This window comes from Flexivirga endophytica, from assembly GCF_014640635.1.
Classification (GTDB): domain Bacteria; phylum Actinomycetota; class Actinomycetes; order Actinomycetales; family Dermatophilaceae; genus Flexivirga; species Flexivirga endophytica.
On record NZ_BMHI01000004.1, the window covers coordinates 456,805 to 511,326 of the forward strand.

At 67.3% G+C, this 54,522-nt stretch carries 58 protein-coding genes and 2 pseudogenes (1 of these 60 only partly in view); 22 read left to right on the top strand and 38 right to left on the bottom strand.

Annotated elements, in window-relative coordinates:
- Positions 1–433: the beginning of an FAD-binding oxidoreductase gene (locus IEX71_RS14170; protein WP_188837678.1), read on the bottom strand. Its footprint begins 452 nt before the window's first position; the window shows 433 of its 885 coding nt (coding positions 1–433); the start codon lies at positions 431–433; its stop codon lies off the left edge, out of view.
- Between the two features lie 114 nt (positions 434–547).
- The gene (locus IEX71_RS14175) at positions 548–1,237 is read right to left on the bottom strand and encodes a DsbA family oxidoreductase (protein ID WP_188837679.1); all 690 of its coding nucleotides are present in this window, start codon (positions 1,235–1,237) and stop codon (positions 548–550) included.
- Positions 1,238–1,286: 49 nt separating this feature from the next.
- Between IEX71_RS14175 and IEX71_RS14180 the strand changes: the two genes are divergently transcribed.
- Positions 1,287–2,390 carry a DNA glycosylase AlkZ-like family protein gene (locus tag IEX71_RS14180; protein ID WP_229749735.1) on the top strand — a complete coding sequence of 368 codons (1,104 nt, stop codon included), beginning with the start codon at positions 1,287–1,289 and terminating at the stop codon, positions 2,388–2,390.
- 3 nt (positions 2,391–2,393) lie between these two features.
- Here IEX71_RS14180 and IEX71_RS14185 read toward each other — a convergent pair whose 3' ends face one another.
- A complete protein-coding gene (locus IEX71_RS14185; RefSeq protein WP_188837680.1) occupies positions 2,394–2,945 on the bottom strand; it encodes an NADPH-dependent FMN reductase in 552 nt (183 codons plus the stop codon).
- Between the two features lie 118 nt (positions 2,946–3,063).
- Between IEX71_RS14185 and IEX71_RS14190 the strand changes: the two genes are divergently transcribed.
- On the top strand, positions 3,064–4,260 hold the full coding sequence (locus tag IEX71_RS14190; RefSeq protein ID WP_188837681.1) for an ATP-binding protein: 1,197 nt from the start codon (positions 3,064–3,066) through the stop codon (positions 4,258–4,260).
- 21 nt (positions 4,261–4,281) lie between these two features.
- On the opposite strand, the gene IEX71_RS14195 is transcribed toward IEX71_RS14190, so the two are convergent.
- From IEX71_RS14195 to IEX71_RS14210, 4 genes and pseudogenes are all read right to left on the bottom strand, one after another.
- Positions 4,282–4,752: a GNAT family N-acetyltransferase gene (locus IEX71_RS14195; RefSeq protein WP_188837682.1), complete on the bottom strand. Its 471-nt coding sequence runs from the start codon at positions 4,750–4,752 to the stop codon at positions 4,282–4,284.
- A 99-nt stretch (positions 4,753–4,851) separates the two neighbouring features.
- A complete protein-coding gene (locus IEX71_RS14200) occupies positions 4,852–5,499 on the bottom strand; it encodes a (2Fe-2S)-binding protein (protein WP_188837683.1) in 648 nt (215 codons plus the stop codon).
- The gene (locus tag IEX71_RS14205) at positions 5,496–6,077 is read right to left on the bottom strand and encodes a hypothetical protein (RefSeq protein ID WP_188837684.1); all 582 of its coding nucleotides are present in this window, start codon (positions 6,075–6,077) and stop codon (positions 5,496–5,498) included. Before IEX71_RS14205 ends, IEX71_RS14200 begins: the two co-directional genes overlap by 4 nt.
- A gap of 60 nt (positions 6,078–6,137) precedes the next feature.
- A pseudogene (locus IEX71_RS14210) lies at positions 6,138–6,367 on the bottom strand (SDR family oxidoreductase); the annotation flags it as partial.
- A gap of 175 nt (positions 6,368–6,542) precedes the next feature.
- Here IEX71_RS14210 and IEX71_RS14215 point away from each other — a divergent pair.
- The 6 genes from IEX71_RS14215 (at position 6,543) to IEX71_RS14240 (ending at position 10,595) form a co-directional block, all read left to right on the top strand.
- Positions 6,543–6,881, top strand: a complete 339-nt coding sequence (locus IEX71_RS14215) for a VOC family protein (RefSeq protein WP_188837685.1) — start codon at positions 6,543–6,545, stop codon at positions 6,879–6,881.
- 71 nt (positions 6,882–6,952) lie between these two features.
- Positions 6,953–7,183, top strand: a complete 231-nt coding sequence (locus IEX71_RS14220) for a hypothetical protein (RefSeq protein ID WP_188837686.1) — start codon at positions 6,953–6,955, stop codon at positions 7,181–7,183.
- Complete coding sequence (locus IEX71_RS14225; protein ID WP_188837687.1) at positions 7,180–7,830, top strand: M15 family metallopeptidase; 651 nt, start codon at positions 7,180–7,182, stop codon at positions 7,828–7,830. Before IEX71_RS14220 ends, IEX71_RS14225 begins: the two co-directional genes overlap by 4 nt.
- Positions 7,827–8,507: a phosphatase PAP2 family protein gene (locus IEX71_RS14230; RefSeq protein ID WP_188837688.1), complete on the top strand. Its 681-nt coding sequence runs from the start codon at positions 7,827–7,829 to the stop codon at positions 8,505–8,507. The genes IEX71_RS14225 and IEX71_RS14230 overlap by 4 nt, the downstream gene beginning before the upstream one ends.
- A gap of 31 nt (positions 8,508–8,538) precedes the next feature.
- Positions 8,539–9,885: an ATP-binding protein gene (locus IEX71_RS14235; protein ID WP_188837689.1), complete on the top strand. Its 1,347-nt coding sequence runs from the start codon at positions 8,539–8,541 to the stop codon at positions 9,883–9,885.
- Entirely contained in the window at positions 9,885–10,595 is a 711-nt protein-coding gene (locus IEX71_RS14240; protein WP_188837690.1) for a response regulator transcription factor, read from the top strand. Before IEX71_RS14235 ends, IEX71_RS14240 begins: the two co-directional genes overlap by 1 nt.
- 38 nt (positions 10,596–10,633) lie before the next feature.
- On the opposite strand, the gene IEX71_RS14245 is transcribed toward IEX71_RS14240, so the two are convergent.
- The gene (locus IEX71_RS14245) at positions 10,634–11,488 is read right to left on the bottom strand and encodes a phosphotransferase (protein WP_188837691.1); all 855 of its coding nucleotides are present in this window, start codon (positions 11,486–11,488) and stop codon (positions 10,634–10,636) included.
- Positions 11,489–11,512: 24 nt separating this feature from the next.
- Here IEX71_RS14245 and IEX71_RS14250 point away from each other — a divergent pair, with 24 nt between their 5' ends.
- Positions 11,513–12,571 carry a DUF3048 domain-containing protein gene (locus IEX71_RS14250; protein ID WP_188837692.1) on the top strand — a complete coding sequence of 353 codons (1,059 nt, stop codon included), beginning with the start codon at positions 11,513–11,515 and terminating at the stop codon, positions 12,569–12,571.
- 12 nt (positions 12,572–12,583) lie between these two features.
- On the opposite strand, the gene IEX71_RS14255 is transcribed toward IEX71_RS14250, so the two are convergent.
- Positions 12,584–13,747, bottom strand: a complete 1,164-nt coding sequence (locus IEX71_RS14255) for an MFS transporter (RefSeq protein WP_188837693.1) — start codon at positions 13,745–13,747, stop codon at positions 12,584–12,586.
- 114 nt (positions 13,748–13,861) lie between these two features.
- Between IEX71_RS14255 and IEX71_RS14260 the strand changes: the two genes are divergently transcribed.
- Positions 13,862–15,505, top strand: a complete 1,644-nt coding sequence (locus IEX71_RS14260; RefSeq protein ID WP_188837694.1) for an MFS transporter — start codon at positions 13,862–13,864, stop codon at positions 15,503–15,505.
- Here IEX71_RS14260 and IEX71_RS14265 read toward each other — a convergent pair.
- The 4 genes from IEX71_RS14265 to IEX71_RS14280 all read right to left on the bottom strand — a co-directional run bounded on the left by IEX71_RS14265 (position 15,502) and on the right by IEX71_RS14280 (position 18,369).
- A complete protein-coding gene (locus IEX71_RS14265; protein ID WP_188837695.1) occupies positions 15,502–16,287 on the bottom strand; it encodes an inositol monophosphatase family protein in 786 nt (261 codons plus the stop codon). The genes IEX71_RS14260 and IEX71_RS14265 overlap by 4 nt on opposite strands.
- A 32-nt stretch (positions 16,288–16,319) precedes the next feature.
- Entirely contained in the window at positions 16,320–16,778 is a 459-nt protein-coding gene (locus IEX71_RS14270) for an HIT family protein (RefSeq protein WP_188837696.1), read from the bottom strand.
- 43 nt (positions 16,779–16,821) lie between these two features.
- Complete coding sequence (locus IEX71_RS14275; protein ID WP_188837697.1) at positions 16,822–17,460, bottom strand: LysE family translocator; 639 nt, start codon at positions 17,458–17,460, stop codon at positions 16,822–16,824.
- 66 nt (positions 17,461–17,526) lie between these two features.
- Positions 17,527–18,369, bottom strand: a complete 843-nt coding sequence (locus IEX71_RS14280; protein ID WP_188837698.1) for an SDR family NAD(P)-dependent oxidoreductase — start codon at positions 18,367–18,369, stop codon at positions 17,527–17,529.
- A 64-nt stretch (positions 18,370–18,433) separates the two neighbouring features.
- Between IEX71_RS14280 and IEX71_RS14285 the strand changes: the two genes are divergently transcribed.
- Entirely contained in the window at positions 18,434–18,985 is a 552-nt protein-coding gene (locus IEX71_RS14285; protein WP_188837699.1) for a MarR family winged helix-turn-helix transcriptional regulator, read from the top strand.
- Between the two features lie 16 nt (positions 18,986–19,001).
- Here IEX71_RS14285 and IEX71_RS14290 read toward each other — a convergent pair whose 3' ends face one another.
- Positions 19,002–19,370: a PNPOx family protein gene (locus tag IEX71_RS14290; RefSeq protein WP_229749736.1), complete on the bottom strand. Its 369-nt coding sequence runs from the start codon at positions 19,368–19,370 to the stop codon at positions 19,002–19,004.
- A 405-nt stretch (positions 19,371–19,775) separates the two neighbouring features.
- On the opposite strand from IEX71_RS14290, the gene IEX71_RS14295 reads away from it, so the two are divergent.
- Entirely contained in the window at positions 19,776–20,516 is a 741-nt protein-coding gene (locus tag IEX71_RS14295) for a peptidylprolyl isomerase (RefSeq protein ID WP_188837701.1), read from the top strand.
- Between the two features lie 48 nt (positions 20,517–20,564).
- On the opposite strand, the gene IEX71_RS14300 is transcribed toward IEX71_RS14295, so the two are convergent.
- Positions 20,565–21,251 carry a Type 1 glutamine amidotransferase-like domain-containing protein gene (locus IEX71_RS14300; protein WP_188837702.1) on the bottom strand — a complete coding sequence of 229 codons (687 nt, stop codon included), beginning with the start codon at positions 21,249–21,251 and terminating at the stop codon, positions 20,565–20,567.
- A 110-nt stretch (positions 21,252–21,361) separates the two neighbouring features.
- Between IEX71_RS14300 and IEX71_RS14305 the strand changes: the two genes are divergently transcribed.
- Together IEX71_RS14305 and IEX71_RS14310 are read left to right on the top strand one after the other, a co-directional pair.
- Positions 21,362–21,952 (top strand): RNA polymerase sigma factor, encoded by a 591-nt coding sequence (locus IEX71_RS14305; RefSeq protein WP_188837703.1) that lies wholly within the window; start codon positions 21,362–21,364, stop codon positions 21,950–21,952.
- On the top strand, positions 21,949–22,572 hold the full coding sequence (locus tag IEX71_RS14310) for a hypothetical protein (protein WP_188837704.1): 624 nt from the start codon (positions 21,949–21,951) through the stop codon (positions 22,570–22,572). The genes IEX71_RS14305 and IEX71_RS14310 overlap by 4 nt, the downstream gene beginning before the upstream one ends.
- 75 nt (positions 22,573–22,647) lie before the next feature.
- Here the strand turns inward: IEX71_RS14310 and IEX71_RS14315 are convergent, their stop codons facing one another.
- From IEX71_RS14315 to IEX71_RS14335, 6 genes and pseudogenes are all read right to left on the bottom strand, one after another.
- A complete protein-coding gene (locus IEX71_RS14315; RefSeq protein WP_188837705.1) occupies positions 22,648–23,514 on the bottom strand; it encodes a GNAT family N-acetyltransferase in 867 nt (288 codons plus the stop codon).
- 58 nt (positions 23,515–23,572) lie between these two features.
- Complete coding sequence (locus tag IEX71_RS22685; protein ID WP_308420987.1) at positions 23,573–23,926, bottom strand: DJ-1/PfpI family protein; 354 nt, start codon at positions 23,924–23,926, stop codon at positions 23,573–23,575.
- Positions 23,927–23,996: 70 nt separating this feature from the next.
- Positions 23,997–24,197: pseudogene (locus tag IEX71_RS22850) on the bottom strand (hypothetical protein); the annotation flags it as partial.
- Positions 24,194–24,754 (bottom strand): RNA 2',3'-cyclic phosphodiesterase, encoded by a 561-nt coding sequence (thpR, locus tag IEX71_RS14325; protein WP_188837707.1) that lies wholly within the window; start codon positions 24,752–24,754, stop codon positions 24,194–24,196. The gene thpR and the pseudogene IEX71_RS22850, both read right to left, overlap by 4 nt.
- Positions 24,755–24,830: 76 nt before the next feature.
- Positions 24,831–25,484 (bottom strand): response regulator, encoded by a 654-nt coding sequence (locus IEX71_RS14330; protein ID WP_188837708.1) that lies wholly within the window; start codon positions 25,482–25,484, stop codon positions 24,831–24,833.
- Positions 25,472–26,749 carry a sensor histidine kinase gene (locus IEX71_RS14335; RefSeq protein ID WP_229749737.1) on the bottom strand — a complete coding sequence of 426 codons (1,278 nt, stop codon included), beginning with the start codon at positions 26,747–26,749 and terminating at the stop codon, positions 25,472–25,474. Before IEX71_RS14335 ends, IEX71_RS14330 begins: the two co-directional genes overlap by 13 nt.
- Before the next feature lie 214 nt (positions 26,750–26,963).
- Here IEX71_RS14335 and IEX71_RS14340 point away from each other — a divergent pair, with 214 nt between their 5' ends.
- The 3 genes from IEX71_RS14340 to IEX71_RS14350 are packed head-to-tail and all read left to right on the top strand — an operon-like array spanning position 26,964 to position 30,513.
- Complete coding sequence (locus IEX71_RS14340; RefSeq protein ID WP_188837710.1) at positions 26,964–27,230, top strand: hypothetical protein; 267 nt, start codon at positions 26,964–26,966, stop codon at positions 27,228–27,230.
- Positions 27,227–28,024: an ABC transporter ATP-binding protein gene (locus tag IEX71_RS14345; RefSeq protein WP_188837711.1), complete on the top strand. Its 798-nt coding sequence runs from the start codon at positions 27,227–27,229 to the stop codon at positions 28,022–28,024. Before IEX71_RS14340 ends, IEX71_RS14345 begins: the two co-directional genes overlap by 4 nt.
- Positions 28,021–30,513, top strand: a complete 2,493-nt coding sequence (locus tag IEX71_RS14350) for an ABC transporter permease (RefSeq protein WP_188837712.1) — start codon at positions 28,021–28,023, stop codon at positions 30,511–30,513. Before IEX71_RS14345 ends, IEX71_RS14350 begins: the two co-directional genes overlap by 4 nt.
- A 48-nt stretch (positions 30,514–30,561) precedes the next feature.
- Here IEX71_RS14350 and IEX71_RS14355 read toward each other — a convergent pair whose 3' ends face one another.
- The 3 genes from IEX71_RS14355 to IEX71_RS22730 are packed head-to-tail and all read right to left on the bottom strand — an operon-like array spanning position 30,562 to position 33,508.
- Entirely contained in the window at positions 30,562–32,925 is a 2,364-nt protein-coding gene (locus IEX71_RS14355) for an ATP-binding cassette domain-containing protein (protein WP_188837713.1), read from the bottom strand.
- Between the two features lie 9 nt (positions 32,926–32,934).
- On the bottom strand, positions 32,935–33,345 hold the full coding sequence (locus IEX71_RS14360; protein ID WP_308420981.1) for an isochorismatase family protein: 411 nt from the start codon (positions 33,343–33,345) through the stop codon (positions 32,935–32,937).
- Entirely contained in the window at positions 33,284–33,508 is a 225-nt protein-coding gene (locus tag IEX71_RS22730) for an isochorismatase family protein (RefSeq protein WP_308420982.1), read from the bottom strand. The genes IEX71_RS14360 and IEX71_RS22730 overlap by 62 nt, the downstream gene beginning before the upstream one ends.
- Before the next feature lie 151 nt (positions 33,509–33,659).
- Between IEX71_RS22730 and IEX71_RS14365 the strand changes: the two genes are divergently transcribed.
- The 3 genes from IEX71_RS14365 to IEX71_RS14375 are packed head-to-tail and all read left to right on the top strand — an operon-like array spanning position 33,660 to position 37,535.
- Entirely contained in the window at positions 33,660–35,123 is a 1,464-nt protein-coding gene (locus IEX71_RS14365) for a M1 family metallopeptidase (protein ID WP_188837714.1), read from the top strand.
- A 55-nt stretch (positions 35,124–35,178) separates the two neighbouring features.
- Positions 35,179–36,315, top strand: coding sequence for a methyltransferase domain-containing protein (locus IEX71_RS14370; protein WP_188837715.1), 1,137 nt, complete (start codon positions 35,179–35,181; stop codon positions 36,313–36,315).
- Between the two features lie 26 nt (positions 36,316–36,341).
- Complete coding sequence (locus tag IEX71_RS14375; protein ID WP_188837716.1) at positions 36,342–37,535, top strand: MFS transporter; 1,194 nt, start codon at positions 36,342–36,344, stop codon at positions 37,533–37,535.
- Between the two features lie 82 nt (positions 37,536–37,617).
- Here the strand turns inward: IEX71_RS14375 and IEX71_RS14380 are convergent, their stop codons facing one another.
- The 9 genes from IEX71_RS14380 to IEX71_RS14420 form a co-directional block, all read right to left on the bottom strand.
- A complete protein-coding gene (locus IEX71_RS14380) occupies positions 37,618–38,364 on the bottom strand; it encodes an SRPBCC family protein (protein ID WP_188837717.1) in 747 nt (248 codons plus the stop codon).
- Positions 38,365–38,368: 4 nt separating this feature from the next.
- Positions 38,369–39,226, bottom strand: coding sequence for an FAD binding domain-containing protein (locus tag IEX71_RS14385; protein WP_188837718.1), 858 nt, complete (start codon positions 39,224–39,226; stop codon positions 38,369–38,371).
- Positions 39,223–41,640: a xanthine dehydrogenase family protein molybdopterin-binding subunit gene (locus IEX71_RS14390; RefSeq protein WP_188837719.1), complete on the bottom strand. Its 2,418-nt coding sequence runs from the start codon at positions 41,638–41,640 to the stop codon at positions 39,223–39,225. The genes IEX71_RS14385 and IEX71_RS14390 overlap by 4 nt, the downstream gene beginning before the upstream one ends.
- Positions 41,637–42,122, bottom strand: coding sequence for a (2Fe-2S)-binding protein (locus IEX71_RS14395; protein ID WP_188837720.1), 486 nt, complete (start codon positions 42,120–42,122; stop codon positions 41,637–41,639). The genes IEX71_RS14390 and IEX71_RS14395 overlap by 4 nt, the downstream gene beginning before the upstream one ends.
- 75 nt (positions 42,123–42,197) lie before the next feature.
- Positions 42,198–43,430 carry a sigma-54-dependent transcriptional regulator family protein gene (locus IEX71_RS14400; protein WP_188837721.1) on the bottom strand — a complete coding sequence of 411 codons (1,233 nt, stop codon included), beginning with the start codon at positions 43,428–43,430 and terminating at the stop codon, positions 42,198–42,200.
- A gap of 54 nt (positions 43,431–43,484) precedes the next feature.
- A complete protein-coding gene (locus IEX71_RS14405) occupies positions 43,485–44,603 on the bottom strand; it encodes an XdhC family protein (protein ID WP_188837722.1) in 1,119 nt (372 codons plus the stop codon).
- Positions 44,596–45,711 carry a vWA domain-containing protein gene (locus IEX71_RS14410; protein ID WP_188837723.1) on the bottom strand — a complete coding sequence of 372 codons (1,116 nt, stop codon included), beginning with the start codon at positions 45,709–45,711 and terminating at the stop codon, positions 44,596–44,598. Before IEX71_RS14410 ends, IEX71_RS14405 begins: the two co-directional genes overlap by 8 nt.
- Entirely contained in the window at positions 45,708–46,580 is an 873-nt protein-coding gene (locus IEX71_RS14415; RefSeq protein ID WP_188837724.1) for an AAA family ATPase, read from the bottom strand. The genes IEX71_RS14410 and IEX71_RS14415 overlap by 4 nt, the downstream gene beginning before the upstream one ends.
- Positions 46,581–46,593: 13 nt before the next feature.
- On the bottom strand, positions 46,594–47,175 hold the full coding sequence (locus tag IEX71_RS14420) for a nucleotidyltransferase family protein (protein WP_188837725.1): 582 nt from the start codon (positions 47,173–47,175) through the stop codon (positions 46,594–46,596).
- 88 nt (positions 47,176–47,263) lie between these two features.
- On the opposite strand from IEX71_RS14420, the gene IEX71_RS14425 reads away from it, so the two are divergent.
- Positions 47,264–48,265 carry a bile acid:sodium symporter family protein gene (locus IEX71_RS14425; protein ID WP_188837726.1) on the top strand — a complete coding sequence of 334 codons (1,002 nt, stop codon included), beginning with the start codon at positions 47,264–47,266 and terminating at the stop codon, positions 48,263–48,265.
- A 7-nt stretch (positions 48,266–48,272) separates the two neighbouring features.
- On the opposite strand, the gene IEX71_RS14430 is transcribed toward IEX71_RS14425, so the two are convergent.
- The 5 genes from IEX71_RS14430 to IEX71_RS14450 form a co-directional block, all read right to left on the bottom strand.
- Positions 48,273–50,072 carry a glycoside hydrolase family 2 protein gene (locus IEX71_RS14430; protein WP_188837727.1) on the bottom strand — a complete coding sequence of 600 codons (1,800 nt, stop codon included), beginning with the start codon at positions 50,070–50,072 and terminating at the stop codon, positions 48,273–48,275.
- Positions 50,073–50,126: 54 nt separating this feature from the next.
- Positions 50,127–50,978 (bottom strand): metal ABC transporter permease, encoded by an 852-nt coding sequence (locus IEX71_RS14435; protein ID WP_188837728.1) that lies wholly within the window; start codon positions 50,976–50,978, stop codon positions 50,127–50,129.
- Positions 50,975–51,808: a metal ABC transporter ATP-binding protein gene (locus IEX71_RS14440; RefSeq protein WP_188837729.1), complete on the bottom strand. Its 834-nt coding sequence runs from the start codon at positions 51,806–51,808 to the stop codon at positions 50,975–50,977. The genes IEX71_RS14435 and IEX71_RS14440 overlap by 4 nt, the downstream gene beginning before the upstream one ends.
- Complete coding sequence (locus tag IEX71_RS14445; RefSeq protein WP_188837730.1) at positions 51,805–52,707, bottom strand: metal ABC transporter solute-binding protein, Zn/Mn family; 903 nt, start codon at positions 52,705–52,707, stop codon at positions 51,805–51,807. The genes IEX71_RS14440 and IEX71_RS14445 overlap by 4 nt, the downstream gene beginning before the upstream one ends.
- Positions 52,708–52,906: 199 nt before the next feature.
- Positions 52,907–53,458: a P-loop NTPase family protein gene (locus tag IEX71_RS14450; RefSeq protein WP_188837731.1), complete on the bottom strand. Its 552-nt coding sequence runs from the start codon at positions 53,456–53,458 to the stop codon at positions 52,907–52,909.
- A 151-nt stretch (positions 53,459–53,609) separates the two neighbouring features.
- On the opposite strand from IEX71_RS14450, the gene IEX71_RS14455 reads away from it, so the two are divergent.
- Complete coding sequence (locus IEX71_RS14455) at positions 53,610–54,395, top strand: phosphotransferase (protein WP_188837732.1); 786 nt, start codon at positions 53,610–53,612, stop codon at positions 54,393–54,395.
- Positions 54,396–54,522 lie beyond the last annotated feature (127 nt).

The window sequence follows — 54,522 nt, forward strand, 5'->3', positions numbered from 1 at the left end:
TGACGTCATACAACGAGGCGCCGGAGCCGACCAGGACCGTGCGGCTCGCCGGATCGTAGGTGACCGAGTGCAGCGGGCGCAGGTCGAGCACCAGGGTGCCGTTGGCCGCGGATGCTCCGACGTAGGAATGGCCGCCACCCCGCGGCGCGATCTGCAGGTCGAAGCGCTGGGCGAAACGCATCGCCCGGGCGATGTCGGCCGTGCGCTGGACCACCATCACGGCGACCGGTCGGTTGGCGTCGAAACGGGTGTCGAAGACGAGTTTCGCCCGGTCGTACTGCGCCGTGCCGGGCAGGTCGACCGGTCCCTGCACCGTGCGGGCGAAGGCGATCCAGTCCTGCGTGGTCGGCTTCGCCGCGACCGTCGGCACGGACCTGGCACGACCGGCCGGCGCCGCGGCGGCCCGAGCGGCGCAACCGGCCAGAGCCGTCATCGTGCCGCTGCTGGACAGTGCCAACGCCGTGCGCCGAGTCGTTGTTGTCAGTTTCCCCTGGCTGTTCGTGATCCCCATACACAAGGGACGCCGCAGCCTTCGATTCCGTTGCCCTCAGCAGCCGTCGGGCCCGCAGGTCGTGCCCTCGGCATACTGCACGGCCAACGGATGCGATGCCTGCCAGGCCTGTTCGAGTGCGCCGGTGAAGGTCTGCGCAGGCTGTGCGCCGGAGACACCGAACTTCTCGTCGATCACGAAGAACGGAACACCTTGGATGCCGTAGGCGCGTGCCTGGGCGAAGTCGTGCTCGACCTCGGCGCGCACCTGCGCGTCGTCGAGCGCGGTGCGCACTTCGTCGGCGTCGAGACCGTGACGGCCGGCGACCTGGATCAGCTGTGCCGGGTCCCCGATGTCGACGCCGTGCTCGAAGTGGGCGGACAGCAGGTCTTCCTTGACCGCGTCGGCGACACCGTGGCGCGCGGCGACGTGCAGCAGGTGGTGGGCTCGCATGCTGTTGGCGACGACCAGGTTGTCGAAGTCGTAGTGCAGTCCCTCCCCGGCCGCCTGCTCCCCGACGTGACCGATCATCTGCTCGACCTGGGCGCGCGGCATACCCTTGCGCTCGGAGAGATAGTCGACCTCGGTGCCGTCATAGTGCTCGGGCAGCGACGGGTCGAGTTGGTAGCTGTGCCAGGTGATTTCGACGGCATCGGCGTGCGCGAAGTCGCGCAGTCCCGCCTCGAAGCGGCGCTTGCCGATGAAGCACCAGGGGCACGCGATGTCGGACCAGATGTCAACCTTCATGTATGCCGCAACGGCGTTGCGACCTCGCGCATTCCGCTACCGTGCACGGGTGAGCACGGTGCACCGACTAACCCGCGCGGAGGCTCGACGTATCGCGGTGCGTGCGCAGGTGCTGGCAGCGCCGCGACCGGCCGATCTGCTGTCCGTCGTCCGCGATCTGGGGTCCGTGCAGGTCGATCTGACGGCGGCGGTCGCGCCCAGTCCGGAGCTGGTCTGCTGGAGCAGGCTCGGTGCGGCATACCCGCTGGGCGGCCTGGAGGATCTGCGCGAGGCGGGGGAGGTCGTCGAACTGCACGGCCGATTGCTACCGGCGGAGGACCTGCGGCTCCACCGGGCCGAGTTGGCCGACTGGGGCCGGCATCCGCGGCTGGAGTGGCAGGAGTCGGTCGCCGAGTGGGTGGAGGCCAACGACCTGTGCCGTCGCGACATCCTCGACCGTCTCGCGGAGGAGGCACCCCTGCCGGCGGCGGCGTTCGACGACACCTGCGAGGTGCCGTGGCGTTCGACGGGATGGACCAACAACCAGAACGTCGTGCGACTCATCGACTTCATGGAGGGCCGGGGCGAGGTCGCAGTCACCGGACGGGGCGAGCGCGGCGAGCGGTTGTGGGATCTCGCCGATCGGGTCTATCCCGAGACGGACACGATGCCGCTGGAGGAGGCGCTGCGAGAACGGGCACGGCGCTCGCTGCACGCGCTGGGGCTGATGCGGCCCAAGGTCTTCGACCTGGCGGGGATCCAGCGCAAGGACATCGAACCGCCGGGCGAGCCAGCGGTCATCGAGGGTGTGCGCGGTAAGTGGTGTGTCGACCCGGCGCAGCTCGACCAGCCGTTCAAAGGTCGCACCGCATTGTTGTCACCACTGGACCGGTTGGTCTTCGACCGGAAGCGGATGGCGGACACCTTCGAGTTCGACTACCAGCTCGAGATGTACAAGCCGAAGGCGAAGCGGCGGTGGGGCTACTACGCGCTGCCGATCCTGCACGGGGACCGCCTCGTTGGGAAGCTCGACGCCTCCGCCGACCGCCCGCGCGGTCGACTGGTCGTGCACGCCATACACGAGGATGTCCCGTTCTCCCGGACGGTGCGAGCAGCCGTGGACCGCGAAATCCGCTCTCTCGCGAGGCTTTTGGCGATACGCGTCGCGAGCTGACGGTCAGGCGGCCTGCAGCCGGCCGGTGAGTGTGACGAGTGCGTCGAGCAGTGCCTTGATCTCGCCGGCGCGACGGTCCTGCAGTTGCAGCCCACCCTCGCCGAACTCGGTGAACAGCTGCAGGGACACCTGGTGGCGCACGTCGATCATGTGGAAGTTGGCGACGATCTGCCGCCACTGCTCGACGGCGCGAACGCCGCCGTCAGCGCCATACGAGACGAAACCGATGGTCTTGCCGGTCCACTCCGGGCCGAGGCTGTCGACCGCGTTCTTCAGGGCGCCCGGGACGCCGTGGTTGTATTCGGGCGTGATCATCACGTAGCCGTCGCACGCATCGATGGCCTCGCTCCACCGGGTGACCTCGGGGGAGTCGTAATTGCGGCCCGCCATCGACGGCAGGACGGCCGAGGTCAGCAGGGGGAGCTGGAAGTCGCGCAGGTCCAGCACTTCGAACTCCGCACCGCCCGTCTCCTCGGCGTTGCTGCGCACCCAGTCGGCAACGAGCTCGCCCTTCCGGCTGTCACGGACAGATCCAAGAATGATTCCGATCTTCACGCCTCCCGATGCTAACGAGGTTGACGGATCGTTATGACGGAGGCTGTCGGCCGGTGCCGATACGCTTGTAGACGATTAGGCGGAACCGTATAAATCAGCCCAGAGCGAGAGGCAACGAATGGCACAGCCCAGTCCCTACACACCGGGTGCTGTGGCGCGCGAAGTCCCCGGCCGCAACAGGCAATTGGCCGCCATCGAGGAACGGCTCGACCTGCTGGCCACGATCGGCAGACTGGTGCCGCGGATCCGCGTCGACCACGGACCACGGGGCGTGGGCAAGACCTCGCTGTTGCGGCAGGTCGAGCAGCGGGCCAAGGCCAAGGATGCCGACACGATCTGGGTCACCGCAGGGGAGTCGTCGGGTCTGGTGCCCGCGATCGCCGACGGCGCCGAACGGCTGGTCCGCCGGTGGCCGGCGAAGATGAAGGAACGGGTCACCGAGGCGCTGTCGCACCTAGAGTTGAAGGTGACCGGGGGAGTGCCGGGTGTGGCCAGCATCGAAGCCGGATGGAGCGCGGCCGGCGGACGCCGTCGGGCCCGCGGTGCAACGCGCGAGTTCGAGGACCTCATCGTCGCGACGACGCAGGCGTCACTGGACCGCAAGCACTCCGGACTGGTCATTCTGATCGACGAGGTGCAGGCGGCGGATCCGGCCAGTTTGCGGACGATCTCCTATGCGTGGCAACACTTCCAGTCCGAACGCCGCGACCTGCCGGTCGCGCTCTTCGCAGCCGGCCTACCCGAGAGCGTCGGCGTCATCAATGCCGCCGTCAGCAATTCCGAACGCTTCGCCTACCGGCAGCTGAAGGACCTGACACCCGACGCGGCGGCCGTGGCCCTGGCCAACCCGGCGCGCCAACTCGGGGTCGGCTGGAGCGCGGACGCCTTGGACGCCGCCGTGCGGTATGCCGCGGGCTATCCACACACCGTGCAGCTGATCGGTGAAAACGCCTGGCAACACGCGGGATTCCCCGATTCGGGGGCAACCATCAAACGTGAGCACGTCGAGGCTGCGGCAGCCGACGTCGAAGAGGACCTGCGAGAGCTGTTCACGGCTCGACTGTCGAAAGTGACCCGGCAGGTCGAGCTCGACTTCGTGCTGGCGATGGCCAGATTGGGTGACGGGCCGGTCCGGCGCAGCACGATCGCCGCCGAGATGGGCAAGCCGACCGACGCCCTCGGAGTTCCACGCAGCAGGCTGATCGGCGCGGGCATCATCACCGACAGCAGCCACGGCTACCTGGAGTTCACCGTGCCGGGCTTCGCGGCCTTCGTCCGGGACGTGCACGACCTCGAGCTCGTCGAGGAGGACTGACTCGCCCCAGGTTCGGGCGGGTCAGCTCGCCGCCGAGGGGCGTTGCATGCGCTGGTCGTAGCAGCGCCATACGTCGTCATACCGCTCGGTGTCGTCGAGTTCGAAGCCCAGTTTGCGATAGAAGACGATCGCCCGCTCGTTGCCGCGCAGCACCCACAGGTAGGCGTCCGCGTCGCCGACTGCTTCCTGCATCAACGCCTGGGCAACGCCCTTGCCGTGCCAGCGCCCGGCGACGTTGAGACTGCGGACCTCGGTCGGCCTTGGCGCGTCCTCGTCCTGCGCGGGTCCGACTTCGATGATGCCGACGGGCTCTGCGTCGACGAAGGCGGCCAGCACGGTGTTGCCCGACTTCCCGCTCTGCACGGCGGTGACTGTCCGCTCCCAGCGTTGTGCGCTGTGGGAGGACTCCAACTGATCGAGGAGCGGCTGCTCGATCAGGCCGCGGTAGGCGTGGCGCCATACGGCGATGTGCAGGGCCGCCAATGACTCCACGTCCCCTGGCTCTGGTCGTCTGATCGTCCATTCAGGCACGAACGCGAGTATGCCGCAGGTCGCGCTTCAGGCCGAGCCCCTCGGCCTGTGGCGGGAGCGTCAAGGTCGCAGGACGCAGTCACCGCACATGCCCGTGCCGGCTCGATAGATCAGACAGCAACTGCGTCTGCGGAAGCCGGGACCGGCGTGGAGCGCGCCACCGTCGATGCGAGCGTCGCGCAGCAGGGCGTCCGCGGCCTGTCGAGCGTCGTCGAGCAGATCGGGACGGGCTGTGCGCAGAAGGTTCAGCGTGCTGTTGGCCGCCGAGCCGACGTTGCCCCATAGCACCTGCGGGCTGACGCCAAACAACTGCTGGATGGTGCTGGCGAGGTCGCCGATCGCGCTGTCGTCCAACGGACTTCGTGGTTGCGGCGAGCGTGTCAGCGAGAGTTGGACGAGACCGCCGGGCGGTTGCTGCCACCAGATGTCGGCGGTGGTGAGACTCACCGATATGCCGAGCGCTCGGGCGCAGATGTGCGCCGCGATCATTCGGGCGACCAGACCGAAGTGCTCCGTCGATGCCGCGGTGCGCAGGTCGACCGGCTCACGGCCGGGGGAGCGGAGTGCAGCGGCGATGTGATCGACCCGTGAGCGCAGGGAGTCGGCGCCGATTCGGGCTTCCAGGGGTTGCCAGGGACTGCCCGGCGTCGCGCCGGGAGAGTGCTCCGCGAAGGCCAACCCGTCGCCGAGACGGTGCGGATCGTTCATCGGTCGGCGAGCCGTTCGACGAGACAGCGGAGGGGAGCAGGGGTCTCCCCAGGGCCCAGCGCCGTCGCGAGTGCGCCGGCGAGCAGTTCCTTGCGGCCGGAGGCCACGCCACAGAAGCGATGCAGCTGCTCGGTGAGCGGGCGGTCGAGCCAAGCCGGTTGTTGGCGCAGTGTGGCGAGTTTGGCGTCGAGCCCGAGTTGTTCGATGACGTCGATGGTCCGGTCGGCGCCCAGCGCCCGGATCAGTTCCTCCTCCAGGTCGGCGTGGCAGACGAAGAAGCCGTATGCCGACAGATCGCTCACATCCCGGACCACGCACCCCACCTCGTTGAGCGCCTGCTCGACGAACCGCGTCTCCGGTGCATCGCACAGGCCGAGGATCTCCCGTTCCTCAGCTGCACGGTGCAACTCGCCGAGTTCACGACGGACGTTGGTCACGCCATGAAGGTCGACCAGCTCGACGGCCCCGAGATCGACGCCGTACGTCGTCGCGACGGCCGTCACCGCTGCGACGTCGCTGATGCCTTCGAGCAGCACGATCTTCCGGACCGCGGTCTGCACCGACTCACCTCCTGTCATCGAGCGCCTCGACTCGAGCGTTTCGACTCTACGCAGCAGCGCGACGATCCACTCGCCCGATCACTGTGCGGTGCGGAAGCCACCGTTGCTGTAGAGCACCTGCCCGGTGATCCAGCCGCCGGCAGACGAGAGCAGGAACGTCACGAGATCACCGGTGTCCCGCGGCGTGCCGAGGCGCCCGGCGGGTGTCTGGGCGACACCTGCTCGCGGATCTCGTCGTCCATCCAGCCGGTGTCGACCGGCCCCGGGTTGATCGCGTTCGCGCGAATTCCTTGATCTGCCAACGCGACCGTGATGCCGCGCCGTCGGCCTACTCCGGTGAGCAGCACTGTTCCGTGTCCCATGAGATCTCCAGCCCTGATCGGAAGCGGGTGTCGCTCGGACGGTATGGCGTGAAAGGCCCGCTGTCGCGTGGATTTCCGTTTGGCTGCCTTCTTTCACTGAAGGAGCGACTAGCGTGCCGCCGTGGTTGCTTTCGTGAAGTCCGTGACGTTCGACTGCGCCGACACCCTTGCGGTAGCCGGGTTCTGGGCGAGCGCGCTCGGCTCGAACGTCGACGAGGACAGCACGGCTGACCGGGCCTGGGTGGAGCCGCCCGGGTGGGGTGGCCCGACCCTGTGGTTCCAGCGCGTGCCGGAGACCAAGACTGCCAAGAATCGCCAGCATTTCGACCTGCGCGCGGTCGGAGACCTGGGCGCCGAGGTCGGGCGGCTTGAGGCGCTCGGTGCCTCGGTGATCGAACGACACGACGACCTGGTTGTCATGAGCGACCCCGAGGGCAACGAGTTCTGTGTGGAGAGCTGACGGGGGATCGAGCACCGGAGGATCAGGCAGGGAGGATCAGGCATTGACGAACTCAGGTCCAACCTGATCCCGTGCTGCTGACCGTCGTGGTGGCTCCGCCCCGGCAAGGTGCGCAGGCCCGCCAGCAGTTCGTCGTGCTGCACACGTCGGCCTCACCAATGCTGATCCGCAAGGTTTTGGCGGCCGGCTTGAAGATTCGGGCACGACCTCCGCCGGCCGGCACCGTGTGGCTTTTCTGTGACAGTGCTGTTGCAACGGTGCGGCGGGACCGAGACATCCCCTTCATAGCGTTCTTCGCATGAACTCGACTCGACGTCACGGCCGTACCGGAGCCGCTGTGGTGGGACTCTTCGGGATCGCCGCGGCCTGCGTTCTGGTCGGCGCTGCCGGATTCATGGCGGACCCCGGCCCCGCTGCAGACGGCGTGCGGTCGGCGACTGCCGTGGTCACCTCGGGGGAGGCCACGACAGGTGAGGGATCGAAGCCGCCTCGACCGACCACGAAGAAGGACGCCGCCTTCGGCCCGGCCGCGGGGGAGATCCCCTCCGGTGCGCATCTTGGCCCGACGGCCGACGTGCCTGCCGTCCAACGTCTCGACCCGCAACTTCGTGCAGCATTGGTCGGGGCGCAGGAGGCGATGCAGGCCAACGGGGTGCAGATGTGGATCACCTCGGGATGGCGCACCGATGCCTACCAACGCCGGTTGTATGCCGACGCAGTCGCCGAACACGGCGTCGCCTATGCAAGGACCCATGTCGCAACTCCGGACAAGACCGAACACACCACGGGCCGAGCCGTGGACATCGGCCCCACCGACGCCGACTACTGGCTCATCCGCAACGGATCCCAGTACGGACTGTGCCAGACCTACGCGAACGAGATCTGGCACTTCGAGCTGACCGCTGTTGACGGACAGTGCCCGGCCCAGCGAACGGACGCTCTGGGATGAGCACCGTTGTCGCTGACCGGATCACGCGAATCGGCGCGGGATTCGCCTGCTGGATCGCCGCCCTGGTCCTGTATGTCGTTGCGGTCCGCACCCGCCCGGGACGGGAGCTCGATGCACGGTGGTTCGGGACACTGCGCGACGAGCTGGCAGGGCGTTCGTGGATCCCCGACGGGGCAGGTTTGGCGCGTAACCAACTGGTGCTGCTGGTGATCGGCCTCGGTGTAGTGTGCGCGACGTGCCTGGTGAACCGATTCCGCCCGCGCACGACGATCGTGTCGCTCTGCGTCGGGATCGGTCCGGGTTTCGCAGCTGCGGTCCTGAAGGGGCTGTTGACCCGGCCTGCCACGGGGTGGGAACTCACGGCGCACAACTCCTTCCCGAGTGGCACGGTGGCCGGCTTCGCAGGTATGGCGGCCGCGCTCACCTACGTGGCGCGCACCCGTCTGCAATACGTGATCGCCTGCGCAGCATGGGGGACGACGGGACTGGTCTCGCTCATCGTCATACGTGCGCATTGGCACCGCCCGAGCGATGTCGCCGGCTCGGTGCTGATCGCCGTGGGCGCGCTCGCCGTCGCGTCGGGCATCAGCTCACTGCAGCAACGAGCCATCGCCGGGGTGCCTCCGGCGCGAGCCATGTCACCCCGGCCGTCGCCGCAGCCGACGGCGCGACGTTGAGCGTGCGCAGGCCGGAAATCCGTTGAAGAATATGGGGATCCGGGGACGCGCGGTCCTTGCGTCCGTCGTGATCGTCCTGCTCGTCGCGGGCGGCACGGCCGTCGCGGTCGTCACGACGGTGGGTTCCTGGGTCTACTCCGTCGCACGCAGCCAGGCGCAGGATCAGTTCCTGCAGGAGGCGAAACAGATCCAGCAGGACCGGCCGTTCGGACCTGGGCGGATCATCGCGTCACCGGACATGACGATCGTCGTGGACGGACACATCACCCGACTCGGAAGTGCCAAGAGCGCGGACCTCACCCAGGACGTCAGGTCCGCGAATCACACAGACCTGCAGGTGTTGCGGCGCACCAGGGGTCCGTATCGAATCCTCTTCGGCACCCAGGTGACGGTCAACGGACCTCCGGGCTCGGACGGCGTGAAGGTGCAGCTCTATTCGGTGCGACCGTTGCTCGGTGTGCACGACAAGATCGTGTCCGTCATCAAGGTCGTCGGGATCTGTCTGGCGGCCGGGGTGCTCCTCGGTGCGGCCGTCGCCGCCTGGCTGTCGCGCTACATCGTGCGGCCGCTCAGACGCATCGACGATGCGGCCGGTCGTGCCTCCGACGGGGACAGCACAGTGCGTCTGCAGCCGCAGGGGACACCCGAGCTCGAACGTCTCGTCGAGTCGTTCAACGGGCTGATGGACACCCACGAGCACTCCCTGCAGCAGTCGCGCCGGTTCGCCGCCGACGTCTCGCACGAGCTACGCACCCCCCTGGCCGCGCTGCTGCCGGCAGGCGAGGTGTTGCAGGAGGAATCGGGGGAGATGTCGCCGGACGCGCGCGAGGCCGCCGGACTCCTGAACACCGAGATCCAGAACCTCGCCAGGCTCGTCGAGGACCTGATCGAGATCTCCCGGCACGACAGTCGCCAGGCAATTCTCGCGTTGAGCGACACCGACCTGGTGGCCCTGACGTATGACGTTCTCGATCACCGCGGCTGGCGGGAGACGGTGACCGTTCGCTCCAACCGTCCCGAGGTCGTCGCCACGATCGACCGGCGACGGATCGAGCTGGTGATCGCGAATCTGGTCGGCAACGCGGTGACGCACGGGCGGCCGCCGATCACGGTCGAGCTCACCGCTGCGTCGGACGGCGTGCTGCTCACGGTGACGAACGCCGGCGAGCAGATCCCACCGGAGGTGCAGGAGCGACTCTTCGACCGGTTCTACAAGGTCGCCACGGCGCGCACCCGAACCCAGGGGAGTGGTCTCGGGCTGGCGCTGACCCTGGAGAACGTGCGGGCCCACCACGGCACGATCGAGGTGCGCAGTGACGACAGTGCGACGACGTTCCGGGTCGAGCTGCCGTGGTCGGCGCCGACGGAGAGGGATTGATGGCGAAGGTATTGCTGATCGAGGACGACACCAGTGTGGCGCAGGCGCTGATGCTCGGGCTGCGACGCCTGGACCACGAGGTGGAGCACCTGCCCGACGGCAACCGTGACCTGCTCGAACCGGTGCGACGCAACGAGATCCTGGTGCTCGATCTCGGCCTACCCGGCCGGGACGGTTTTGACATCTGCCGGACCGTGGCCGCCCAACACGAGTTGCCGATCCTGGTCCTGACCGCACGCTCCGACGACATCGATGTCGTGGCCAGCCTCGAGGCCGGCGCTGACGACTACGTGACCAAACCGGTCTCGCCCCGCGTCCTCGACGCTCGCATCAAGGCACTCCTGCGTCGCGCAGCACGGGCTGGGGAGGAGCCCGTGACACAGCCACGAGCGGTGAGCCGCATCGGCGACCTGGAGGTCGACGAGGACACGATGGAGGTCAGGCGCTCCGGGGCGGTCCTGGACCTGACGCCCACCGAGTTGCGGATGATGGTCGTCTTCGCGCGGAACGCGAATCGTGTCCTGAGCCGCGACGAACTCTTCGAACGGGTCTGGGGCAGTGACTTCCGCGGCGACTCGCGCGTCGTCGACACGACGATGCAACGCCTACGAGCGAAGGTCGAGGCGGATCCGAGGAACCCGAGCTGCTTATTGACAGTTCGTGGCTTCGGCTATCGCCTCAGCCCAGGACGTGGACCTCAGCCGACCTGAGACCGGGGACGCTGCTCCTACTGGGCCTGGAGCACAACTCATGCCGGGGCGTCGGCCAGCGCGCGGTCGATCATCGAGTGGCCCTGGGCTTCGAACTCTTCATCGCCGACGAGGTGCGCCCACACCGCAGTGTTGATGGCTTCCCGCAGCCGCTCCCGAAGCCAGACGTCCGGCTCGCGCGGGTCCGATCCGTATCCGTCGACGAACGCACGCTCAATCGCCGAGTCCTGACGGAAGTCTTTTGCTTCCAGGCGAACCCAGTCGGTGAGCACCGGCCGTAGCGCAGCACGTCCGAAGTCGATGACGCGGACCTCGCCGTCATGGATGAGCCAGTTGCGCGGCTGCCAGTCACCGTGCGTCGGCACGACTTGAACCGGGCCCGAGGGCCACGAGGAGACGATCCGTCGCAACCCCGCCTCGAGCACCGGTTCGATCCGGTGCGGCTTGTCGAGGTTGGCCAGGATCTTGGTGTTCTCCCGCGCCTCGTATGTCGAGTCCCGCCGGCCACCCTGGGCGTGCAGTCGGGCGAGCAGCCGACCCGCCTGCCGGAACGTGTCCGGCCGTCTCTGAGCGGGCGAGTCGAGCACGAGCTCACCTGGCAGATATTCGGTGACCAGGATCTGCACGTCCCGATCACCGGCAATCAGTCGCGGTGCTCGTCCGTCATCGACCCACGGAGACAACCACTGCTCGTGGGCGTCCAACTCGCGCCCGATGTGGTTGGTCGAAGCACCGTCGGCCTTCACGATGTAGCCCTGCTGATCGGCTTCGACCTCGAGGACGACGTTGTCGACCAGACCCCACGCGTGATCGCGGACCACCTGAACCCCCGGGAGCCACTGCTCGAGCAGACGACGCTGGTCGACACTGAGCGACGCGAGAGAAGCGGCCATTCGACAGACTGTAGCGTTGAGGTGATGACGCGGAACACACGACGACGGCACCTGATCCCGACGGCGGTCGCGCTCCTGGCCCTGGTCACAGCCGGGTGTTCCGGCGGGGGATCGGGCACTATGGCCAATTCGACGGATTCACCGAGCGGCACGCGCGCGACGGACTCGAAGTCGGCATCAGCCTCGACACGCAGCAGTGCGCCGCCCAGCAGCCCGAAGAAGCCCTCGACCAGTGCCTTGAAACCGTCGGGCAACCCGTTGACCGGCGGCGCGAAGACCGGGAACCCGGTGATCGCGGTCAAGCTCGAGAACACCCGGGCGGCGATGCCGCAGTACGGTCTGTCACCCGCTGACCTGGTCTTCGTCGAGCAGGTCGAGGGCAACCTGACGCGACTCATGCCGATCTATCAGACCAGCTTCCCCAAGCGCGTCGAACCGGTCCGCAGTGCTCGCAGCACCGATGCCGACATACTGCCGGCGTTCGGGCATCCGGCGCTCGTCTACTCCGGGGCGGCCTCGCAGATCCGCAAGAAGCTCAGCAAGGCACCGATTCGGTTGTTCGGCAGCGGGTCTCGCGACTCGGGTCGGCAGGCGCCACACAATCTGTATGTCGATGTGGCGAAGTTGTCCCATCGGCCCGGGCTTCCGAGCTCGAAGGACATCGGCCTGCGCTTCGCCGCGTCCGACGCACGTCTCCAGCGCGCGCTGGCCGATCCGTCGTTCACCGTCCGAGTCGGCGCCGACCGGTTCTCTTTCTCCTACAAGGGAAACCGCTACCTGCCCACCTGGAACGGCCGTCCCTACAAAGACGTCGGCGCAGGCGGGAAACCGGTGACTGCGAGCAACGTGCTGACGCTCGATGTGCACCAGGTCTCCGACCACTACAAGGACCCGGCCGGCAACCCGGTCGACAAGTCGTTGACGACCGGCTCGGGGAAGCTGACGCTGCACCGCAATGGCAAGAAGCTGGTCGGCACATGGCATCGGTCAGCGACGAACAAGCCCTTCGTACTCAAGGACAGTCACGGCAAGCAACTGGAGCTGGCGCCGGGCAAGACCTGGATCCTGTTGCGGGGCAGGTGAGTTGGGCCCAGCTCAGCGATGAGCCTCGGGCATCCGCAGGAACCCCGAGACGATCAGTGCCAGGACTGGAAGCACCAGGAGCACGGTCAGCGCCGTCCGCAGGCTGGTGCCATCGGCGAGCCAGCCGAGCAGCGGGTTCGCCAGCCCGCCGATGCTGACGGCAAGGCCCACGGTCACGCCGCTCGCGGTGCCGATGCGGCTCGGCAGGTAATTCTGACCGAGCAGCACGAAGACGCTGAAAGGCATGTATGCCGCGATACCGGTGATCGCGATGCACACCATCGCAAGCGGCATCGAGCCGGTCAGCAGCGCGCCGGCGAGCGCGGGGATCACCAAAGCGAATCCACTGCGAATGCTCACGATCGGGCTGAATCGGTCGCCCAGCCAACCGCCCAGGAGAGTGCCGACCGCGCCGGTCACCAGGAACAGCGTGAGCGCCACGCCGGCGGTCGTCTCCGAAGTTCCGAAGTGCGCGATGAAGTAGAGCGCGATGAACGACGTGATGCCGAAGAAGAGGATCGACCGGATGATCACAACCGTGGTCAGGATGATGAATGCCGGCCAGTCGTCGTGCCCGCTCGGCATACGCGACGTCGACCGGTGTTTCTCGTGATGGTCGAGCGTGTGGTTCAGCGTGCGCGACAGCACCAGGGCCATCACGACCGCGGGTAGCACGAGCAGTCCGGTTCCGTGGATGCCCAACCAGAGCAGCACCGGAGTCGCGACGAGTGAACCGAGCGCGTAGCCGGCGTTGCCGCCCAACGCGAAGACGCTCATCGCGGTGTTGCTGTGGCCCGCTGCCTGTCGGGCACAACGTGCGGCTTCGGGATGGAAGGCAGCGATGCCCAGACCGGAGAGCGCGACCACCAACCAGGTCAATGCGTACGACGGCATGTATCCCGCGAGTGACGCGCCGACGGCGGCGAGCAGCATCCCGGCCGGAACCATCCAACGTCGCGACCGTCGATCGGCCAGCACCCCGAAGGCCGGCTGCGCCACCGAACTGAGCACGGTGGCCGCCAAAGTGATGCCCGAGACGGCCGCGTAGCTGTAGTGGCGTTCGGACACCAGGAACGGCAACAGCGCCGGTATGACGCCCTGGTAGAAATCGTCCACCACGTGCGCCGCGGACACCAATGCGGTTCCCCGGACATTGACCTCCGACCGCTTGTGCACGCCTCGACGCTAGAGCGGCCGCGTTCGCTGGTTGATGCCAGGGTGGCGACAACGTGCAAATTTGCCCGCGAACCCGTAGTGGAGGGCGACAATCGTGCACGTGCGGAACATGCGATGAAGACCCGCCGACACAACAGGAATCTGTGGCTTGTCGAAGCGGGCTGGGGCTGCTGGGTGGCGGCGGATCTGGCCCTGCTCGTCATGCTCGCCGTGGTCGCGTTCCGGATCGGCGGGGTCGGCGCCGTCGGCCTGGTCGGTGCTGCGCGGGTGCTGCCCGGCGCGCTGCTGGGACCGTTCGTCGTGCCTGTGACGGATCGGATGTCGCGCACACACCTGCTCGTCCTGTCCCACGCGTTCGCTGCGGCAATGTCGCTCGTCCTCGCCTGGGCTGCCGTCCGGGACAGCGCCCTGGTGCTCGTGCTGGTCGTCGGGTTGGGCTCACTTGCCGGTTCGATCTTCAAAGCGGTACTGCGCGCCGCGATCATCCAGGTCGTCGTGTCACCGGCCGACCTGGTCAACGCCAACGCGGCATACGCGGCGATCGAGGGTCTGGGAACGGTTGTGGGACCCGTCCTCGGCGGCGCGCTCGTCGCCGTGCTCGGCGCGTCTGCGGGGCTCGGCAGTCTCACGGTGATCTACCTCGCCGGTGCTGCGCTGTCGGCGTTGGTCCGCACGGCGTACCAAGTGCCCGCGCGAGTGACCACCGGTGCGAAGTTCCCTGGGATGCAAGCATTTCGGCTGCTGGCTGCCGTGCGGGTGCGATGGCTGGTCGGGGTGTTCCTCGGCCAATGCTTCATGCGGGGCCTGCTGACGGTCTTCATCGCGGCGTTCTGCCTCGCGCCGGGCGGCGGAGGCGAGAACCGAGTCGCCGCCCTGTTCGCGACGCTGGGGCTGGGCGGGCTGGTCGGTGCATGGCTGTGCTCCAGGTCGCCGGGACGAACATCAGCCGGTCGCCGCGCGGCCATCGGAGTCGCCCTGTGGGGGGCGCCGATCGCCGCGCTCGGGATCTGGCCGCAAGCCGATGTCGCGTGGGTGGCACTGGCCGTCGTCGGTCTCGGCAACGCGATGGAGGACGTCTACGGACTGTCGGTCCTGGATCGGGTGCTGCCCGAACACCTCGCGGCACGGGCCTACGCGCTGTTCTGGTCCGTCTCGGCCGGGCTGATCACGCTGGGGTCGTTGCTCGGCCCCGTGCTGGTGTCGTCGTTCGGTCTCGGGCGAGCGATGTGGTTCAGCGGTGCTGCGTTGGTGTTCTGCTGCGTCCTGGTGCTGCCCACGATGAAGGGTCTGGATGCGCGCGTCGGTCAGCCGCCGCCAGACCTGGCTCTGGTCAGAGCAACGGCCCAGCTGTCGGCGCTCCCGGACATGGCCGTCGAGCGGCTCGCCCGGAGCCTACGACGTAGGGAGTTGTATGCCGGTGAGGTCGTCCTGCGCCAGGGAGACGCGCCCGACGGGTTCGGCATCGTTGCGCGAGGAACGCTGCGGGTCATGCAAGGTCCGCAGACCGTGCGCGAACTCAGTCGTGGCGCCAGTTTCGGTGAGGTGGGCTTGCTCATGGAACGACCGCGAACAGCAAGTGTGGTGGCCGTGGATCCAGCGGTCGTTCTGTGGCTGGATGCGGCGACCTTCGTCGCCGCGGTCACCGGCCATCGCGATGCCGCCGCAGCCGCCATGAATGTCGCGCACGGACACCTGAACGCCGACGAGGAACGGATCTCACCGCCTCATCGAGGGCGTCATCCGGACACCGCCGCCTAGGAAAGGTGCGGTTCGATGAGTTCCAGCATTGCCCGATGGGTGATCTCGTCGGCTGACACGACCAGACCGCCTCCGGCGAGCAGTGGTTGACCGACCAGGTCGGTGACGATGCAACCGGCCGCCTCCGCGATCGCGATGCCTGCCGCGAAATGGAGGTTGTTCCTCAACGCGCCGTCCGAGATGTATGCCGCCCGACGCCCGGCGGCCACCCACACCACACCCAGGGTGGACGAGATCACGCGCGGACCGAACGACGCTCGCAGCGACGCGTCACACACGAGCTGACCTCCGACGAACGGCCGGTCGAGCGGACCATCACAGTTGATCTCCACGAGTCTGGAGACAGAGTCCGGTTGCAGCGCTGCATCATCCTCCCGACGGACGAAAGCCTTGGATCCATCGGTCCAGAAGGTCTCTCCCGCAATGGGATCGACGGCCGCAGCGGCTCGAGCGCGTCCTCCTTCGAGGAGCGCGACATTGATCACGACCAGGGGAGTGGCGGCAGCGAAGTTCAGCGTGCCGCACAGAGGGTCGATGAGCCATCGACGGCCGGAACCCACGTCGTCACCGGAGTCGCCGGACTCCTCGCCGGTGCGCAGGTCAGCGGGACGATGTGTCGCGATCACCTGCATGATCGCGGTCTCCGCGTCAAGGTCCGTCTGGGTCGCGAAATCCGTTGCGGATTTTGCATATCGGACCGACTCCGTGCCGTAGTCGCGCCGGACGACATCGGCGCCGGCAACGGCTGCTGCAATCGCGACTTCGTGATCACTCAAGGACACCCGATGAACCTAGCCGAGTCCGTGAGGTCTCGTCACAGATGAGACCTGATGCGGCGGCGCAGGGCGTCGTGTTGCGGCCCGAGCGCGGCGTCCTGGCCGTACCGGAGGTTGTTGTCGTAGCGCCATACCGGTCCACCGATCAACTCCGCAGGCTCCCATTCGTAGCGCGCGAAGATGTGCGCGTGCAGATAAGCATCGGTGTTGCCGAGGATCTCGTAGTTGAGTCGCCGAAACGCGGGATCCATCTCGCTACAAGCCTTTTCGACGGCCTCACCGAGGCAATCCATCGACTCCAGAAATGCCAGACGGCGATTCCTCGGTAGATCGGTCAGCCGGTCGACAGCTGGATCGTCAACCAGCAGAACGCAATAACCCGGTAGGTATTGCGTGTCGCCAATGACCGCGAAACTCTCGGGCAGCTTGGCCAGCACGGTGGGATTACGCCCCTCGTGCGCAGCGCGGATGCGATCCTGCTTCCAGTCGTCTGTCACGACGTCAGCGTATGGCGTCCCCCCGATCTGCGGAGGTATCCCGCTAGTCGCTCCGGCCTGTGGCTGCGATGCTCGCACCGAGGCCGATCATCACCAGGCCACCGGTGCCGCCGATCGTCGCCATCCGCCGCGGTGAACCTGCGAACCACTCACGGGCCGAGCCCGCTGCGAACGCCCACACGCTGTCGAGAACTACTGCAACGAGCGGCAACAGGAGGCCGAGCAACAGCATCTGCAGTGGCAAGTGCCCCTGAGAGGGAACGGCGTAGGCAGGCATGACCGTCACGAGCACGACTATCGTCTTCGGGTTCATAACGCCCACGACGAAGCCGTCGCGAGCTGCTCGCAGTGCGCTGACGGCAGGGACCCGCCGTGCCAGGGCGTCCGCCATCGCGCGGCGGTGTCGAATGGCTTGCACACCGAGCCAGACGATGTATGCCGCGCCGACGTACTTCACCGTCGAATAGGCGATGGCGGAGGCTTCGACCAACGCGCCCATGCCGACGGCGGTGGCGATGACTTGGCCGAGCAGTCCGACAGTGTTTCCACCGACCGTCGCCAGTGCCGACCGACGACCGACGGTCAAGGCTCGACTGATGGTGAACAGCACCGAAGGGCCAGGAATGGCAATGACCACGACAGCGGTGACCGCGAACGCGGCGAGGTGCGAGAACGGAACCATTGCGCAAGGCTAGGCAGCGACGCGACGGGTTCCAACCGAAATATTCACGCTGCCCAGTCAGTGGACTCAGCGGATTTCGCTCGTGAAGCGCGTGTCGCGACCGGTCGGAGCCCAGCGCTCGAGGTCCTCCAGTTGCTGAGTCAGTTTGGCGCGGATGCGATCTATCGCCTCCGGCCCCAGTGGTATCCGCAGCGGAGCGGAGTCGTCGGACACGGCGTCGACGATGATCCGTGCGGCACGGACGGGGTCGTTGGGTTGCACACCGTCCTGATCGCGGAACCGTCGTCGTACTACCCCCGCGGGCGTCCCTGCGTAGCCATCAATAGGATCTGCGAAAGTCATTGACCTGCCGGCGAACTCGGTCCTGAAGGGTCCGGGCTCGACGATCAGCACCCTGATCCCGAGGGGGGCAACCTCGCCTGCCAGCGCCTCCGACATACCTTCCAGCGCGAACTTGGATGTCCCGTAGATCGCGTGCCCGGGATTGGCCACGACACCACCCACGGACGACATCTGCACGATCGTGCCGGAACGTTGCGATCGGAGAGTGGGGAGCGCGGCTCGGACGACGGACGCGGCGCCCCGCACATTCACCGACAAGACTTTGTCGATCTCGTCCTCGGACAGCTCCTCAAGGGCACCGACCAGGCCGTGGCCGGCGTTGTTGACGACGACGTCGATGCGGCCGAAACGGGCGACGGTTGCCGCGATCGCGTCACGAATGCTGCCGATATCGGTTACGTCCAGGTAGCGGGGGAGTAGGCGGTCGGCCGGAGCATCGAGGGAGATCGCATCCGGCCGACGCGCCGTAGCGACGACCCGGTCACCCCGCGAAAGTGCCTCTCGCGCAATGGCTTCGCCGAAACCGGTATTGCTGCCGGTGATGAACCACACCTTGTCATCAGTCATGGTTCTGGTATAGCTTGAGACTCAAGGTATATGCAAGCGAGGAGGCAGATTGGTATCCCAGCGGATGAAGTCAGGCGACTCCTTCGAGCGCGAGGTGGACGAATGGGTCGACGCGATTCCGGGCGAGGTCGACGCGGCCACCGAGGCCGTGCGGCAGCGCATCGGACGCATTGCCCGGCAGTTCGAGCGAGTGCTTGCCGACGTGGCCGAGGACTACGAGATGAGCGCGGGCGACTGGGAGGCGTTGTCGGTGCTCGCACGCGGTCCGGGCGATGACGGACTGACTCCGGGGGAGTTGGGCCGAGTTCTCGGGCTCACCTCGGGAACGGTCAGTGTCCGGGTCGACCGGCTGGCGTCGTCCGGCCTGGTGGAGCGCACCAACGGCACGGACAGGCGTCAGCGTCCGGTCCGGCTCACCGAACGTGGTCACGCGGCGTGGGGCCGAGCAACGGTCACACGAACGTCGACCGAGAGCGCAATTCTGCGGGATTGCCTGAGCGAGAAGGAGATCGACACTCTCGGCAGCCTGCTCGGCACGCTGCTCGCACGCTTGGAGACCGAGTACGGACCGGCGCCACGGCATGACATGACCCGTGGCAGGTCGGCTCGGCGATGACACACCAACAGCAGCTCTACTCGCGTGGCGCGTCAGCGGTGCGCAACAATCTGAACTCGGTCCGGTGCAGGAGCTTCAGAACCGTGCGAGCCGGGACAGGATATGCGGCACGGCCGCATTGTGGGTCGCATTCCTCGATCCTGTCGATCCGGTATTGCCGGCGGTGGTGCAGCACGGTGCAGCCGCCAGCGGCCACCACGTTGCGATACCAGTCGACCTGGTCGCCATACGTGAGTTCGGCGACGAAGCCATCAGATACGGCAGCCAGGATGACCGGCGTCCGATATGTCCGGCCGGACTTGCGCCCGGCGTGTTCGATCAACGAGAACGGCCCGATTCCGACCAGCGCCAGACGTATTGTCAACCTGTTCAGCGTGTGCTTCAACAGTCGCGGCACGAACGGTGGCTGTCGTTTGCTCGACGACATGCGCACAGCGTAGGGCAGTGGTTGAGCGGTAGGTTCTCAACGTTACTTGACATAATGTAGATTATCGGATGTCTATAACCTGGCCACTATGCCCGTTCGACATCTGACGTGGCGGCAGCCACGATCTGCGACGACCGCCCATACAACCGCAACAACACGGTCAGCAATTCAGCCACTTGATCGTCAGTGTGCTCGTGCAGCTCGATTGGTGGTCGCGGTTGCGCTCAGTTCAGAGGGTCATCACACAATTTCGCCGCCTGAGAGACGGGTCTGGCAGTCGCAAAAGTCCGCAGCACCGCAACCCGCCATACCGTCCGAGGCAACGGCAGACTGAGCGCACCGTCACCCTTCAAGGAGCCAAACATGCACCTGTGGAAGACATTCGCAACGCTCGGCACGGTCGGTCTCGCGGCAGCCGTCATGCCGACCGCAACCGCCAGCAAGCCGCCGTTGCCGACCGCGCCGACCAAGGGCGCTTGCGCATTCACCCCGATGACCGACCAGACGTATTCGACGTTCGTCGGCCTTCCGCCCGACCCCGCGGCACCGACGACCCATGGGAAGGCGACCATCACGCTGAAGACGAACCGCGGCGATATTCCGGTGGTCCTGGACCGAGCGGCGGCGCCGTGTGCAGTCCGCAGCCTGATCTACCTCGCCCACCAGAAGTACTTCGACGGCACGAAGTGCCACCGCCTGACGGCTTACCACACACCGCCGTCCGCGCTCTCGGTGTTGCAGTGTGGCGACCCACTGGGCACTGGTTGGGGCGATCCCGGCTATTGGTTCAAGGACGAGCTCGGCTCCGCCAACGCACTGCCCAACTGGCCAGGCTTTCCCGACGGCAGCCGCAAGAACTACACGCGTGGCACTCTCGCAATGGCGAACGGCGGCCCGGACACCAACGGCAGCCAGTTCTTCCTGGTGTATGCCGATTCCCGCTTGCGACCCGACTACACGGTGTTCGGCCACGTGACGCCCGCAGGCCTGGACGTCCTCGACCAGATCGCGGCCGGCGGGATCGATCCCGGCACGGAGGGCACGCCGGAGGACGGCGCTCCCGCGCTGACGACCGTCATCGAGCGGGCCAAGAGCGGCGCCTGACCCAGAGTCTGCGAATCCGGTTCTCCCCCACGCTGGTTCGCTCTGTGTTCAACGCAGCTGCGACCCTTGGCGCAAGCATTTCCAGGTGCCTTCCGAGATGATCTGCATCTGGCCGTCGACAACCGAGATCGCTGTCCGGTCATCCATGGCGTATGCCGGAGCCGCGATGCTCGCTGCCCAGGACTCGGCCTCGGCCATCGAGTTTCCCGGCATACCGTCCACGGCCAGGTGCGGACAGATCGAGAAGTCGACCAGCCCGAGCGTGCTGTCGTCGCCGCCCGGTGGCCGCCACTGGATGAAGTCGTCGCCGACCTCCGGAGTCATCACCATGCTTCCGGCGCTGAGCCCGACCCAGACAGTGTTCGTCAGCGACGGCAACAGGTCGGCAAGGCCGGTCTCTCTCATCCAGTGACACAGGTAGAGCACGTCCCCGCCTGCTGCCAGCAGGACATCAGCCTCACGAACGAACGGGATCCAGCCCTCCGCGTCGATACTCGGCAATGCGGTCAGTTCGAGCATGCCGATGGACTTCCAGCCCAGGTCGACCATCGGATTCGTGGACCGACCGCTGATGAACTCCCATGCCCTGACGCCTGTCCCGAGCGACGGGTGGCCGTACATCGCCGTTGGGATGCACAGAGCCGAGCATTCGGAGATCGGCTTCCCGAGCATCTCGACGAGGGCATTCCGGATGCTGTCGTTCGTCACTCCCCCGGAAGTGAGCAGCAGTTTCATGGTGCCTCCTTGAGTACCAGGTGACACTAATGCTGTGACGAAGAACCGGCCAGGGTCGAGCGGCACCGCATCGCCGTAACGCTTCGTCGCTGAACGAGCAAGTGGGGGCTATGAGCGAGACGCACGAATTCGACGCAGACCTGGTACGCCGGATCGGCAGCGACCCGGATGTCTTCGAGGCGTTCTACCGCGAACACGTGACAGCGGTCGAGCGCTTCGTGACGCGTCGTGTCAACGACCCGCACTTGGCCGCCGACCTCGTCGTCGACGTGTTCCTGGCCGCCATCGACACAGCGAACAGCTACCGCCCGAACCGTGGTTCACCACTCGGCTGGCTGTATGGCGTCGCCCGGCACGTCGTAGCCCGTGAGCTCGGGCGGCGCGCCCGGGAGCGCGCCGTCGTCAGGCGCGTCGGTGGACGGCGACTGCTGACGCCGGAGTCACAGGCCCGGCTCGAGGAGCGCATCGACGCCGAACGCCAGTCACGGGCCCTGTATGCCGCCATGGCGGAGTTGCGCGAGGACGACCGAGCACTCCTCGAACTAGTCGCGATCGATGGTCTCTCGGTCGCGGAAGCCGCCCGAACCCTCGGGCTGCGACCCGGGACAGCGCGCGTGCAGCTGCACCGCAGCCGACAGCGCCTTCGTGCCTCGCTCACCGACCCGAATCCCGTTCCACTGCCTTTGGAGGCTTCGTCATGACCACCACCAACTCTGATCTCGATCCGTTCCAGACTGCGGTGCTGCACGAGTTGCGCACCCACGTCGAGCAACGAGCGCACAGCCGTTGGCGCCGGCGCCGACTGGTTCCTGCCCTGTCCGCCGCCGCAGCTGCGGTGGCCGTCACCGGCACGGTGTTCGTCACCGCCGTCCATCCCACGCCGGCTTATGCCGTGACGAAGACCGCGACCGGCGACGTGACCATCACGGTCCATGAACTGAGCAACTCGCAGGGCCTGCAGAGCGCGCTGCGCGCCGATGGTCTCGACGCCGTTGTCTCCTACACACCGGGTGTCGACGGCGACAACAAGCTGGTCCTCCGGCAACGTGGTGATCAGTCCGTGCCGCCGGCGGACGCACAACCCGTGCCGTCGGTCGTGTTCGGCACACACGGACTGACCGACGAGCAACGCGCTGAATGCGATATCGCGCCCGGCCAGGTCGCTGCCACCGTGCAGCAGTCCGACGACGGCTACCGGATCACCATTCCGGCGGCCTCTCCCCTGCAGAACCGATTCTTCGCCATCACCGGAGTCGACGCCACGACGATGACCGTGTCCTACTGGGCGTCTGACGGCAAGCATGCCTGCCTGATCCGGTAGGCAACAGGTTTCACGCGCCTTGCCCGAATACGTCCGTCACCGCGATCAGGTAATGCGTGCGAGCAGGAACGCCTGCTACTCCTTGCGGGCGAGGTCGCGGCGCTCGGGCAGCTTCTCGAAACCGGCCGAGACGTATGTCGCCACGGCGCCGACCAACGAACTGGGCGTGCAGACCTGCACCGAGGTCGAACCCATGCCACGCAGGTTCGCAGCCGCCGCGAGACAGATCGCCCTCCCGTAGCCATGACCACGGTGGTCCCGATGCACACCCATCGGCTCGATCAGACCCGGCTTGCCCGGACCTGCGGACCACACCGTCACTGTCGCGACCGCGGCGCCCGCCTCGTCATACCCGAGCAGGCAGCGCGCGTCGGCGTACGGCACTCCCCCAGCCATCGCGTGCCAGCTGTCGGCGCTGAACCTCGACTTCTCGAACGACGCGCGTTGCAGCTCGGCACGCGTCGCGGCCAGCTCTGGACCGACGACCTCGACCTGCAGCCGCGGATCCTCGACCGGCTCGGAAAGGTTGCGGGACAACGGGGTCCACCGCTCGTCCAGCGTCCAACCACGCTCGGACAACACGTCGCGGATCACCGCGCCGTTCGGTGCTTCGACATACACCTCTCCCTCACCGAGGATCCCGCGTCCCGGGTCGGCCAGGTCGTCAGCGACCTGCGTGGCGAGGTCTGCGTCCATGAGCAGGTCCGGCGCGACCGTCATCCGGATCAGGTCCGGCTCGTCCGCGATACCCACACCGACGATGCGCCCGTCGCGGGTCCAGGTGCGCGTCGCTGCGGCGGTCCGCTCAGGCCCGTATCGGAAGAACCACCCCAGGTCCCCCGGGTGGAGTTGCAACGGCACGTCGTCCCGCTGCCACTCCCGCAAGGCTTCGGTCACCGCGACGAGACCAGCGACATCCGGTGTGCTCAACTCGATCGGCATACGGCGAGCAGACACCGCCCGGCATGGTCGGTGCAACCGAATATGTGCGGCGCGGTCGTCAGTCGCGGGCTTCGCCGACGATGTACGTCGGATCCGACCACATCTCGTCGGCGGGGTATTCGAGGCCCTTCGACGCGTGTTCGGCCGCGTCGCGGCCGAGGAACCGCTGCACGATGTGTAGCCCGAGGTCGAGGCCCGACGTCAACGCACCAGCGGTGATCAGGTCACCATCGTCGACAACGCGGGCGTCGATGAGGGTCCCTACCAGAGACCGGAATTCGTGGAAACAGTTGCGGTTCGTGGTGGCGCGCCGACCCTCGAGCAAACCGGCGTGTGCCAGCACCATCCCGCCCGCGCAGACCGAAGCGATCCAGGGGACCTGCTCGCGGATCTCGACCAGCCGGGTGAGCAGGTCTCCGCGTTGGACCTGCGCCCAGGCCCCCTCCGGTGCACGGTTGAGCCAGCCGCCGCCCGGGGACCACGACTCCGTCGAGGTCCGGACCTTCGCCGAGCGTCGCCTCGACCTCCACGCGAACGTTGCGCGCCGAGGTCACCGTGCCCGGCCCGCCGGCGCGGGCAAGCTCCACTGCGACGCCGGCTACGGCAAGCGGCTCGAATGTTCCGAACACGTCGATCTCGTCGAAACCGTCGAAGACGACGATCTGGACCCTCATCCGTGTCATTCCGTCTGCTCCTGTGTCAGTGGCAATGCGGCGACGACCTCGTGTCGCGGCCGTCGGTGTGGCCCCTCCCCCAGGTATGACGCTACGAGCTCCACCTCGGTGACACGCCAGGAATCACTGCTGAAGGTATCCAGCACCTGCAGCCAGCGGCGCGCGTCGATCGGACGTCGGGGCCAGGCGACGCTCAGATGTCCGACGAAGCGCTGCCCGTCGGGAGTTGCGCCGACGGAGTTGGCGGCGTGGCGCACTCCGGTCGCCAGCGGTGTCAGCTCGACGTTCGGACGCAGCCACAACACCTTCGCCGCCAGTGGGTCGGGAAACGCGCCCGCCCCTGACAGCCGCAACTGGAACGCGTTGTGCCGCAACGCAGTCCGCCCCAATGCGGCAGCGAGCTCGGCTGCGCGGTGCTCCGGGACCGCCGCCAGGAACGCCAGCGTGAGATGCCACTGCTGCGGATCGATCCAGGTCATTCCTTCACGGGGAGCGAGGAAATCGGCAAGCTCTTCGCGGATCGCCTCTGGCGGTCGGATGGCGACGAACATTCGCGTGGTGGACATCGGCCACAGATTAGCCTTCGTCGCCTTCGTCGTCGGGGTCATTGCGGCACTCGACCAGCATGCCCGGTCCACGGGATCAGCGATCGGCCGCTTCGAGGAAACGCAACACTGCCGCGACCCGGCGGTCGGAGTCATCACCGGGCTCGAGCGCGAGCTTCGCGAAGACGTTCCGGATGTGCTTGTGCACGGCGTTGTCGGTGATGAAGAGGCGCTTGGCGATGGCTGCGTTGCCGAGGCCCTCGGCCATCACCGAAAGCACCTCCCGTTCACGCGGACTCAGCAGCGCGATGCGGTCGTTGGCCCGCTGCCGGGAGAACAACTGGGCGACGACCTCCGGATCGATCGCTGTGCCGCCAGCGGCAACCCGCTGCAGTGCTTCGAGGAACGTCGCCACCCTGCCCACACGCTCCTTGAGCAGGTAACCGACCCTACCCGCTCCGTCTGCGAGCAGTTCGGTCGCGAAGCTCTGTTCGACATACGCCGAGAGCACGAGCACCGCCAACTCGGGATGCGCGCGGCGTGCCGCCACCGCTGCACGGATGCCCTCGTCCGTGTGGGTCGGTGGCATCCGGACGTCCACGACAGCGATGTCCGGTCGATGCTCCTCGACGGCCAGCAGCAACTCCTCCGGCCCACCAACGGCCGCGACGACGTCGAGCCCCTCGCCCTGTAGGAGCAGCACCAGCCCCTCACGCAGCAGGGCATCGTCCTCAGCTATCACGACCCGCACGGCAACCTCACCTCCAGAATTGTCGGCCCCCCAACGGGACTCGACACGGTCACTGTGCCGTCGTGCGCCTCCGCACGCCGAGTGATGCCGGCGAGCCCCGACCCGTCACGGACCCGGGCACCACCGTGACCGTCGTCCTCGACCCGCACCTGCAGCACGTCGCCACGCATCGTCACCTCGACCGACGCGTGTGTCGCGCCGCTGTGCCGCGCCACGTTCGTCAGTCCTTCCGCAACGGCGAAATAGGCGGTCGCTTCCACCGACACCGGCACGCGCCCGGCCGTGACGCGAACCGTGGCCGGCACCGGTGATTGTGCAGCCAGCGCGGACAGCGCGCCGTCCAGGCCACTCTTCTCCAGCACCGGCGGCAGGATGCTGCGCACGACGGACCGCAGCTCGGCCAGCGCGGATTCCGCACCGGTCTGGACACGTTCGAGGATCTCGGCCGTGCGTTGTGGATCGTTCTCGAGCGATCGCTGGGCGGCGCCGGCGAGCACCGCGACCGTCACCAGCTTGTTCTGCGCACCGTCGTGCAGCGCCCGTTCGATGCGGCGCAGTTCGAGCGCGTGCGCATCCAGGGCTGCGGCTCGCGTTGCCGTGAGCTCGGCGACCCTGGTCGACCAGTCGATCGCTGGATCGGGCGGGAGCCAGCGTCGCCCGGTGACGGTCTGGGCGCGCAACAGGACCGGGCTGAGCGCAACCGCGAGGACCAGCCAGATCACGCCCATCGCCATGGCGACCCAGGCACCCGGCCACGTTGTCACCGCCACGAAACCGTTGACCAGAGTTGCCTCCCCGCGAGGCACCAAGTGCCACCATGCCGGCAGGGTCAGCGCCTGCACGCCATTCGCCACGATCTGTATGGCGACGGCGCCCACCACGAACCCGACAACGGCGTATGTCGCCAACCAGCTCAGGTCCCGACGAGTCGTCGGGTCGTGTGCGATCGCCTGCCACGCAGCGCGCGCGCCGCGTGGCGGCTCGGCATACGGCATCCGGACCGGGTGGCCGATGGCGCGCAACCGGCGCCGCTCCAACTCGGCGACACGGCGCACGAGATCGAGCATCGCCCGCAGCAACAGCAGTCCGACCCCCACCACACAGAGCAGTGCGGTCACAACCGCGAGGGCGATGACCCCGATCGCCAACAGCGCGATCCCGAACCCGGCGACCAACCACTTCAACGCGATCGCCGCTCGCCGGACGACACTCCATCCCTCGGCCAGCACGCTCGTGTGCTCGGTGGACACCGATGGATTCGACACCGATGACCTCCTCGACCGTGCGGCTCGTCCGTGATTACCCCGACCGTATGCGGCTGCATGCGTCCGCGCACGTCGGCCGGGCGGATGACCTCGATAAGTACAGCCTGCTGTACCTGCGTCCGGTAGCTCGCCGGATCGTCCCGAGCGGCCGGTGTTCCTAGCGTGGAGAGCATCCGAACCAGACCAACTCACAGCAGTCCGATGGAGCCGAATCATGAGTGATCCGTACCGTATCGACCACCGACCGGACGAAGGCGGCTACGCGCCGTGGCCGGACCCCGGTCCGGCCGACACCGGTCTGCGCGGCGGCGCCGGCGGCGTCACCAGCACCCTGCTGTGGGTCCTCACGGCTGTCTTCGCCGGCCTGAACACGGCTTTGTCGGTCGCCGGCCAGGACGTCATCGGCGGCATCTTCGGCGGCCTCGCCGCCGTCAGCCTGATCGCACTCTTCGTGCGCTACCTGCAGCGGAGGAACCGATGAGTGCCTCGGTCTCCCAACTGATCTCGCACGGCCGACTTCGCCGTGGCACGGGCACGACACCGGCCGACCCTGATGCGGCGGTGCAACTCGTCGACGTGACGAAGACGTATGGCGCGGGCGACAGCGCCGTGGCAGCGCTCCAATCGGTCTCGCTCCGTGTCCCTCGTGGCGGTTTTCTCGCCGTGATGGGCCGCTCCGGATCCGGTAAGAGCACCCTGCTGCACTGCGCCGCCGGCCTCGACGTGCCGACCTCCGGAACAGTCACGATCGGTGGCACTGCGGTGTCCCGGCTCAACGAGACCCAGCGGACGGTCGTACGACGTCAGCACGTCGGCTTCATCTTTCAGTCCTACAACCTCATCCCGTCGCTCTCGATCCAGGACAACATCACGCTGCCGCTCCGCCTCGCCGGTGAGCTGCCCGACCCGGACTGGCTCCGCACGGTGGTCGAGCGCGTGGGTCTGGCGGGCTACTTGCACCGCATGCCTTCGGAACTGTCCGGCGGACAGCAGCAGCGCGCGGCGATCGCCCGAGCGCTCGCCAGCCGCCCGGACGTGATCTTCGCGGACGAGCCCACCGGGGCACTCGACCTCAGCACGGCGACGGCGGTCCTCGACCTGCTGCGCGACCTCGTGACGGAGTTCGGTCAGACGGTCGTCATGGTCACGCACGACCCGCTCGCGGCGTCATACGCCGATGACACCGTGGTCATGCTCGACGGCCGCATCGACCAGGTGCTGCAGCGTCCCGATGCCGCCACGCTCGCTGCAGTGCTCGGTGGGTACCACCGATGAAGCCCACGTTGCGTCCCCGCCTCGGCGAAGTCGTGGCGGTCGCCTGCGCGGTGTTCATCGGCGCGGTTCTCGTCACTGCCTGTCTGGTGATGGCCGAGACCGGCATCCGCTCGCACCTGCCCGCGCACCGGCTCTCGTCCGCGGACCTCGTGGTCACCGGACGACAGTCGGTGCCGGTCGACCAGGATCTCGATGTGCTGCTGACCGACCGGGCACCGGTGGCCGCCGATGCGATCCAGCGCATCAATGCCGTTCACGGTGTCGCGGCCGCAACCACCGACGTGTCATTCGCCGCCACGCTGCTCGACCCACGCGGCAATCCGTTGCCGGTCCCTGACGTCAAGCACAATGGCCATACGTGGAACCCGATCCTCCTGCAGGACAGCAGGATCCGTGGACACGCACCGCACGGGAGCAGCGAGGTGGCGCTGTCCGTCGACGAGGCCGAGACTGCTGGCGCCACTGTGGGCAGCCATGTCAGAGCGGTGCTCGGTGGCAGCACGCGGTCGGTGACGGTGACCGCCGTCGTAGCCGGATCCGCGAGCGGGACGTATGTCGATCCGGCGACCGCGGACGCCTTCGCACAGCGCGCCGGCTCCGTCGACCTCGTCGCTGTCCGCGTGACGGACGGCGCGAACGTTTCGGACGTGGCGCGACATGTACGCACCGCCCTGGCCGACACCGGCCTCGTGGTGTCCATCGGCGACCAGCTCGGCGACATCGAGAACCCGGCAACCGCCTCGGGCAAGGGCGACCTCGTCACGTTCGCCGGTTCCGCCGGTGGTGTCATCATCATGCTCGTCGGCTTCCTGGTCGCCGGCGCCGTGACAATCTCGGTGACCAATCGCGCACGGGAGCTCGCCCTGTTGCGAGCGGTCGGCGCGACACCACGGCAGGTCCGCGGAATGGTCGCCCGGCAGTCCGGTCGTGTCGCTCTGGTGGTGACCCCGGTCGGTGTGATCGCCGGCTACCTGTTGGCCCGACCGCTACTGAACCTGTTGGTGGACAACGGCGTCGTGTCGTCCGAGCTGTCGGTCGTCTGGAGTCCCGCGCCAGGAGTGGTCACGGCGTTGTTGCTCCTCGGCGTGGTCAGCGTCGCCGCCCGCACGTCGTCGTGGCGCATCTCCAGGGCACCCGCGACACAGGCCGTCGCCGACACCGACACCGAGCCGGCAACCGGTGGCGTCGTGCGGACCCGCATCGGTATTGCCTTGCTGGTGCTACCGGTCGCCGCCTCACTCGTACCGCTTTTCGTTCGTAGTGATCTCGCGCTGATCAGTGCGGCGTCCGGAGTGCTCGTTGCGATGATCGGTCTGTCCATGACGGCCCCGGCCATCGTCCGAAGCCTGGGTCACCGAATGTCGGCACGGATCGCGTCCCGTCGTGGTCCCGTCGGCCGGTGGTTGGCAGCGAACAACAGCGGCGCCTACGCGCTGCGGACCGGTGGCGCGCTCTCGGTGCTCGCACTGGCCATCGCCCTGACGATGACGCAGCTCTTCACCGGCAGCACGATCGCGGCTGCCGCTTCCCACGACCGGGTGGCGGCGGCGCAGGCGTCTGCCGTGGTGACCGCGGACAGCGTCGGTGGCGTGAACCAGCACGGCGTGGACGCGGTCCGGCGCACGGCCGGGGTGACGGCCGCAGTCCCGATGAGCGGGACCACCGTCGTGCTGACATCGAAGAGCGACGGGGAGCGACAGGCCGAGGCCTTCCCCGCCACAGCACTGGGCCATGAGGCGCCGAAGGTGTTGGACCTGCATGTCACAGGAGGAGATCTGGACGATCTGGCCGGTAACAGCGCCGCTCTCGACGCGTTCACCGCATCGTCCAAGGGGCTGCACGTCGGCCATCGGTTCGCCGTGACCCTGGCGAACGGCGCCGTGGTCCACCCAATGCTGGTTGCGACATACGACCGCAGTTTCGGGTTCGGCAAGGTCGTGTTGTCCACGGACGTGCTGGCTGCCCACGGATACCGTTCGTATGACGCCGTTCTCGTGGCTTCCCACACCGACCCCGCCGTCCTGGCACAGCACCTGCGCACGGCAGTCCGGGGTCAGCCCGGCGTCGAAGTCCAGGACCGTCCGTTGCCGTCGGAGATGGTCAGCACCGAAGAACCCGGCCAGGGCGTGAGCCTCATCCTGACACTCATTCTGCTCGGTTACGTGTTACTCGGCGTCGCCAACCGCATGGTGGCCACGACCGCCCGACGCCGCAAGGAATGGTCGACCCTGCGTGCCATCGGCGCCGCGCCGGCACAGGTGCGTCGGATGGTGCGGGCCGAAACGGCCTTCGTCGTTGTTGGCGCGATCGTCGGAGGGTTGGTGATCTCGCTGATCCCGATGACGTTCATCAGCATCGGTCTGGTCGGTGAGCCGTGGCCCCAGGGACCCGCCTGGCCGGTGGCGCTGGTCTGCCTGGTGGTGGCCGGCACGGCATACGGGGCAACGATGATCACGGCACGTCACACGCTGCGCGGTGGGATCGTCTGATCGAGATCGCCACACAGGGCACGCCGGCGGACCCCGCCGCGAGCACCGCTAACCGAGGTAGGCAGCCAGATGCTTGCCGGTGAGCGTCGTGCGAGCGGCGACCAGGTCCGCCGGCGTGCCCTCGAAAACCACTGTGCCGCCGTCGTGCCCGGCTCCAGGTCCAAGGTCGATGATCCAGTCGGCGTGTGCCATGACAGCTTGGTGGTGCTCGATGACGATGACCGACCTGCCGGCCTCGATCAGCTGGTCGAGCAGACCCAGCAACTGCTCGACATCGGCCAAGTGCAGCCCGACGGTCGGCTCGTCGAGAACATACGTGTCGGCCTTCTCATTCATCTGCGCGGCCAGCTTCAGACGCTGCCGTTCACCACCGGACAACGTGGTCAGCGGCTGTCCGACGGTGACGTATCCCAGGCCGACGTCGACGAGCCGGCGCAGGATCTTGTGCGCAGCGGGCAGCCGTCCCTCCCCCGCGCCGAAGAACTCCTCGGCCTCCGAGACCTGCATGCCGAGCACTTCGCTGATGTCCTTGCCCCCGAAATGGTGATCGAGCACCTCCGGCTGGAACCGCCTGCCCTCGCACACGTCACAGGTCGTCGCTACGCCGGCCATCATCGCCAGATCTGTGTAGACGACTCCTGCACCGTTGCAATTGGGGCAGGCACCCTCCGAATTCGCACTGAACAGACCGGGTTTGACGCCATTGGCCTTGGCGAAGGCCTTGCGGATCGGGTCGAGCAGACCGGTGTAGGTGGCGGGGTTGCTGCGCCGCGAGCCGCGGATCGCGCTCTGGTCGACGGTCACCACACCGTCGCGACCGGCGACGGAACCGTGGATCAGCGAGCTCTTGCCCGAGCCGGCGACTCCGGTCACGACGCAGAGCACCCCGAGCGGTATGTCGACGTCGACATCCTGCAGATTGTGCAGGCTCGCGCCCCGAACCTCGAGGACACCGTCCGCGGCACGCAGGGTTTCCTTCAGGGCGACCTTGTCGTGCAGGTGGCGACCGGTGCGGGTGTCGGCCGAGCGCAGCTGCTCGACCGTCCCCTCGAAGACGATGTCGCCACCGTCGACGCCGGCGCCCGGGCCGAGATCGACGACGTGGTCGGCGATCGCGATCATCTCGGGCTTGTGCTCGACCACCAGCACGGTGTTGCCCTTGTCGCGCAGCTGCAACAACAGGTCGTTCATCCGCTCGATGTCATGCGGATGAAGCCCGATGGACGGCTCGTCGAACACATAGGTCACGTCGGTCAGTGACGATCCGAGATGCCGAATCATCTTGGTGCGCTGTGCTTCTCCGCCGGACAGTGAGCCGGACGGGCGGTCCAGGCTGAGATAACCGAGCCCGATCCGCACGAACGAGTCGAGAGTGTCACGCAGCCCCTGCAGCAACGGCTGCACCGACGAGTCCTGGACGCCGTGCATCCACTCGGCCAGGTCGCTGATCTGCATCGCCGCTGCGTCCGCGATGCTGACGCCGTCGATCTTCGACGACCTCGCGGCGTCATTGAGCCGGGTGCCGTCACAGTCCGGACAAGCTGCGAACGTGACCGCCCGGTCGACGAACGCGCGGATGTGCGGTTGCATCGCCTCGCGGTCCTTGGCCAGGAACGACTTGCTGATGCGTGGGATCAGGCCCTCGTAGGTGACATTGATGCCGTCGACCTTGATCTTGGTCGGCTCCTTGTGCAGCAGCGCCTCACGCTCGCGCTTGGTGAACTTCGCGATCGGCTTGTCCGGGTCGAAGAACCCGCACCCCAGGAAGATCCGGCCGTACCAACCGTCCATGCTGTAGCCCGGAATGGTCAGCGCACCATCGCGCAGCGACTTGCTGTCGTCATACAGCGCGGTGAGGTCGAAGTCCGTGACACTCCCCCGCCCCTCGCAGCGCGGACACATGCCGCCGACGATGCTGAAGCTGCGACGCTCCTTGACCGTGCGGCCGTCCTTCTCGATCGTCACCGCACCCGCGCCACTGACCGAAGCGACATTGAAGGAGAACGCGCGGGCGGGGCCGATGTGTGGCTTCCCGAGGCGGCTGAACAGGATCCGCAGCATCGCCAGTGCGTCGGTCGCCGTTCCGACGGTCGATCGCGGATCGGCGCCGAGCCGTTCCTGATCCACGATGATCGCGGTGGTCAGCCCACCGAGCACGTCGACGTCGGGGCGGGCCAGGTTGGGCATGAAGCCCTGCACGAACGCGCTGTAGGTCTCGTTGATCTGGCGTTGGGACTCCGCCGCGATCGTGTCGAAGACCAATGAACTCTTGCCGGAACCGGACACTCCGGTGAACGCGGTCAGCCGCCGCTTCGGCAGCTCGACGCTGATGTCACGCAGGTTGTTCTCACGGGCTCCGACGACGCGGATGACGTCGTGGGCATCGGCAGCGGACGATGTGCTCGCAGTCATGCGCCGAACCTACTTCAGCTGGTCGGCGTCCGCTGCGTCGAAGGTGAACTCCGCGGTGCGCACGGTGCGTGCCCGACGGCCGGGCGCGGCTTGCTCCTGCCAGTAGAGGTTCGTGTGAGCGATCACCAGATCCGGGGTCGGAGCGCCGTATGACGACAGGTCCTCCGTCGTGTGGGCGTCAGCGACGAGGGTCACGTCGTAGCCGCGGGCGAACGCGCCGTGGATGGTCGACCGGATGCACATGTCCGTCTGTGCACCCGAGACCACGAGGTGTCCGACCCGGGCGGCTGACAGCACCTCCTCGAGGTCGGTGCCCTCGAAGGAGTCGCCGTCCGTCTTCTCGACCAACGGCTCGACGTCAGCGCGTGAGCTCCGCGGCCAATTGCCACTCGGGAGAACCTTGTCGGAGATGTTCGTCATGGTGTTGCACCCACACCACGGGCACGTGTGCACGACGCGCATCATCGACGAGCGTCCGCACGTTCGACACCACCTTGTCGCGCTCATGCGCGTTCTCGACGACGCCCTGCTGCACGTCGATCACCAGCAGAGCTGTCTCCGGTCGGTCGTTCAGAGTGGTCATGGTGGATCCCCTTCATCGGCGTCGCCGGCAACAGTAGCCGCGGGGTGTGACAGCCAGTGGTCTCGAAAACACCATCCGTCACACGGGATCGCTAGCGTGCAAAGACATCCACCTCGACCGGATCAGGGCCGGTCACCTGTCAGGAGGAATCATGCGAGCACGACCCATCGTCGGCAGCATCGCTGCAGCAACCGCACTGTTGATGGCCGGCGGCACCGCGTCGGCGGCCGGGAACGCAGTCGGCGCGCCCGGCGCGGGCGACCCCTACTACCCGCTGGACGGCAACGGCGGCTACGACGTCAGCCACTACGACGTCGGCATCGACTACACGCCGTCCACCAAGATGCTCATCGGAGACACGACGGTCACCGCGACATCAACCCAGAAGCTTGAGCAGTTCGACCTGGATTTCTATGGTTTCCAGATCGATTCGATCACCGTCAACGGAGCGCCGGCTACCTGGAAGCGGTCGGACCAGCACGAGTTGGTCATCACGCCCTCGTCCCTGATCGCCAACAAGTCCGCGATGAAGATCCGCGTCAAATACCACGGTCAGCCCAAGTCGTCCTCGGGGCTCGACGACTACTCGGGCTGGAACTACTCCACCAGCGGTGGGGCCTTCGCCGCCAACGAACCGCACTCGGCGGCCAGCTGGTATCCCGTCAACGACACCACCCGCGACAAGGCGACGTTCACGCTCAAGGCGACGGTGCCCAACGACTACAGCGTGATCAGCAACGGCGAGCAGAGCGGCAAGTCGACCGACGGGGACAAGACCACCTACGTGTGGACCGAGAAGGACCCGATCATCGGCTATCTGACCACCGTCGCGATCGACAAGTTCACCTACCTGAAGCAGGAGACCACGGACGGCATACCGCTGGTCTCGGCTTTCGCGCCCGGCGCCGAGGACAAGATGCAGGACGAGAAGCGACTGCCCGAGGTCATCGAGTTGCTCGAGCACTACTTCGGTCCCTACCCGCAGTCCTCGGGCGGCGGCATCTTTGTCGCCGACCAGATCGGCTTCTCCCTGGAGACCCAGGACCGGCCTACGTATGCCGCCTGGGCCGACCTGCCGACGATCGTGCACGAGAACGGTCACCAGTGGTGGGGCGACAGCATGTCGGTGACGACCTGGCGCGACGTGTGCATGAACGAATGCTTCGCGTCATACGGCGAATGGCTCTGGGAGCAGGACAAGAACAACATCGACCTCGACAACGAATACAGCTCGGAAATGGCCGATTTCGCCGACAGCGACCGCTTCTGGGCCAACCCGCTGTGGGACATGGGCGCCGGCAACGAGTTCAGCAACTCCTACACCCGTGGCCCGCTCTTCCTGCAGGCGCTGCGTCGCTACATCGGTGACAAGCCCTTCTTCGAGGTGCTGCGCACTTACACGCAGTTGCACCGTGGCGGCAACACCTCGATGCAGGAGTTCGAGAAGTACGTGCAGAAGCACGCCAAGCGCGACGTCCACGCCTTCTTCCAGGCGTGGGTCTACGGCACGACACGTCCAGCGGACAAGTACATCTGGTTCGGACCGTTCCAGAAGCCGAGTGCTGCCAAGGCGACCGTGCCGAAACTGCTCGCGAAGTCAGTGCACGACCGCTGATCGGACCCTCCCTCCCCCGGCGGCAAAGCTGTCGGGGTGAGGGAGAATCGAGCGCATGCAGTGCGACTACTTCGACGCCGGGACCTGCCGGTCGTGCACCCTCATGGGTCAGCCGTATGACGCACAGCTCATCGACCTGCAAACGACCGTCGCAGCCACGCTGAGCGATCACGTCGCTGAAACGCACTGGGACACAACGGCATACGGTCCTGAGTCGCATTTTCGCAACAAGGCCAAGCTCGCGGTGGCAGGAACCAGGCAGGCACCGACCTTCGGCATCCTGGACCGCGGCGGGCACGGCGTGGACCTGCGCGACTGCGGGCTCTACGAGCCCGGCCTGCACCGAGCAGTCGTCCGACTGGCCGACTTCGTCACCGAACTCGGCCTGACGCCGTATGACGTCACGCGGCGCAGCGGCGAGCTGAAGCACCTCATCGTGACGCACTCCCCCGACGGCGAGTCGATGATCCGTTTCGTGCTGCGCTCACCAGGTCAGCTCGGCCGGATAGAGCGCGCTCTGCCCGGACTGCTCGAGTCAGTGCCCGGCACCCGGGTGGTGTCGGTCAACCTGCTGCCGGAGCACAAGGCCGCTCTCGAAGGTGACGAAGAGATCTTCCTGACAAGTGAACAGGCACTGCCGATGCGGCTCAACGACATCACGCTGCACCTTCGGCCGCGGAGCTTCTTCCAGACCAACACGGCGGTCGCGGCGCAGCTCTATCGGCAGGCACAGCAATGGATCTCGCAGGTCGCGCCGACCAACGTGCTGGATCTGTTCTGCGGGGTCGGTGGTTTCGCGTTGCATGCGGCGGCCGACGCTCGACCAGCGTCCGTTCGCGGGGTGGAGATCTCGGCCGAAGCCGTGGCATCCGCACGACTGAGTGCGGGACAGCTGCCGGGACGGGCAGCATCGGGCGACATACGATTCGAGACCGGCGACGCGACAGGTGCGCTCGACGACGGGCTGCCCGCTGACCTGGTGATCGTCAATCCGCCGCGACGCGGCATCGGCGAACTCGCCGACGCACTGGAGCGATCGGGCGCGTCACACGTGCTCTACTCCAGCTGCAACTCGACCAGCCTCGCCACCGACCTGGATCGGCTGCCGTCGTTCCGTGTCGCTGACGCCCGGCTCTTCGACATGTTCCCGCAGACCCGACACCACGAGGTGCTGCTGCTGCTCGAACGCTGAGCGCCGGCAGACATAATGAAGCTGACATGACCGAGAAGACAGCCGTGCCCAGCATGCCCCGCGAAGTCTGGGTGATGGTTTCGGCCAGCTTCGTCATCGCTCTCGGTTACGGTGTCGTCGCACCCGCCCTGCCGGAATTCGCACGCAGCTTCAACGTCGGGGTCACCGCAGCGTCGGCGATCGTGTCGGCCTTCGCGATCATGCGGTTGGTCTTCGCGCCGAGCACCGGCCGGCTGGTCAATCGGTTCGGCGAGCGACCCATGTACCTGCTCGGACTCTTCATCGTCGCGTTGTCGACGCTGGCCTCTGCGTTCGCCCACAGCTACTGGCAGCTGATGCTTTTCAGAGGTCTGGGTGGCGTCGGATCGGTGATGTTCTCCGTGTCGGCCATGGGCCTGATGATCCGGATCTCCCCACCGGCCATCCGTGGCCGGGTCTCGGGCCTCTACTCCTCCAGTTTCGTGCTGGGCAGCATCACCGGCCCGTTGCTCGGTGGCGCGCTCGTCGGCTTCGGCCTGCGCGTGCCGTTCGTCGTGTATGCCGTGGCGCTCTTCGGCGCGATCGCGGTGGTGCACCTCCAACTGCGCGGGAGCGAGTTGGCCACTATCGACACCTCCTCCACCGCGGCCGCGATGCCGTTGCCCGCAGCGCTGCGCATCGGCGCCTATCGGTCCGCCGTCGGGACAGCCGCAATCTTCGGCTGGGTCTACGCGATGCGGGTCTCTCTCGTGCCGTTGTACTTCTCCATCGTGCTCAACCAGCCCGACGGTGTCGCCGGTCTCGCACTTGCGACATACGCATGCGGTGACGTCCTGGCGATGATCCCGTCCGGTCGCCTCTCGGACCGCATCGGGCGACGCCCACTGATCATCACCGGCATGATCATCCTCGCCGTCGCCACGCTCGCCCTCGCCCTGACGCACTCGGTCGGCGCGGCCTTCGCCTCGACACTCGTCGCCGGCATCGGGACCGGCATGGTCAGCCCGGCCCAGCAGGCCGCACTGGCGGACATCATGTTCGGGCATGGCCGCGGCGGCCCTGTCCTGGTCACCTATCAGATGAGCCAGGACATGGGCACCGTCATCGGTCCCGTCGCGGGCGGTTTCCTCGCCCAGCAGTGGGGCTTCCCGACCGCCTTCACGGTCACGGCGATCCTCGCCGGGTGCTCGGCAGCCGCCTGGATCATGGTGCGCGACACCATGGTCGTGCGCGCCGCCTGACGAATGACGGCTCCCTCGGCGAGTGACGGCGCAATATAACCGTCAGTCGCCGAGGAAGCCGTCACTCGCGATGAATGTCGTGTCAGCGCCGCAGCCTCTTGAAGATCGCACCGAGGAACGCGAAGCCCGCGACAGCCGCCAGCAACTGTTTCCAGTAGGCCTTCGCCAACACGGGTAGCACCGCCGCGCCCAGGTCGAGCGAGTCGTCATCGGACGACGGCGCCGATCGGGACGCCGAAGCAGCGGGAGCGCTGGTCGGATCCGGGATCTGGCCGACCTTCCGCTCCGCGGCCGGAGCGGGCGCCGGCGACGGCGCTGCATCAGCCGCTGCAGCCGCAGATGGCGCGGCCGCGGCAGCCGGCGCGGTGTCCTCGGCGGTCGCACCGCCCGACCCGACCTTGGCCTGCAGACAGTCGACGAACTGGCCGAGCAACTTGTCCGAGACGTCCTGGATCACGCCACGGCCGAACTGTGCCGGCTTGCCGGTGATCGCCAGGTCGGTGACGACCTCGACCTTGGTGCCGCCGTCCTGCTCGGTCATCGTGGCGGTCACCAACGCGCCGGCGGTGCCATTGCCCCGCTTGTCCTTGCCCTTGGCGTCGATCACCATCTTGTGCGCCGTCTCGTCGCGTTCGGTGAACGTGCCGGTCCCCTTGTAGACCAACGCGATCGGGCCGAGCTTGACCTTGACGGTGCCGGAGAACGAGTCGTCATCGGCCTCAGTGATCTGTGCACCGGGGAAGCACTCGGCGACCGACTCGATGTCCTGGAAGGCCGCCCAGGTCTCGTCGATGCCGGCGGGCACGGTGAAGGAATGTGTCAGATCCATCTGGTCAGCCTCCTGCAGCAGTCAGCACCGCACGGCGCGTCAACACCTGTGCCAGGTGCTTGCGATAATCGGCGTCGCCGTTGAGGTCGGTGGGCGGGTTGGTGCCGTCGGCAACAGCACCAACTGCTTCCCGTATGGCGTCCTCGGTGGCCGGCTTCCCCTGCAGGGCCTGCTCGACCGCGGTCGCCCGAAGCGGTGTCGACCCCATGTTCGTCAACGCCACCCGCGCCTCGGAGATCGTGCCGCCCTCGGCCTTCACCGCGGCGGCCACCGCGACGATCGACCACTGCTGTGCGATCCGGACGAACTTCTCGTAGTGCGCACCCCAGCCGGTGTGCTTCGGGACGCGGATCTCGGTGAGCAACTCGTCCTCGCCGATGGCCGTCTCGAAGAGATCGACGAAGAAGTCGGCGGCGTCGACGGTGCGAGTGGCGCCACCCTGTCCGGCGATGACGAACTCGGCGCCGAGGGCCAGCGCCGGAGCTCCGACGTCACCGGCCGGGTCGGCGTGGGCCAGCGCTCCGCCGAAGGTGCCTCGGTTGCGGACCTGGGCGTCCGCGACCGTCGCCACCGCCTTGCTGATCAACGCGGCGTGCTGCGCGACGAGCGGGTCGTTGGCCACCGCGCTGTGCGTGGTCATCGCTCCGATCACCAGGGCGTCGCCGTCCTCCCGGACGCCGCGCAACCGGTCGATCTTGCCGAGATCGATGACGAACTCCGGTGCGTTCAGCCGCAGCCGGAGCACGGGCAGCAGCGACTGCCCGCCGGCGATGATCTTGGCGTCGTCACCGTGCTCTGCGAGCAGCGCCAGCGCCTCCTCGACGGTTGCCGGTGCCGCGTAGTCGAAAGCCGCGGGGATCATTGGTCTGCTCCTTCCGACGCGGAGCCGGTATCAACGGCTCGTCCGGCCGCGATGGCCGCGTAGACCCGTGCCGGTGAGCACGGCATGACGATGTCCTTGACGCCGAACTGCCGCACGGCGTCGAGCACCGCATTGACCACCGCCGGTGTCGAGGCGATGGTGCCGGCTTCACCGACACCCTTGGTGCCCAACGTGTTTGTGGTCGCCGGCGTCGACGCGTGATGCGCGTCGAAGCTGATCAGGTCGGCTGCGCTCGGCACCAGATAGTCCACGAACGACCCGGAGACCAGCGTCCCGCGCTCGTCGAAGACTGCGTCCTCGAAGAGGGCCTGGGCGATGCCCTGCGCGAGTCCGCCGTGCACCTGTCCCTCAACGATCAGCGGGTTGATGATGTTGCCGACATCATCGACGCAGGTGTATTTGCGCATCTTGATCTGACCGGTCTCGGTGTCCACCTCGACCGCGCACAAGTGGGTGCCGTGCGGATAGTTGAAGTTGATCGGGTCGAAGGTGGCCTCGGCGTCGATCGACGGCTCCATCCCGTCCGGCAGGTTGTGCGCGGAGAACACCGCACCGGCGACCTCCTGGATCGACAGGCCGGCATCGGTGCCCTTGACGCCGAACCGGCCGGCGCTGAACTCGATGTCGTCGACCGATGCCTCCAGCAGGTGAGCGGCGACCGGCTTGGCCTTCTCCACCACCTTGTCGGCGGCACGCACCAGCGCCTCACCACCGACGACGAGGGAACGCGACCCGTAGGTGTCCAGTCCCTTGACCGACACCTGCGTGTCACCGTGCAGGACCTCGACGTCCTCGAACGGGACACCGAGCCGGTCGGCGATGATCTGGCTGAAAGCGGTCTCGTGGCCCTGCCCGTGGGCGCTCGTGCCGGTGACCACTTCGACCTTTCCGGTCGCCAGCATCCGCACCGACGCATGCTCCCAACCGCCCGCGCCGTAGTCGAGCGAGCCGAGCACCCGGGACGGAGCCAGGCCGCACATCTCGGTGAAGGTCGAGATGCCGATGCCCAGCTGCACCGGGTCGCGGGAGTCCCGGCGTCGTGCCTGCTCGGCACGCAGCTCGTCATACCCGAAGAACTCCTTGGCCGACGCGGTGGCGGCTTCGTAGTTGCCCGAGTCGTATTCGAGGCCGGCGACCGTGGTGAACGGGAACTCCTCGTGCTTGATCCAGTTCTTCTCGCGCAGCTCGAACGGGTCCATACCGAGCTCGTCGGCCAGGTCGCTCATCAGTCGCTCGATGGCGAACGTCGCCTCCGGACGCCCGGCGCCGCGGTAGGCGTCGGTCCACGTCTTGTTGGTCAGCACTGTCTGGCAGGCGAAGTGGTATGCCGGGATCTTGTAGATCGCGTTGTACATGAACGCACCCAGCACCGGGACACCGCCGCCCACGATCGCGACATACGACCCGAGGTCCGCGGTCAGCTCCACCTTGAGCCCGGTGACCTTGCCCTCCTTGGTCGCCGCGAGGGTGAGCTTCTGCCACTGGTCCCGCCCGTGGTGGGCGGCCATCATCGACTCCGAGCGTGTCTCGGTGAACTTCACCGGCTTGTGCAGCTGGCGGGCGATCCACCAGGCGAGCCATTCCTCCGGCGTGACCTGGAGCTTGCCGCCGAACCCACCTCCGACGTCCGGTGCGATGACCCGGATCTTGCTCTCCGGCACGCCCGTCGTGGCGGCCAGCGCGAAGCGCACGATGTGCGGCACCTGGGTCGCGGACCACATGGTCAACTGCTCGCCGGTCGGGTCGACGACCACCGACCGCGGCTCCATGAACGCGGGGATGAGGCGGTTCTGGCGGAACTCACGCTCGATCACCACACCGTCGGAGCGGGCCGCGGAGATCGCCTCTTCGACGTCGCCACCGGTGCCGGCCTCCTTGGAGTCGAAGATCCACAGGGCCGACTTGTTGGTGCCCAGATCGGGATGCGCCAGCACCTTGTCGGCCACCGCGTCCTTCAGGTCCAGCGCTGCCGGCAACTCGTCGTAGTCGACGTCGACCATCTCGGCGGCATCCCGCGCAGCGGCCGCACTGCGTGCGACCACGACCGCGACTATCTCGCCGGCGAAGCTGACCCGGTCGGCCGGCAACGGCGCGTGCACGGGAGCCTTCTGGTCCGGCGTGATGGGCCAAGCGTTGATCAGCACACCGGCCGACTCGTCCAGGTCGGCGGCGGTGTAGACCGCGACGACGTTGGACGCCTGCTTCGCCTCGCTGGTGTCGATCGCGGTGATCTTGGCGTGCGCGAACGGACTGCGCACCATCGCAAGGTGCAACATGCCGGGCAGCACGATGTTGTCGGTGTAACGACTGCTGCCGGTGATCAGCCGCCGGTCCTCCTTGCGGCGCCGGTCCTTGCCGATCTCGGCCGCCGGGCGGTCATCGGTGACAGTCATGCCTGGGCTCCCTTCCCGGCGGCCGCTGCGGTCTGCACCGCGCGGACGATGTTGTGGTAGCCCGTGCAGCGGCACAGGTTGCCTTCCAGGCCCTCGCGGATCTCTTGCTCGCTGGGGTCAGGGTTCTCGCCCAGCAGGTCGACCGAGCGCATGATCATGCCCGGTGTGCAGAACCCGCACTGCAGTGCGTGGCACTCGTGGAAGGCCGCCTGCATCGGGTGCAGCTCGCCTCCGTCATACGTGTCGGCGAGTCCTTCGATCGTGGTGACCTCGGAGCCGTCCGCCTGGACGGCGAGCATGTTGCACGACTTCACCGCATGCCCGTCGAGGTGCACCGTGCAGGCACCGCAGTTGCTGGTGTCGCAACCGATGAGAGTGCCTGTCTTTCCAAGCTTTTCGCGCAAGAACTGCACGAGCAGCATCCGTGGCTCCACGTCATCGGAGACCTTGCTTCCGTCGACGGTGAGTTCGATCTTCGTCATGTCCACACCCTTCGCAGTACGCAGGCTTCTGGCGTCAGTCTCGAACCTAGGCTGCGCTGGTTGGCCGAAGGTTGGCTAGCGTCTTGCCGCTGCCAACCGCCCCCGCAACAACGGAACGGCACGATGTGTGTCGGCACCGATCCGCCGCAGACACGTCTCGAGCACCTCCGCGTCATAGGGGGCGATCTCGCTGTAACCCAGTACGGCGTCCGGGTCGGGATCGGCGAGCAGTGCCTCCCGCACCGCGACGGCGACCACTTCGGCCAGCTCGCTCAGCGCGGGCGAGTTGGTGCCTGGCATCAGGTCACCGCCGTATGCCGTCACGGCCGCGAGCACGCGCCCGCGGCGCACCTGCTCCAGCACTTCGTCGACGTCGACGCTGACCGGCAGCATCAGCCGGTATGGCCGGGACGAGATCGCGCCGCCGAGAGTGGATCTCAGGTGCGACACCTCGGCCTTGAGGGTCGAGACGCTGACACCGGCGTCGCCGTAGAGCATCGCGTGCAATCGCTCCAGGGACAGGCCCTCCGGGTGCAACGCGAGTAGGGCGAGGATCTCGGTCTGCCGACGGTTGAGCAGCAGTCGTTGGCCGTCGAGCCGTGCCTCGGCGGCGCCCAGCAGCGTCAGTGCGAGGCCCTGATCGGACACCGGCGGGCCGAGCCTCGGGTGTTGCCGGGTATCGGGCAGGGCGCTCTCGATCATCTGGGCCATCAGCCGTGCCGTCGCCAACCCGATCGGGTGCGCACGGTCCCACGTGGTCGACAGGTCGATGACGCCCAGCCGCTCACCGGTCGCCGGGTCGTGCACCGGCGCCGCCCAGCAGACCCAGTTGTGCACGATCGGCGAGAAGTGCTCGGCCGAAAAGACGGTCGCCGGCCGGTCGAGCCGACCGGCCAGGTCCAGCGCGTTGGTGCCGACGCTCGCGTCGTCCCAGCGACCGCCCGCTACGAAGTTGACGGTCTCGGCCTTGCGCCGCATCACCCGACCGCCATACGTCCACAGGATGCGGGTGCGGGTGTCGGTGACCGCCAGGACGAGGTCACCGTCCTCGGCGCTGCGGCGTAGTTCGTGCTCGACCGCCGACACGGCGGCCTGCAGCGGTGAGTCCTGCCAGAAGGCCGCCGTGTCGTGCTCGTCGGCGAGCGGAGCACCGTGGACCTGCAGTCCGGTGCCCTGCGCGGACCGGCGCCAGCTGGACAGGATCTCGGGACGCACGCCTACGGCGTCGTCTCCCTGTTGGACGAATGCCGTCCACGCCCGCACGGCGTCCAGCCGCCGGTCACGCAACGACGTCGCGGTGTGATCCATGGTCCGTGCCCCTCCATTGTGATCACCACCACAATATCCCGCGCACTGCCCGGATCAGGCGTGAATGCGACCTTCCGTCTCGCCCAGTCGGTTGCCGCTGCCGCCCCATTGCCGCGCGATGATCTCGGCGGCGATGCTGATGGCGGTCTCCTCCGGTGTGCGTGCTCCGAGATCGAGACCGACCGGGCTGTGCAGGCGGGCCAGCGACTCCTCCGGAACACCGATCTCACGCAACCGGGCCAGCCGATCCTCGTGAGTCCGTCGCGAACCCATCGCTCCGATGTAGGCGACCTCGGGAGCCTGCAGCGCGACCTCCAACAGCGGCACGTCGAACTTGTGGTCGTGCGTCAGCACGGTGAGCACGGTGCGGGTGTCGATCCGGCCGGCCTCGATCTCGCCGCCCAGGTAGCGGTGCGGCCAGTCGACGATCACCTCGTCGGCGTCGGGGAAGCGGGACTTGGTCGCGAAGACCGGCCGCGCGTCGCAGACGGTGACGCGGTAGCCGAGGAACGAGCCGACCTTCGCGACGGCGGCAGCGAAGTCGATGGCGCCGAACACGAGCATCCGGGGTGGCGGCGCGAACGACGAGACGAAGACCCGCATGCCGTCGTCGAGCCGCTGCCCGTCGGCGCCATACGTCAGGGTCGCGTTGCGGCCGCTGGCCAGCAGGCCGAGCGCGTCGTCGGCTATCGCGGAGTTCGCCCGGTCGCTGCCGATGTCGCCGATCGGATCCTGGCCGGGTCGGATCACCATCCGCCGCCCGATCCAGGCCGCATCGGGGTGATCGACCACCGTGGCCACCGCGACGGGCCGGTCGTGCTCGATGTCGTCGGCGACCGCGGCCAACTCGGGGAAGGTGGTCTTGTCGATCTTCTCGACATACACGTCGAGGATGCCGCCGCACGTGAGGCCGACCGCGAACGCGTCGTCGTCGGAGACGCCATACCGCTGCAGTACGGGAGTCCCGGACTCCAGCACTTCGCCGGCCAACTCGTAGACCGCGCCCTCGACACACCCGCCGGAGACCGAGCCGACGGCTTCGCCACCGGGCCCGACAAGCATCGAGGCACCCGGTGGTCGTGGCGCCGACCGGAATGTGGCCACGACGGTGCCGACGCCGACCGTGTCGCCCTTGTCATACCACTGCATGAGCTCAGCAAGCACTTCACGCATTGCCGACCACCTCCAACACCTGCTCGAACGAACGCAGCGAATGCCCGGCTACGAACTGGTCGCAGTGCGGGAGCACCGCGACGATGCCTTGCTGGACCGGTTGGTACCCGTCCTTACCGCGATGCGGGTTGACCCACACCACCCGGTGAGCCAGTCGGCCCAACCGGGCCATCTGTTCACCGAGCAGCTGCGCGTCGCCTCGCTCCCAGCCGTCACTGAAGACAACGACCACGGCACCACGTGCCATTCCGCGGGCGCCCCAACGGTCCAGGAAAGCTTCGAGGGTCTCCCCCAGCCGGGTGCCGCCCGCCCAGTCGGGCACCTCGTCGCCGGCGCGCACCAGGGCCCGATCCGGGTCGGCCGTGCGCAGCGCGGCAGTGATCCGGGTGAGCCGGGTGCCGAGTGTGAACGCCTCGACCGGCGCGTTCGTGCGGACCAGCGTGTGCGCCAGCCGCAGCAGCGCGTCGGCATACGGCCGCATGCTCGCCGACACGTCGACGAGCAGCACGACCCGGCGTGGCTCGGTGCCACGGCGGCGGTGTTGCACCAGCCCGGGCTCACCCATCAGCCGCAACGAACTGCGCAACGTGCGCTGCAGGTCGACGTCGCCGCGCCGCCACGGTGTATGGCGCGCTGCTCGCCGCATCGGCGGCCGGGGCCGGAGCGCCCGGATCATCGCGTCGAGGATCGCCTTCTGGGCCGCGTCCATCGCCGCGACGTCCCGATGCCGGAGGATCTCGGCCTCCGACGCGGCCGCCTGCACGACGTCACGCTCACCCTCGCCACCGGACTCCCCCGCGTCGTCGGTCACCGGTAACGGCGCCGCCACGTCCTCGCGTCGATCGCGCGGGATCGTGCGGGGCAACTCGGACCGGTCGCCGAACCAGGCCTCGAAGACCCGGTCGTAGCGTTCCAGGTCGTCCGGGCCGGAGCAGAGCGTGGCGCGGCCGGCGACATACACCGCCTCGGGGTCGGTCAGGCCGACGATCGAGGTCGCGGTCAAGAAGGTGGCGGACCGGTCCTGGGTCACCCGGACACCGGCCGCGCGCAGCGCACGGGCGAAGCCGAGCAGGATCTGCTCGGGGTCGTGGTGCGTGGGTGTGGTCATCTCGCGAGCATCCGGTCCAGGACGTGCTTGACCCGGTCGGTGTCCTCGCGATACTTCACCACCGCTCCGAGCGTCGCGGCCGCCTGCTCGAGATCGAGCTCGCTGGTGCCAAGACGGCGCAGGGCTCGTGCCCAGTCCAGCGTCTCGGCGACCCCTGGGGGCTTCAGCAGATGCTCGTTGCGCAGCTCCTGGACGACCTCCACCACCTGACGGGCCAGCGCCTCCGGCACGTCGGGCTCGCGGGAGCGAACGATCGCGACCTCGCGCTCCAGACCGGGGTGATCGATCCAGTGGTAGAGGCAGCGTCGCTTGAGCGCGTCGTGCAACTCGCGGGTGCGGTTGGAGGTCAGCACGACGGTCGGCGGCGTGGCAGCGGCGACGGTGCCGAGCTCGGGGATGCTCACCGCCCAGGTCGACAGCACTTCGAGCAGGAACGCCTCGAACTCGTCGTCGGCCCGGTCGACCTCGTCGATCAGCAGCACCGCCGGGGACTCGCGCAGCGCGCGCAGCACCGGGCGCGCGAGCAGGAAGCGCTCGTCGAAGAGGGACTTCTCCGCCTCCGCAGGGTCCAGCGAGCCGTCCTTGGTCGCGGCCTCCAGAGTTCGAAGGTGCAGGATCTGGCGCGGGAAGTCCCAGTCGTAGAGCGCCTGTGCTGCGTCGATGCCCTCGTAACACTGCAGCCTGATCAGCGGCACGTCGTGGATCTGTGCCAACGCCTCGGCCAGTGCCGTCTTACCGGTGCCCGGCTCACCTTCGAGCAACAGCGGACGGGCCATCTCACCGGCGAGGAACGTCACGGTCGCCAGTGCCGAGTCACTCAGATAACCGGTCCGCTCCAGCGCCCGTGTCACCTCGGTCGGTGAATTCATGACGTCAGGTTAATCATCGGCTGGTTGGCGACGGGTTGGCTTGCGGGTCGTCGGGCCGATCCACGTCCCGACCGGTCGCGAGGTCGCCGCACTCGATGAACTCCGGCCGATGGGCGCGCAGGTAGTCGCGTGCGCCGCGATCGCCGGTCGCACCGGCCAGCACACCGTCCCAGTGATCGCGTCCCAGCAGCACGGGGTGGCCGGGCACGCCGTCGTATGTCGCCCGCGCCAGCACACTGCTTGTGTCCGGCCGCGCGAGCACTCGCTGTATGACGTCAGGCCCGACGTCAGGCAGATCGACAAGGGTGAGCAGACAACGGGTTTCGTCGGTCAGCGCGGTCAGGCCCGCCCGCAGCGAGGCGCTCATCCCGGTGTCCCAGTCGTGCGCGACCACGACCTCAGGTGGCCCGGCGGTGACGTCTGTGTCGGCGAGGAGCTGGCGGGCCTCGTCCGCCGCGGCGCCCAGCACGACGACGACGCGGTCGCACGCGGCGACGCTGCCGATCGCGTGGGCCAGCCACCCCTCGACCAGTGCCTTCGGCCTGCCCATGCGACGTCCGGCACCGGCGGCCAGCACCACTCCTGCGGTCGTCATGAGGCCAGTATGGCGTCGCTCGCCAACGCCATCTCGCACCGTGGGTCGCACTGCGTCATACGGGCTCGGGACCTAGGGTTGCCGGGTCATGCATCCACTCGCGAAACTCCGTGTAGACGGCTTCATCGTGGCCATCCTGGCCACGGTGGTCCTCGCGAGCGTCCTGCCCGCCAGTGCGGGTTTCGCCCCGACGCTCGACCACGTCGTCACGGCTGCGATCGCACTGCTCTTCTTCCTGTACGGCGCGCGGATGCACCCACAGGAGGCGATCCGCGGCTTGCGGCACTGGCGGCTGCACACGCTGATCCTCGCCTTCACCTTCCTCGTCTTCCCCGTGCTGGGGATCTGCCTGCGGGTGCTGGAGCCGCACCTGCTCAGTCCCAGTCTCTACACGGGGGTGCTCTATCTGACGCTCGTGCCGTCGACGGTGCAGTCGTCGATCGCCTTCACGTCGATCGCTCGTGGCAACGTCGCCGGAGCGATCGTCAGCGCCTCCGCCTCCAACCTGCTCGGGGTCTTCCTGACTCCGCTGCTGGTGATCGCGATGACCGGCATCGGAGTGATCGGGGGTGGCGGCAGCATCTCGATCAGCGGCCATCAGATGATCGACATCTGCCTGCAGATCCTGGCGCCGTTCATCATCGGTCAACTCGCCCGGCCGCTGGTCGGGTCATTCGTCGAGACGCACAAGGCGCAGCTGAAGTATGTCGATCGCGGCTCGATCGTCCTGGTCGTCTACGCCGCTTTCAGCGCGGGCGTCCGCCAGGGCATCTGGAGCGCGGTCGAGCCGGGACAGATCGTCTTCCTCATCGTCCTGTCGATCGTGCTGGTCGCCGTCATGCTGTGGCTCACGTGGTACGTGGCGGAGCGGTTCGGCTTCGGCCGCGCCGACTGCATCGCGGTGCAGTTCTGCGGGACCAAGAAGAGCCTTGCGAGCGGACTCCCCATGGCCGCAGTGCTTTTCGCCGGGCATCAGGTCAGCATCATCGTTCTGCCGCTGATGGTCTTCCATCAGGTCCAGCTGATGATGTGCTCCTGGTTGGCGGCGCGGTATGCCGGGGACACCGACGCCGAACCGGCGCCTGCCTGAGCAGCCCTCAGCGTCGTTCCTCGATGGCGGCGGTGCGTAGTTGGATCGCTCGGATGCGTGCAACATCCAGCTTGGCCGACCGGTCGAAGAAGTAGATGCCGTTCTGCTCCTGGAAGACGTCGGTGAGCTGCGTGTAGCAGTAGCCGAACATCAGCGGGTCGTCGAGCAGCGCGTCCACCAGTCCGGCGAAACGTTCGTAGAGTTCGTCCTCGCTGCGCACGGCCTCGCCGTAACCCCATGACTCGTCGCCCTGCGTCGCGCGCGGGTTCCACCAGATGCCACCGAATTCGCTGCAGAAGTAGGGCTGTCCGCGGTAGGGCACCGACCACTTCCCCTCCCCGTTGGCGTATGGCGCACCCCCCGCGAGTGGCGCCATCAGCTTCGCGAACGTCGCCGGATCCTGCTCGTAGAGGTGGGAGTCGTAGACATCGGTCTCGTCGACGCGGTGCGCGTAGCCGGACGCGTCGATCACCGGGCGCGTGCGGTCGGCGAGCTTGGTCGCGAGAAACATCCCGCGCGTCACGTCGTCGAGCGCCGTGATCCGGTCGTGTCGCAGCTGATAGGTCTCGTTCAGCGGGCACCAGCCGATGAGGCTCGGGTGGCTGTAGTCACGTTGGACCACCTCGATCCACTGCGTGATGTATGCCGCATCGGGTCGTTGGTTGTCCTCGGCAGCCGGCCCGGGTTCGCGGCAACCCCAGTCACCGAACTCGCCCCACACCAGGTAGCCGAGCCGGTCCGCGTGGAAGAGGAACCGTTCCTCGAAGACCTTCTCGTGCAGGCGAGCACCGTTGAAACCGGCCGCGATCGACAGCTCGATGTCCTCGATGAGCGCTTGGTCGGCGGGTGCTGTCATCAGCCCGTCGGGGTAGTAGCCCTGGTCGAGCACCAGCCGCTGGAAGACCGGTTCGCCGTTGAGTAGGACGGCCGGCCCGTCGATGGTCACCGACCGCAGGCCGGCATACGACTCGACAGCGTCGATGACCGTGCCGTCCGCCGAAACAAGATGCAGGCGAACGTCATACAGGTGCGGGTCCTGCGGCGACCAGAGCCGACGGCCCTCCTCCGGCACCACGAGGTCGAGCATGGTCGTGAAGTCGCTCGCGGCGGCGCGCTCGACGCGATCCAGCACCATCTCGCCGTCGAGCAACTCTGCGATCACTCGCAATTCGGCTGTGCGACCACGGAGCGGCAACTCGAGGTGGAACGCGGACGCACCGACATCGGGCGTGATCCGCGGCCGTTCGAAACTCGTCTTCGGCACCGGCTCGAGCCAGATCGTCTGCCAGATGCCTGTCGTGCGACCGTAGTGCGCTGCCCGGCCGGCATACTCGCGGCTCTGCTTGCCGCGTGGTTGCGGGTCGCGATGGGAGTCCCGGCAACGGATGGTGAGCGTCCTCGGCACCTCGATGAAGTCGTGCGCCGCACCGAGTTCGATCGTGAACGACGTGAAGCCGCCTCCGTGTCGACCCCGCTCGACCCCATCGACCCAGACGGTCGTGTCGTAGTCGGCAGCGCCCACATGCAGCAACAGGTCCATCCCCTGCCACTGCCGCGGGACCTGGATCCGGCGGCGGTACCAGACGGCTTCCAGGAAGTCGGTGTTGCCGACTCCCGACAGCTCGGACTCCGGCGCGAACGGCACCCTGATCCGGTCGGTGAGCTCGGACGTGAGAAGCCCTCGCTCCAGGCCGCTGTCAGCCTGATCGACCTGGAATTGCCACTCCCCGTTGAGGTTCAGCCACTGGGGTCGGCGAAAGGACGGGCGTGGGTATTCCGCACGAGGGCAGCCGGAGTCGTCGGTCATTCACGGGAACCTTTCGCGAGTGGATGGTCGGACACCTGGTCGCCGGCACCGGCATCAAGTAGCCGCAGCCACACCTGCGGTGCGGGTGTCCCGCCGCAGTCGCTCAGCTGCGAACGAGAGCAGGTAGATCGCGAAGCTGACGAACGAGATGAGCACGCTCGCCTTGATGTCGGTGTCGCTCAGCGCAAGGCTGAGCAGGAACCCACCGTCGGCGGCCACCAGCGCGAAGAGGACCGAAAGTCCTGTGAACACGATCGGATTGGCGGTCCAACGACGGGCCGCGGCGGCGGGCGTGATGGCAAGGCTGAGCACCAAGAGGGTGCCGACCACCTGGGCGGCCTCGGTAACGGTCAACGCGAGCAACAGCAGGAAGATCAGGCCGAGCCGACGGACCGGCACACCACGTGCGATGGCGACCGCGGGATCGACCGATGCGAACAGCAGCGGCCGGAAGATGATCACCATGGTGATCACCACCAGGACCGCGAGCACACCGAGGATCATCACGTCCCTGGTGGACGCGGACACCAGCGACCCGAAGAGGATGTTGGTGGCAGCCGAGGAGAACCCGTTGTAGAAACTCAGCAGGAACACACCGAGCCCCAGTCCGAACGCCAGCACCACGCCGATGGCGGTGTTGCTCTCGCTGCGGCGCCGCCCGAGCAGGGCGAAAGCAGTTGCCACGACGAGTGATCCGAGCAGCGCGCCGCTGACCGCGTCACTGGCGATCAGCAGGCCGGCGACCGCACTCGGGAAGGACAACTCCGCTGTGCCGTGGACCGCGAACGCCATGTCCCGCATGACCACGAACGGGGCGACCAGACCACAGGTCAACGCGATCAGGGTCGCGGCGATCAGGGCATGCTGCGCGAACGGGTACTGCAGCATGTCGAAGATGTTCGTCATGACTGTGCGACCGCCATCTCCGGACCGCAGTGATGCGACTGCTCCGGCGTCTCACCACCGCCCACGACGATGACCCGGCCGCGCACGCGCAGGACGTCGACGGGTGCGCCATACAGATTGCTCAGTTGCTCGGTGGTCAGCACCTCGTCAGGAGTGCCGACCGCCCAGTTGCCGCCGACCAGGTAGATGATGCGATCGACGTACGGCAGGATCGGGTTGATCTCGTGGGTGACCATCACCACTGCTGTCCCTGCGGACCGACGCCGCTCGTCGAGGAGTTCGAGCACGCCTTCCTGGTGCCGCAGGTCCAGGGAGGTGAGCGGTTCGTCGCACAGCAGCACCTTGGGGTCGCTCATCAGTGCCTGCGCGATGCGCAGCCGTTGCTGCTCACCGCCGGAGAGATTGCCCACCGGCGCGTCGGCGTATGACGTCGCTCCGACGGCACGAATCATCGCCTCGGTCGCCTCCCGGACCGAGTTGCTCGCCCACGGCCGACCGAACCGGTGCCCGTCAGCGCCCAGGGCGACCAGGTCACGGCCGCGCAGGCCGAGGTCACCGTCGAAGATCTTCTGCTGCGGGACGTAGCCGACGTCCGAACTGCCGCGCGACGGCTTCTTGCCCGCGACGGTGACCTTGCCCGCACTCAGCTCCTGCAGTCCGAGCAGGGCACGCAGGAGGGTGGTCTTGCCGGCGCCGTTGGGTCCGAGGATGGCGATGAACTCCCCCTCCCGCACGCCGAGCTCGAAGTCGGACCACAACGTGCGTCCGCCCAGCCTCAGCGTGGCACCTCTGAAATCAATCAGGGGCGCATCGGCGCCTGAGTCGTTCATGCAGATTTCTCCAGAGCGGCTTGAAGTTGCTTCGCCTGCTTCAGCTGCCATGCCTGGTAACTGCTGCTCTTCGACGGCATTGTCTCGGTCACCGCCACCAACGGCACGCCCGCCCCGGTCGCCTTCTGCTTCAGCTGGTCGGTCTGCTTGTCAGTGACCTGGCTGTTGTAGATGAGTGCCCGGACCGTGCGCTTCTGCAGGGCCTTGTCGAAGGCAAGGGTATCGCCCGGGCTCGGGTCGTCGCCGTCCTCGACCGACTGCGGGAAGCCGGCCGGTATGCCGAGCTTCAGTCCTGCGTCGGTCAGTAGGTAGCCGGCGACACGCTCGGTGTAGGCGATCTTCGCGCCGCCGTCCTTGGCCTTGATCGCCTGCAGCACCGCGTCGATCGGCTGCAACGACTTCTTGAACTTCGCGGCGTTCTTTCGGTAGTCGGCGCTGTTCTTGGAGTCGATCTCGCTCAGTGCGCTCGCGATGGCGTCAGCAACCTTGGGCATGCGCGGCACGTCGTACCAGAGGTGTGGGTTGGCGTCTCCCCCGCTGACACCGAGCACTTTCGACGCGGTGACGACCGTCTGGCCGCGCGACTGCGCCGACGACGTCAGCTCCTTCATGAAGTCGTCGTACCCGAGACCGTTCTCCACCACCAGCTTCGCGTCGGCCACCTCTGCCGCGTTCTTCGCGTTGGACTCGTAGCCGTGCGGGTCGACGTTCGGATCGCTCAGGATCGACGTGACGTCGACGTGCGAGCCGCCGATCTGTCGGACCATGTCGCCGTAGACGTTGGTGCTGGCCACGACACCGACACGTCCGTCGGAGCCACCGGATCCCTTCGAACCGGATCCACACCCGGTCAGCACGACTGCCGGAACCACAGCCGCGGCCACCCAACGAACTCGCATGAAGCACTCCCTCAATCTGTATTGATAGTCATTCTCGTTAAGGGAACGATAGCAGTATCTCAAGGGGTGCCTCGACCCGCACACCTAATGTCGAGTCGCACAGCTACGGGTGTGCGACTCGGCGCCAAGTGTGCGGCTCGGTAGTTGGGTCGTGACCCACTGGTCGCAGTGCAGCCTGCCGACCAGGTCCGCCGAGAGATCAGCCGGCTGTTTGCAGACGCGACAAGCACATCTTCAAGTCTCGCCGCCGCTTCACGAGTAGCACCGGCGGCCCCTGTGGGGCGCTCGCCCAGGCGCGCATTCGGTCACGCTTGCGGGCGAAGCTGTCGAAGTGCCAGCGCACGATCGAATCCTGCGCGTACAAGCCCCGCCACGGCTGGGTGTTCCCGTTGCAGATGGGCTTCTTGTCGATCGCCCGCAGCAGCGTTCGGCGGACTAGCCGCTGCAACGAGAACCATCTCGGGTAGTCCAGTGCGACGACCAGCTGCGCCCGAGGCAACACCAGATCGAGCCAGGCGCCGTATGCCGTGTCCAGGATCCAGCGGTCCGCCGAGACCACGTCAGCGAACAGCTCTCGCTGGAGATCGTCCGCCACGGGAACCCACCCGGGCTTCCACGTCAGCTCGTCCGCAAGGGTCAGCGGCAGCCCAGTAAGGGCCGCGATGCACTTGGCCGCCGTGCTCTTGCCGCTGCCTGTGACTCCGTAGACAAGAATGCGGCGCGCGGCCGTGGGGTCGGTGGTCACTGGCATCCCGCCAACCTACGGGAGCGAACGGGGACTTCAGCATCGTGGTGGTGCCTCGACTCGCACACTTAATGTCGAGTCGGACAGCTACAGGTGTACGAGTCGACATCATGTGTGCGGCTCGGTAGTTACGTCGTGATCTGATCAGATGGGGAGTATGGAGGACGACTTCGACGACGGCTGGGACATGAGCGCGAAATTGGTCGACGGGCGCTGGGTGGAGCGAAGCCCCCGGCACCCGGCACTTGAACCACAAGCACGCCGTGAGACTCAGTTCCTCCCCTGGCTGGCACCGCAGCTCCCCCTGCCGGTCCCGATCCCGGTCATCGTCGCCGAAGAGCCATTGGTACTGCGGCACGCCTACCTTCCTGGGCAACGGTGCCCCGGGACCTCCGCTGCCCACGGACGTGCCGTGGGCAGCTTTCTACGGGCGCTACACGCGATCGACGCAGACGCCGCCATGGCACACGGCCTCCGCGACGCGGACTCGGCACACACCGCACGACGAGAGACCGGTGACCGGATGGCACGTGAGGTCCTGCCTCGTCTGCCCGACGGTGTCCACACCGACGGCGAACATCTCCTCGCGCGGCTCGCCCACCTGCCGGCGGACCCTTGCGTGGTCCACGCCGACCTGGGACTGGACCACATCCGTGTAACCGGCGAGGAGGTCAGCGGGATAATCGACTGGGGCGACAGCTGCGTGGGTGATCCCGCGATCGATCTGTCCGCCACAACCCTGAGCACTGGTCCGATGTTCGCCCGTGGCGTTCTGGAGACCTACCGGCCAGCACGTGAGGTCCTCGCTCGTGCGCGTGACTGGCACATGCTCAGCCCGTGGCACGAAGTGCTGTTCGGCCTCGACACCCAGCACGACGAGCTCATCTCGAGCGGCCTGACGGAAGCCATCGCCCGACTGAAGAAGTCACGAGCGCGAGCCTGACCAACAGCTGATTGCTGCCAGCGATGTACCCGCCACTATCGCGCGAACGATGCGACCACGTGCGGGGGTGGAGGTTGGCGCGGAGATCGTGCCGCAGCAGGTCTGGCGACAGCATCGGACGACCTGC

What these genes read in the sequence shown, in the direction of transcription:
- IEX71_RS14240 (WP_188837690.1), top strand. Translation starts at nt 9,885, where the DNA reads ATGGCGAAGGTATTGCTGATCGAGGACGACACCAGTGTGGCGCAGGCG.
- IEX71_RS14400 (WP_188837721.1), bottom strand. Translation starts at nt 43,430, where the DNA reads ATGGATCACACCGCGACGTCGTTGCGTGACCGGCGGCTGGACGCCGTG.
- IEX71_RS14425 (WP_188837726.1), top strand. Translation starts at nt 47,264, where the DNA reads ATGCATCCACTCGCGAAACTCCGTGTAGACGGCTTCATCGTGGCCATC.
- IEX71_RS14435 (WP_188837728.1), bottom strand. Translation starts at nt 50,978, where the DNA reads ATGACGAACATCTTCGACATGCTGCAGTACCCGTTCGCGCAGCATGCC.
- IEX71_RS14200 (WP_188837683.1), bottom strand. Translation starts at nt 5,499, where the DNA reads ATGAACGATCCGCACCGTCTCGGCGACGGGTTGGCCTTCGCGGAGCAC.
- IEX71_RS14230 (WP_188837688.1), top strand. Translation starts at nt 7,827, where the DNA reads ATGAGCACCGTTGTCGCTGACCGGATCACGCGAATCGGCGCGGGATTC.
- IEX71_RS14225 (WP_188837687.1), top strand. Translation starts at nt 7,180, where the DNA reads ATGAACTCGACTCGACGTCACGGCCGTACCGGAGCCGCTGTGGTGGGA.
- IEX71_RS14250 (WP_188837692.1), top strand. Translation starts at nt 11,513, where the DNA reads ATGACGCGGAACACACGACGACGGCACCTGATCCCGACGGCGGTCGCG.
- IEX71_RS14420 (WP_188837725.1), bottom strand. Translation starts at nt 47,175, where the DNA reads ATGACGACCGCAGGAGTGGTGCTGGCCGCCGGTGCCGGACGTCGCATG.
- IEX71_RS14295 (WP_188837701.1), top strand. Translation starts at nt 19,776, where the DNA reads ATGCACCTGTGGAAGACATTCGCAACGCTCGGCACGGTCGGTCTCGCG.
- IEX71_RS14355 (WP_188837713.1), bottom strand. Translation starts at nt 32,925, where the DNA reads ATGACTGCGAGCACATCGTCCGCTGCCGATGCCCACGACGTCATCCGC.
- IEX71_RS14415 (WP_188837724.1), bottom strand. Translation starts at nt 46,580, where the DNA reads ATGAATTCACCGACCGAGGTGACACGGGCGCTGGAGCGGACCGGTTAT.
- IEX71_RS14395 (WP_188837720.1), bottom strand. Translation starts at nt 42,122, where the DNA reads ATGACGAAGATCGAACTCACCGTCGACGGAAGCAAGGTCTCCGATGAC.
- IEX71_RS14310 (WP_188837704.1), top strand. Translation starts at nt 21,949, where the DNA reads ATGACCACCACCAACTCTGATCTCGATCCGTTCCAGACTGCGGTGCTG.
- IEX71_RS14245 (WP_188837691.1), bottom strand. Translation starts at nt 11,488, where the DNA reads ATGGCCGCTTCTCTCGCGTCGCTCAGTGTCGACCAGCGTCGTCTGCTC.
- IEX71_RS14305 (WP_188837703.1), top strand. Translation starts at nt 21,362, where the DNA reads ATGAGCGAGACGCACGAATTCGACGCAGACCTGGTACGCCGGATCGGC.
- IEX71_RS14390 (WP_188837719.1), bottom strand. Translation starts at nt 41,640, where the DNA reads ATGACTGTCACCGATGACCGCCCGGCGGCCGAGATCGGCAAGGACCGG.
- IEX71_RS14260 (WP_188837694.1), top strand. Translation starts at nt 13,862, where the DNA reads ATGAAGACCCGCCGACACAACAGGAATCTGTGGCTTGTCGAAGCGGGC.
- IEX71_RS14235 (WP_188837689.1), top strand. Translation starts at nt 8,539, where the DNA reads ATGGGGATCCGGGGACGCGCGGTCCTTGCGTCCGTCGTGATCGTCCTG.
- IEX71_RS14285 (WP_188837699.1), top strand. Translation starts at nt 18,434, where the DNA reads ATGAAGTCAGGCGACTCCTTCGAGCGCGAGGTGGACGAATGGGTCGAC.
- IEX71_RS14275 (WP_188837697.1), bottom strand. Translation starts at nt 17,460, where the DNA reads ATGGTTCCGTTCTCGCACCTCGCCGCGTTCGCGGTCACCGCTGTCGTG.
- IEX71_RS14205 (WP_188837684.1), bottom strand. Translation starts at nt 6,077, where the DNA reads ATGACAGGAGGTGAGTCGGTGCAGACCGCGGTCCGGAAGATCGTGCTG.
- IEX71_RS14345 (WP_188837711.1), top strand. Translation starts at nt 27,227, where the DNA reads ATGAGTGCCTCGGTCTCCCAACTGATCTCGCACGGCCGACTTCGCCGT.
- IEX71_RS14405 (WP_188837722.1), bottom strand. Translation starts at nt 44,603, where the DNA reads ATGCGTGAAGTGCTTGCTGAGCTCATGCAGTGGTATGACAAGGGCGAC.
- IEX71_RS14315 (WP_188837705.1), bottom strand. Translation starts at nt 23,514, where the DNA reads ATGCCGATCGAGTTGAGCACACCGGATGTCGCTGGTCTCGTCGCGGTG.
- IEX71_RS14445 (WP_188837730.1), bottom strand. Translation starts at nt 52,707, where the DNA reads ATGCGAGTTCGTTGGGTGGCCGCGGCTGTGGTTCCGGCAGTCGTGCTG.
- IEX71_RS14440 (WP_188837729.1), bottom strand. Translation starts at nt 51,808, where the DNA reads ATGAACGACTCAGGCGCCGATGCGCCCCTGATTGATTTCAGAGGTGCC.
- IEX71_RS22730 (WP_308420982.1), bottom strand. Translation starts at nt 33,508, where the DNA reads ATGACCACTCTGAACGACCGACCGGAGACAGCTCTGCTGGTGATCGAC.
- IEX71_RS14350 (WP_188837712.1), top strand. Translation starts at nt 28,021, where the DNA reads ATGAAGCCCACGTTGCGTCCCCGCCTCGGCGAAGTCGTGGCGGTCGCC.
- IEX71_RS14385 (WP_188837718.1), bottom strand. Translation starts at nt 39,226, where the DNA reads ATGATCCCCGCGGCTTTCGACTACGCGGCACCGGCAACCGTCGAGGAG.
- IEX71_RS14410 (WP_188837723.1), bottom strand. Translation starts at nt 45,711, where the DNA reads ATGACCACACCCACGCACCACGACCCCGAGCAGATCCTGCTCGGCTTC.
- IEX71_RS14340 (WP_188837710.1), top strand. Translation starts at nt 26,964, where the DNA reads ATGAGTGATCCGTACCGTATCGACCACCGACCGGACGAAGGCGGCTAC.
- IEX71_RS14450 (WP_188837731.1), bottom strand. Translation starts at nt 53,458, where the DNA reads ATGCCAGTGACCACCGACCCCACGGCCGCGCGCCGCATTCTTGTCTAC.
- IEX71_RS14175 (WP_188837679.1), bottom strand. Translation starts at nt 1,237, where the DNA reads ATGAAGGTTGACATCTGGTCCGACATCGCGTGCCCCTGGTGCTTCATC.
- IEX71_RS14380 (WP_188837717.1), bottom strand. Translation starts at nt 38,364, where the DNA reads ATGGATCTGACACATTCCTTCACCGTGCCCGCCGGCATCGACGAGACC.
- IEX71_RS14430 (WP_188837727.1), bottom strand. Translation starts at nt 50,072, where the DNA reads ATGACCGACGACTCCGGCTGCCCTCGTGCGGAATACCCACGCCCGTCC.
- IEX71_RS14360 (WP_308420981.1), bottom strand. Translation starts at nt 33,345, where the DNA reads ATGACGAACATCTCCGACAAGGTTCTCCCGAGTGGCAATTGGCCGCGG.
- IEX71_RS14300 (WP_188837702.1), bottom strand. Translation starts at nt 21,251, where the DNA reads ATGAAACTGCTGCTCACTTCCGGGGGAGTGACGAACGACAGCATCCGG.
- IEX71_RS14280 (WP_188837698.1), bottom strand. Translation starts at nt 18,369, where the DNA reads ATGACTGATGACAAGGTGTGGTTCATCACCGGCAGCAATACCGGTTTC.
- IEX71_RS14370 (WP_188837715.1), top strand. Translation starts at nt 35,179, where the DNA reads ATGCAGTGCGACTACTTCGACGCCGGGACCTGCCGGTCGTGCACCCTC.
- IEX71_RS14190 (WP_188837681.1), top strand. Translation starts at nt 3,064, where the DNA reads ATGGCACAGCCCAGTCCCTACACACCGGGTGCTGTGGCGCGCGAAGTC.
- IEX71_RS14375 (WP_188837716.1), top strand. Translation starts at nt 36,342, where the DNA reads ATGACCGAGAAGACAGCCGTGCCCAGCATGCCCCGCGAAGTCTGGGTG.
- thpR (WP_188837707.1), bottom strand. Translation starts at nt 24,754, where the DNA reads ATGTCCACCACGCGAATGTTCGTCGCCATCCGACCGCCAGAGGCGATC.
- IEX71_RS14455 (WP_188837732.1), top strand. Translation starts at nt 53,610, where the DNA reads ATGGAGGACGACTTCGACGACGGCTGGGACATGAGCGCGAAATTGGTC.
- IEX71_RS14365 (WP_188837714.1), top strand. Translation starts at nt 33,660, where the DNA reads ATGCGAGCACGACCCATCGTCGGCAGCATCGCTGCAGCAACCGCACTG.